Annotated in this window: 48 protein-coding genes, 5 tRNA genes and 1 pseudogene (1 of these 54 cut by a window edge); 34 read left to right on the plus strand and 20 right to left on the minus strand. The window is 40.6% G+C overall.

The annotated features are described in order from the left end of the window. The 5 genes from ACULLH_RS15595 to ACULLH_RS15615 form a co-directional block, all read right to left on the minus strand. Positions 1-1,496, minus strand: partial view of a M14 family metallopeptidase gene (locus ACULLH_RS15595; protein WP_454089694.1) — the 5' portion only. It extends 277 nt beyond the left edge of the window; only the first 1,496 of its 1,773 coding nucleotides appear in the window; the start codon lies at positions 1,494-1,496; its stop codon lies beyond the left edge, outside the window. Between the two features lie 62 nt (positions 1,497-1,558). Next, positions 1,559-1,978, minus strand: a complete 420-nt coding sequence (locus tag ACULLH_RS15600; RefSeq protein ID WP_454089695.1) for a response regulator transcription factor — start codon at positions 1,976-1,978, stop codon at positions 1,559-1,561. Between the two features lie 15 nt (positions 1,979-1,993). Further along, entirely contained in the window at positions 1,994-3,838 is a 1,845-nt protein-coding gene (locus ACULLH_RS15605) for a PAS domain-containing protein (protein WP_454089696.1), read from the minus strand. Between the two features lie 187 nt (positions 3,839-4,025). After that, on the minus strand, positions 4,026-4,484 hold the full coding sequence (gene coaD, locus ACULLH_RS15610) for a pantetheine-phosphate adenylyltransferase (protein WP_454089697.1): 459 nt from the start codon (positions 4,482-4,484) through the stop codon (positions 4,026-4,028). Positions 4,485-4,516: 32 nt separating this feature from the next. Then, positions 4,517-5,491, minus strand: coding sequence for a D-alanine--D-alanine ligase (locus ACULLH_RS15615; RefSeq protein WP_454089698.1), 975 nt, complete (start codon positions 5,489-5,491; stop codon positions 4,517-4,519). Positions 5,492-5,568: 77 nt separating this feature from the next. Here ACULLH_RS15615 and ACULLH_RS15620 point away from each other — a divergent pair, with 77 nt between their 5' ends. The 5 genes from ACULLH_RS15620 (at position 5,569) to ACULLH_RS15640 (ending at position 11,457) form a co-directional block, all read left to right on the plus strand. Beyond that, positions 5,569-6,156, plus strand: a complete 588-nt coding sequence (locus ACULLH_RS15620; protein ID WP_454089699.1) for a PASTA domain-containing protein — start codon at positions 5,569-5,571, stop codon at positions 6,154-6,156. 2 nt (positions 6,157-6,158) lie between these two features. Then, a complete protein-coding gene (locus tag ACULLH_RS15625; RefSeq protein ID WP_454089700.1) occupies positions 6,159-7,187 on the plus strand; it encodes an RluA family pseudouridine synthase in 1,029 nt (342 codons plus the stop codon). 87 nt (positions 7,188-7,274) lie between these two features. Next, positions 7,275-8,036: a peroxide stress protein YaaA gene (gene yaaA / locus ACULLH_RS15630; RefSeq protein WP_454089701.1), complete on the plus strand. Its 762-nt coding sequence runs from the start codon at positions 7,275-7,277 to the stop codon at positions 8,034-8,036. 145 nt (positions 8,037-8,181) lie between these two features. Then, positions 8,182-10,728: a phosphoenolpyruvate carboxylase gene (locus ACULLH_RS15635; protein WP_454089702.1), complete on the plus strand. Its 2,547-nt coding sequence runs from the start codon at positions 8,182-8,184 to the stop codon at positions 10,726-10,728. Positions 10,729-10,767: 39 nt separating this feature from the next. Beyond that, positions 10,768-11,457, plus strand: coding sequence for a uracil-DNA glycosylase family protein (locus tag ACULLH_RS15640; RefSeq protein ID WP_454089703.1), 690 nt, complete (start codon positions 10,768-10,770; stop codon positions 11,455-11,457). Here the strand turns inward: ACULLH_RS15640 and ACULLH_RS15645 are convergent, their stop codons facing one another. The 13 genes from ACULLH_RS15645 to ACULLH_RS15705 all read right to left on the minus strand — a co-directional run bounded on the left by ACULLH_RS15645 (position 11,458) and on the right by ACULLH_RS15705 (position 22,839). After that, a complete protein-coding gene (locus ACULLH_RS15645) occupies positions 11,458-11,880 on the minus strand; it encodes a LytR/AlgR family response regulator transcription factor (protein WP_454089704.1) in 423 nt (140 codons plus the stop codon). 168 nt (positions 11,881-12,048) lie between these two features. Continuing rightward, a complete protein-coding gene (locus tag ACULLH_RS15650; RefSeq protein ID WP_454089705.1) occupies positions 12,049-13,545 on the minus strand; it encodes a M20/M25/M40 family metallo-hydrolase in 1,497 nt (498 codons plus the stop codon). Between the two features lie 29 nt (positions 13,546-13,574). Next, a complete protein-coding gene (trpA, locus tag ACULLH_RS15655) occupies positions 13,575-14,345 on the minus strand; it encodes a tryptophan synthase subunit alpha (protein ID WP_454089706.1) in 771 nt (256 codons plus the stop codon). A gap of 82 nt (positions 14,346-14,427) precedes the next feature. After that, entirely contained in the window at positions 14,428-14,730 is a 303-nt protein-coding gene (locus tag ACULLH_RS15660) for a GIY-YIG nuclease family protein (protein ID WP_454089707.1), read from the minus strand. 39 nt (positions 14,731-14,769) lie between these two features. Beyond that, complete coding sequence (gene trpB, locus ACULLH_RS15665; RefSeq protein WP_454089708.1) at positions 14,770-15,951, minus strand: tryptophan synthase subunit beta; 1,182 nt, start codon at positions 15,949-15,951, stop codon at positions 14,770-14,772. A 69-nt stretch (positions 15,952-16,020) separates the two neighbouring features. Further along, entirely contained in the window at positions 16,021-16,647 is a 627-nt protein-coding gene (locus tag ACULLH_RS15670; RefSeq protein ID WP_454089709.1) for a phosphoribosylanthranilate isomerase, read from the minus strand. Next, on the minus strand, positions 16,644-17,429 hold the full coding sequence (gene trpC, locus ACULLH_RS15675) for an indole-3-glycerol phosphate synthase TrpC (RefSeq protein WP_454089710.1): 786 nt from the start codon (positions 17,427-17,429) through the stop codon (positions 16,644-16,646). Before trpC ends, ACULLH_RS15670 begins: the two co-directional genes overlap by 4 nt. Before the next feature lie 413 nt (positions 17,430-17,842). Continuing rightward, complete coding sequence (trpD, locus tag ACULLH_RS15680) at positions 17,843-18,838, minus strand: anthranilate phosphoribosyltransferase (RefSeq protein WP_454089711.1); 996 nt, start codon at positions 18,836-18,838, stop codon at positions 17,843-17,845. Between the two features lie 105 nt (positions 18,839-18,943). Then, a complete protein-coding gene (locus tag ACULLH_RS15685) occupies positions 18,944-19,510 on the minus strand; it encodes an anthranilate synthase component II (RefSeq protein WP_454089712.1) in 567 nt (188 codons plus the stop codon). A gap of 1 nt (position 19,511) precedes the next feature. Further along, positions 19,512-20,909: an anthranilate synthase component I family protein gene (locus ACULLH_RS15690; protein ID WP_454089713.1), complete on the minus strand. Its 1,398-nt coding sequence runs from the start codon at positions 20,907-20,909 to the stop codon at positions 19,512-19,514. Positions 20,910-21,146: 237 nt separating this feature from the next. Next, on the minus strand, positions 21,147-21,719 hold the full coding sequence (locus tag ACULLH_RS15695; protein WP_454089714.1) for a YceI family protein: 573 nt from the start codon (positions 21,717-21,719) through the stop codon (positions 21,147-21,149). A 39-nt stretch (positions 21,720-21,758) separates the two neighbouring features. Then, positions 21,759-22,391 (minus strand): NAD(P)H-dependent oxidoreductase, encoded by a 633-nt coding sequence (locus ACULLH_RS15700; protein WP_454089715.1) that lies wholly within the window; start codon positions 22,389-22,391, stop codon positions 21,759-21,761. A 1-nt stretch (position 22,392) separates the two neighbouring features. Then, entirely contained in the window at positions 22,393-22,839 is a 447-nt protein-coding gene (locus tag ACULLH_RS15705; RefSeq protein ID WP_454089716.1) for a MarR family winged helix-turn-helix transcriptional regulator, read from the minus strand. Between the two features lie 133 nt (positions 22,840-22,972). On the opposite strand from ACULLH_RS15705, the gene ACULLH_RS15710 reads away from it, so the two are divergent. The 28 genes from ACULLH_RS15710 to ACULLH_RS15845 all read left to right on the plus strand — a co-directional run bounded on the left by ACULLH_RS15710 (position 22,973) and on the right by ACULLH_RS15845 (position 46,594). Then, a complete protein-coding gene (locus ACULLH_RS15710) occupies positions 22,973-23,527 on the plus strand; it encodes a TlpA disulfide reductase family protein (protein WP_454089717.1) in 555 nt (184 codons plus the stop codon). A gap of 4 nt (positions 23,528-23,531) precedes the next feature. Beyond that, positions 23,532-24,149 (plus strand): thioredoxin family protein, encoded by a 618-nt coding sequence (locus tag ACULLH_RS15715; RefSeq protein ID WP_454089718.1) that lies wholly within the window; start codon positions 23,532-23,534, stop codon positions 24,147-24,149. Positions 24,150-24,223: 74 nt separating this feature from the next. Beyond that, positions 24,224-24,535: a rhodanese-like domain-containing protein gene (locus ACULLH_RS15720; protein ID WP_454089719.1), complete on the plus strand. Its 312-nt coding sequence runs from the start codon at positions 24,224-24,226 to the stop codon at positions 24,533-24,535. A gap of 5 nt (positions 24,536-24,540) precedes the next feature. Then, positions 24,541-25,050 carry a DinB family protein gene (locus ACULLH_RS15725; RefSeq protein WP_454089720.1) on the plus strand — a complete coding sequence of 170 codons (510 nt, stop codon included), beginning with the start codon at positions 24,541-24,543 and terminating at the stop codon, positions 25,048-25,050. Between the two features lie 21 nt (positions 25,051-25,071). Then, positions 25,072-26,352, plus strand: a complete 1,281-nt coding sequence (locus ACULLH_RS15730; protein ID WP_454089721.1) for a DUF2851 family protein — start codon at positions 25,072-25,074, stop codon at positions 26,350-26,352. A 9-nt stretch (positions 26,353-26,361) separates the two neighbouring features. Beyond that, positions 26,362-26,589 (plus strand): PspC domain-containing protein, encoded by a 228-nt coding sequence (locus ACULLH_RS15735; RefSeq protein WP_073181456.1) that lies wholly within the window; start codon positions 26,362-26,364, stop codon positions 26,587-26,589. A 2-nt stretch (positions 26,590-26,591) separates the two neighbouring features. Beyond that, positions 26,592-27,599 carry a potassium channel family protein gene (locus tag ACULLH_RS15740; RefSeq protein ID WP_454089722.1) on the plus strand — a complete coding sequence of 336 codons (1,008 nt, stop codon included), beginning with the start codon at positions 26,592-26,594 and terminating at the stop codon, positions 27,597-27,599. Positions 27,600-27,685: 86 nt separating this feature from the next. Next, positions 27,686-29,302 (plus strand): alanine/glycine:cation symporter family protein, encoded by a 1,617-nt coding sequence (locus ACULLH_RS15745; RefSeq protein WP_454089723.1) that lies wholly within the window; start codon positions 27,686-27,688, stop codon positions 29,300-29,302. A gap of 8 nt (positions 29,303-29,310) precedes the next feature. Continuing rightward, on the plus strand, positions 29,311-30,180 hold the full coding sequence (locus ACULLH_RS15750; RefSeq protein WP_454089724.1) for a ComEA family DNA-binding protein: 870 nt from the start codon (positions 29,311-29,313) through the stop codon (positions 30,178-30,180). 35 nt (positions 30,181-30,215) lie between these two features. Further along, positions 30,216-31,355 carry an acyl-CoA dehydrogenase family protein gene (locus ACULLH_RS15755; protein ID WP_454089935.1) on the plus strand — a complete coding sequence of 380 codons (1,140 nt, stop codon included), beginning with the start codon at positions 30,216-30,218 and terminating at the stop codon, positions 31,353-31,355. 68 nt (positions 31,356-31,423) lie between these two features. After that, positions 31,424-31,618, plus strand: coding sequence for a 30S ribosomal protein S21 (gene rpsU, locus ACULLH_RS15760; protein ID WP_073181465.1), 195 nt, complete (start codon positions 31,424-31,426; stop codon positions 31,616-31,618). 92 nt (positions 31,619-31,710) lie between these two features. Beyond that, on the plus strand, positions 31,711-32,601 hold the full coding sequence (locus ACULLH_RS15765; protein ID WP_454089725.1) for a tyrosine-type recombinase/integrase: 891 nt from the start codon (positions 31,711-31,713) through the stop codon (positions 32,599-32,601). Between the two features lie 60 nt (positions 32,602-32,661). After that, the gene (gene hpf, locus ACULLH_RS15770; RefSeq protein WP_454089726.1) at positions 32,662-32,964 is read left to right on the plus strand and encodes a ribosome hibernation-promoting factor, HPF/YfiA family; all 303 of its coding nucleotides are present in this window, start codon (positions 32,662-32,664) and stop codon (positions 32,962-32,964) included. 101 nt (positions 32,965-33,065) lie between these two features. Continuing rightward, positions 33,066-33,139, plus strand: a tRNA-Thr gene (locus ACULLH_RS15775). Between the two features lie 22 nt (positions 33,140-33,161). Next, positions 33,162-33,244: transfer RNA gene (locus ACULLH_RS15780), tRNA-Tyr, on the plus strand. An 83-nt stretch (positions 33,245-33,327) separates the two neighbouring features. Next, positions 33,328-33,400, plus strand: a tRNA-Gly gene (locus tag ACULLH_RS15785). 83 nt (positions 33,401-33,483) lie between these two features. Further along, a tRNA-Thr gene (locus ACULLH_RS15790) sits at positions 33,484-33,555 on the plus strand. 47 nt (positions 33,556-33,602) lie between these two features. Further along, a complete protein-coding gene (gene tuf / locus ACULLH_RS15795) occupies positions 33,603-34,790 on the plus strand; it encodes an elongation factor Tu (RefSeq protein WP_452126316.1) in 1,188 nt (395 codons plus the stop codon). Between the two features lie 71 nt (positions 34,791-34,861). Continuing rightward, positions 34,862-34,934: transfer RNA gene (locus ACULLH_RS15800), tRNA-Trp, on the plus strand. A 20-nt stretch (positions 34,935-34,954) separates the two neighbouring features. Next, positions 34,955-35,143, plus strand: a complete 189-nt coding sequence (secE, locus tag ACULLH_RS15805; protein WP_454089727.1) for a preprotein translocase subunit SecE — start codon at positions 34,955-34,957, stop codon at positions 35,141-35,143. A gap of 6 nt (positions 35,144-35,149) precedes the next feature. Continuing rightward, a complete protein-coding gene (gene nusG, locus ACULLH_RS15810; protein WP_249970911.1) occupies positions 35,150-35,701 on the plus strand; it encodes a transcription termination/antitermination protein NusG in 552 nt (183 codons plus the stop codon). 115 nt (positions 35,702-35,816) lie between these two features. After that, positions 35,817-36,254 (plus strand): 50S ribosomal protein L11, encoded by a 438-nt coding sequence (rplK, locus tag ACULLH_RS15815; protein WP_136466276.1) that lies wholly within the window; start codon positions 35,817-35,819, stop codon positions 36,252-36,254. A 20-nt stretch (positions 36,255-36,274) separates the two neighbouring features. Further along, positions 36,275-36,967 carry a 50S ribosomal protein L1 gene (rplA, locus tag ACULLH_RS15820; RefSeq protein ID WP_454089728.1) on the plus strand — a complete coding sequence of 231 codons (693 nt, stop codon included), beginning with the start codon at positions 36,275-36,277 and terminating at the stop codon, positions 36,965-36,967. Between the two features lie 22 nt (positions 36,968-36,989). Next, positions 36,990-37,508, plus strand: a complete 519-nt coding sequence (rplJ, locus tag ACULLH_RS15825) for a 50S ribosomal protein L10 (RefSeq protein ID WP_454089729.1) — start codon at positions 36,990-36,992, stop codon at positions 37,506-37,508. A 54-nt stretch (positions 37,509-37,562) separates the two neighbouring features. Next, positions 37,563-37,946, plus strand: coding sequence for a 50S ribosomal protein L7/L12 (rplL, locus tag ACULLH_RS15830; RefSeq protein WP_116185641.1), 384 nt, complete (start codon positions 37,563-37,565; stop codon positions 37,944-37,946). 128 nt (positions 37,947-38,074) lie between these two features. Continuing rightward, positions 38,075-41,884, plus strand: coding sequence for a DNA-directed RNA polymerase subunit beta (gene rpoB, locus ACULLH_RS15835; protein WP_454089730.1), 3,810 nt, complete (start codon positions 38,075-38,077; stop codon positions 41,882-41,884). A 43-nt stretch (positions 41,885-41,927) separates the two neighbouring features. Continuing rightward, a complete protein-coding gene (gene rpoC, locus ACULLH_RS15840; RefSeq protein WP_454089731.1) occupies positions 41,928-46,226 on the plus strand; it encodes a DNA-directed RNA polymerase subunit beta' in 4,299 nt (1,432 codons plus the stop codon). 56 nt (positions 46,227-46,282) lie between these two features. Then, entirely contained in the window at positions 46,283-46,594 is a 312-nt protein-coding gene (locus ACULLH_RS15845; RefSeq protein ID WP_420321903.1) for a DUF3467 domain-containing protein, read from the plus strand. Between the two features lie 58 nt (positions 46,595-46,652). On the opposite strand, the gene ACULLH_RS15850 is transcribed toward ACULLH_RS15845, so the two are convergent. Both ACULLH_RS15850 and ACULLH_RS15855 read right to left on the minus strand, forming a co-directional pair. Continuing rightward, positions 46,653-47,084: a hypothetical protein gene (locus ACULLH_RS15850; protein ID WP_454089732.1), complete on the minus strand. Its 432-nt coding sequence runs from the start codon at positions 47,082-47,084 to the stop codon at positions 46,653-46,655. Between the two features lie 86 nt (positions 47,085-47,170). After that, positions 47,171-48,763 (minus strand): peptide chain release factor 3, encoded by a 1,593-nt coding sequence (locus ACULLH_RS15855; protein ID WP_454089733.1) that lies wholly within the window; start codon positions 48,761-48,763, stop codon positions 47,171-47,173. A gap of 395 nt (positions 48,764-49,158) precedes the next feature. On the opposite strand from ACULLH_RS15855, the pseudogene ACULLH_RS15860 reads away from it, so the two are divergent. Further along, positions 49,159-50,667 (plus strand): annotated as a pseudogene (locus ACULLH_RS15860) (hypothetical protein); the annotation flags it as partial.

The following is a 50,667-nucleotide window of genomic DNA, read 5'->3' on the forward strand; positions in this document are numbered from 1 at the left end:
AACGAGTCAGCCGCTTGTGGTTCCAAGGTTTCCAATAAGTATCTAATCCCGGTTTGATTAGTTGGAACGACAAAGTCACCCGCTTGGAATTTGACTTTTGAAACATTCTTTTTTATTTGGGTATTTGAATGCAGATAGTGCCCTTCATATGGATTTTCCCTCGTATCGTAATCCAAGATATGGTAAGACTCCACGATGAGCGAGGTATCTTTTTCCAGATTAAAATATTCAATGGCATTCGCATCCAGTCTATCCACTATTTTTTGCCAACTTTGTTTGATCACATATGCGGCCGGTACGGAAATGGTGTCAGTTGGCACATAGTAATTGTAGTATGTTGTTTCTCGAGTGAATGGTTTGCTTCGGTCATATTTTATACGAGGAAAACCGGTTACTTCGCTAGTGACCTGCTCCGCTTCAAAACCTTTGAAATTAAGGGTCGAATGTCTAGTGGTATCCAACCTCCAGTTGAAATAATATTGGGATTGCCCTAAACTTTCTTCTTGACTTTGCTTTCTAATGACTCGAATGGCGTCGTATTCCTTTTCAACCACACCAACCACACTTTCCATAAGTTCATACGTGCCTTCAACCCTTTGTTTGTACGGTTTTAGCATGTGGGTTTCCACCATCATTCCCAAAGTATTCCAAAGCGTGGTATACCCTGTGGAATATCGGGGATAGTCCATAAATTGACTAAAACCTAATTCAGGTGGTCTATTAAATACGTTGACATAAGGGGTGATATCCCAATCTTTTTCTACTAGTGATTTTTCTATCTGGGGTCTAAATTCTTTTTCCAGATATTCACCAAGTTCCCCGCCCAATTTGTTGTGCTGGGTAAACAAATGTGTCAGCGTATACTGATAATCGGCACCATTGCTAACATGGTTATCGATAAAAACATCGGGCTTTACCAAATGGAAAATTTGAGAAAACGTTTTGGCGTTTTTGGTGTCCATTTTTACGAAATCACGATTAAGGTCGTAATTCAAAGCATTTCCCCTAAAACCATATTCCTTCGGGCCATTTTGGTTGGCTCTGGTGCTGGAATTTCGATACAGCGACCCACCAATATTATATATTGGAATGGTAACCAATACGGAGTTTTTGGGATGGGACAATTTTTGGGTGGCCAAATCGCGATAAAGTAACATTGTGGCATCAATACCATCACTTTCGCCCGGATGAATACCATTATTTATCAAAATGATGGCCTTTTCTTGCCTAACGTGTTCAAAGTTGAAATCACCATCGGGGTTGAAGGTCACCATATGCAATGGATATCCACTATCGGTTTCACCTATGGTCTGGATATTGATCTCAGGAAAATCCTTGGCCAGTTTAATGTAAAAATCTATGGTTTCTTGGTAGGTGGCCGTTTCTGTGCCGTTAGAAGTTTCAAAAGAGGTTGGATAAGAAACAACTTCATCTTGCGTTTTCGTCTCGCATGACAACAACAGCAACAGCACAGTGGGGATAATAATGTTCTTCAATAGTTGGCGCAACTTGTTAAAAAAATGGAAACCAGGTTTCCAATAGATAAAAATAGGGAATATTATGTGAACGAAGTGATATTCATTCTGTTAAGATCGGTAACCTCAATGCGATAAATGGGTTTGTTCCTGAAATTCAGATAGTGCCAACATTTGAGTCTAAAGTCGTTCCATTTTTGATAATCGGATTGATCGATTGAAGAAGTGATTACGTTGATGATTACCTTTTCTTTCAAATCCAAAGTCACAAATTCCTCCAAAAACTCCCATCCGTCCATAATGGGCATATTAATGTCCAGAAAAATTACCTCTGGTGCAGGATTACCTGTTTTTATTCTTTCCCTTAGACCGTCAAGGGCCAATCTTCCATTTTCAAACGTCTCGATGTTATGGCATTTTACAATGGTCTTGAGCATTTTTTTAATGCCAAAAACCGTAATATGATCATCATCAATAATATAAATGCTATTGATTTCCTTCATTAATCGAATATAAGTTTATTGCTCCTCTTCGTTAAAATATACATTGAAGGTTGACCCCTTACCAACCTCACTATTTACGGTAATACTACCGCCCATAGCCTCAATTTGATTCTTGATGATATACAATCCAAGACCTCTTGCATCTTTGTTGTTATGAAAGGTTTTGTACATGCCAAAAATCTTGTTCCCATAACGCTTGAGGTCAATACCAAGGCCGTTGTCTGAAATACTAAAGATTACGTTGTCCTCTTGTTTTTTGGCATTAAGCGAAATCACCGGGTTTATTTTGGGTTTACGATACTTAACCGCATTGGTCACCAAATTCAGGATGATACTTTCCAAATAAGCAGGAACGCTCATAACAGTAAGCCCGTCAGGAACTGAGTTAATGAACTCCACTTTGTTTCTTTCAAGGAAAGCGGAAAGATTTTGCTGCACCTTGATGATGTTTTCATTGAGGTTCATGGATTTCTTATCCATGTTGACATTGGTGCTGATATCGACCACCTCATTCAAATTTTCCAAGGTGTCCAAAAGATTGTCCGAAGCATGTGACAGCATCCCCATGATACGCTTTTTTTCGGATTCGTTTTTTTCCTTGATGAGGAAGTCGAGAAGCATGGAGAAGTTGGCCGTATGCGATCTAAGATTATGTGATACAATGTGGGCGAAGTTGATCAACTTTTTGTTTTGAATGGCCGTTACATTGATCAAGTTTCGCAGCTGATCCTCTTTTTGTTTCATGTGGGTAATGTCCATACTCATACCTATCAACCCATATGCCTTACCGTTTAAGTCCAGAATAGGAATTTTGGAAGTCAAAAAGTTTGTGATACTACCGTCTTTTCTAACACTGATGGTTTCCCTGCCCAGCATGGGTTTTTGTGTGCGGATAACTTCGACATCCTCATCCCTTGAAATTTGGGCAACATTCTTGTCATAAAGATCAAAATCAGTTTTTCCGATCAAGTCTTCAGGTTTGGCACCCAAATATTCGCATTCCGATTTATTCACCAATATTTTCCTTGAGTCTTTATCCTTGATGAAAACATTCAAAGGAAGGTTATCAATAAGGGTGGTCAGCAGTTGTTCACTCTCCTTGGTTTTGTTTTCAGTTAAGACCTGCTCATGTACATCTTGAAAAGTGCCAAATAGTTTTACCACTTTCCCATCTTTTCGGATGGCTTTACCACCAGCTGCGACCCAACGTTCCTCGCCCTTATGGGTTATAATGAGCAGCCGTTCGCTAAAGGGAACCCCTTTTTCCAAAAGCTTGTGAAAGAGCATGGAAATTCTGTTTCTGCTATAGCCTTGTTTATAAAAAGAGATACCTTCAGTAACGTTTGGCTCATACGATGGTGGAACCTCATGTATTTTTTTGGTCATATCGCACCATGCAATTTTGTCCTGGGCGATATCATATTCCCAACTCCCAACCTTCGCCACTTCTGATTTAGCGTTTAACAGGGTATTGATTCTTTTAAGTTCTGCTTTGGTTGCTATTTCATTAGTGATGTCATCGATTTGCACGATGGTACCCAATAGATTTTCGTTTTCATCAAACCAGGGGGTAAAGGTGCTTTCAAACCAATATTCAAGAAAACCACTTGGATTCGTATGGCGCAGTTTATGAACTTTATCTCCTTGCAAACACTTTTTCAATGCACTGGTACGAAAACCTGTATGGGTGGCAAAAAGTTCGGTGATATTGCATCCGATACTGTTTTCCGAGCTTACATCAAAAATGGAAAACCATGAATCCGAAGCTGAATTTATGGTATGATTTTTATCTACGAATGCTGTAGGTTTTGGTAATTGTTTTATAAGATAAGAGTGGGGGGAAATCTCAATAGCTTTCAAAACGCAGGTAATTTATGTTAGATTGGGATTACAGAATTTTCTTACTAAAATATAAGTATTAACGTAGTAATGTGATTTATTGTTGTGAATAGATGAAAATATGTTGTTTTGTCGACGAATGGCAGCTTTTGCAAGCTCGTTTTCCAAAAAATAAAGACAATAAGGAAGTAAGGTTTTAGCCCAAAAACTATGGCTTTACCACTACGGTATCAGGTACGAGGCCGGTATAATCCCCACCATTTCTGATTACATCCCTTACTATGGAGGAACTTATATACGATTTTCCGGAGGAGGTCAAAAGAAACACGGTCTCTATCTCCGAAAGTTTTCTGTTGGTATGTGCAATGGCCTTTTCAAACTCAAAATCTGCAGGATTCCTCAATCCTCTTAAGATGAAGTCGGCATTTACTTTTTTGCAAAAGTCAACGGTAAGCCCTTCATAAGTCACTACCTTTATTTTAGGTTCGTCTTTAAAGGCTTCTGCTATAAATTGGGAGCGCTCATCCAGGGTGAACATGTACTTTTTATCCGCATTGATCCCGATGGCAATCAGGAGCTCATCAAACAAAGTAATCCCTCTTTTAATAATGTCATAATGGCCTAAAGTAAGAGGGTCAAATGAACCTGGAAAAATAGCACGTCTCATCGTTGGCATGTTTTTTTAAAAATACTGATTTTCTATGGCATTGCCTCTTCAATGGCGCTACCAAACAAGTCTTCAAGTGAAATACCCGCTGCATTGGCCTGTTGGGGCAAAATACTTTCTTCCGTTAGACCAGGGGTTGTATTCACTTCCAACAAATACGGATCGTCACCGATAAAGATAAACTCACTTCGGCTATATCCGCTCAATCCCAAAACCTCATAGATTTGTTTGGCCCATTTGGATACGCGTTCTTGCTGTTCTGTTGAAATTCTTGCTGGTGTTATCTCTTGCGATTTCCCAAGGTATTTTGCTTCAAAATCAAAAAAATCGTTTTCTGAAACAATCTCGGTTATGGGTAATACGGTAACTTCATTCTTGTATGTTATAACGCCCACTGAAACTTCGGTTCCATCCAAAAAAGTTTCAATAATAATCTCACTGTCCTCAGAAAATGCATTGTCAATGGCCGCTTTTAAATCTTCTTTTTTATACACCTTGCTGATGCCATAGCTGCTGCCAGCCCTATTTGCCTTCACAAAACATGGAAGTCCTACTTTTTCCACAATGGCCTCTTCATCGATTGCAGCCCCTTGGTTTAAATAATAGGAAGTGGCACACTGCACGCCGTAAGGTTTCAGCACGCTCAATAAATCTCTTTTATTGAATGTCAGTGCCGCTTGATACTGGTTGCAGGATGTTTGTGGGATATTCAGGAGTTCAAAATAAGCTTGGAGCAGACCATCCTCTCCAGGAGTGCCGTGCACGGCATTAAAAACACAGTCGAAATGAATCTTTCTTTCATTTATATCGATGCTGAAATCTGATTTGTCCACGAGGAATTCAGCATCATTGTCATCAAGATAAAACCATTTTTCCTTGGTGATGACTATGCGGTAGGGATTGTATTTTTCCCTATCCAGATACTTATTGACTACGTTCCCGCTTTTTATGGAAATGTCATACTCACTGGAATAACCACCCATGATGATGGCAATGTTTTTTTTCATCAGCTTATCGAATCACTTTGTCAAAGTAAAGAAAAAAGGACTGGCTTTCCTATATTTGCCCAGATAAGGTATTGCACATGAAACATTTTATTAATTTCATAAGAAGTAGGGTTTTCCTGATTCAACTAGGTCTGGCCTTACTGGCTTCCATTCTTATTGTTTTTTTGATTCTGAAGTGGTTGAAAAGCACCACGAACCATGGCGAATTTGTTGAAGTACCTGATTTTTCCAAAATGTCGGTTATGGAAATGCGCGAAGCGGTTGAAGATGCGGGGTTGAGATACCAAGTTTTGGATTCATCCAATTATAATCCCGATTACCCACGATTTTCAATTCTTGAGCAAGACCCACCAGCGGGAAACAAGGTTAAATCCAACAGGAAAATATACTTTACCGTGAATCCTTCGGGGTATAAAAAAGTTACAGTTCCTGATATTATTCAAGTTACCCAAAGGAATGCTACTTCCATGCTTAGGGCCGTAGGATTGGAAGTTCAACGGGTTACCTATATCGATGAACTGGGTAGGGACATGGTCTATCGTATGAAGCACAAAGGAAAATACATCAAGCCTGGGGATAAGCTTCAAAAAACCTCCAAGATCGAATTGATCTGTGGTAATGGGACTATTCCTGGAAGTGCCCGCGTGCAAGCAGATTCTCAATAGCCATGGGTCCAGCTGAAAACCCTGAACTTTCGCAAGAAGAACTTTTTGAGCACCATAAATTTGTGGCTTCCAAAGGACAAGAACCCTTAAGGGTAGATAAGTTCCTGATGAATTTTATTGAGAATGCCACTCGAAATAAGATCCAGCAGGCGGCCAAACAAGGCCATATTTGGGTAAACGATACCATTGTAAAACAAAATTATAAGGTAAAGGCTGGTGACGAGGTCAAAGTGATGTTTGAACATCCTCCCTATGAGTTTTTGCTCACTCCAGAGAACATTCCCCTTGATATTGTTTATGAGGATGATACCTTATTGGTAGTAAACAAGCCTGCTGGAATGGTGGTACACCCCGGACATGGCAATTATTCCGGAACATTGATCAATGCGCTCGTATATCATTTTGATAATTTACCGACCAATAGCTCCGAAAGGCCCGGTTTGGTGCATCGGATAGATAAGGACACTTCTGGACTATTGGTGATTGCAAAAACGGAAGCGGCCATGACACATTTGGCCAAACAGTTTTTTGAAAAAAGTAGTGAAAGGGAATATTTGGCATTGGTATGGGGCAACGTTACCGAAGATGAAGGAACTGTCGAAGGTCATATTGGACGCAATCCAAAGAACCGTTTGCAAATGATGGTTTTTCCTGAAGGTGACCAAGGAAAAGAAGCTGTTACCCACTACAAAGTAGTGGAGCGTTTGGGTTATGTGACCTTGGTATCCTGCAAATTGGAAACTGGCAGAACCCATCAGATTAGGGTGCACATGAGGTACATTGGACACACGCTTTTTAATGATCAACGCTATGGCGGGGAAAAGATTCTAAAGGGAACAACTTTTACCAAGTACAAGCAGTTTGTTGAAAATGCCTTTAAAATATTACCGAGACAGGCATTACATGCCAAGACTTTGGGTTTTGAGCATCCGGTAACCGGAGAATTCATGAGTTTTGATTCCGACCTTCCTGAAGATATGGTCAGTTGTATTGAAAAATGGCGATCCTATGCCAAACACCACGATCAATAGATTTCCTCAATCTTAAGATTGAAAACACCTGTTGTCTTAATTGCGATAAATCCAATATCATCGTTATTTTTACTAAAAATTAATTACATGAAAATTGTTATCTCGCCTGCTAAGTCACTCAATTTTGAATCGGAATTGCCGACATCGCAATATAGTCAACCCCAATTTTTGGAAGAATCAAAGAAATTGAATGCCGTTTTGGTAAAAAAGAAGCCAAAAGCCTTGTCAAAACTGATGTCCATATCCGATAATTTGGCAGAACTCAACTGGCAGCGCAACCAACAATTTTCTACCCCATTCACCACGGAGAACGCAAGGCCTGCGGTATATTCCTTTAATGGTGATGTATACCAAGGTTTGGATGCATACACCATCCCGGAGAACAAATTGGAGAAATTGCAGGATACGTTACGAATCCTTTCTGGGCTATATGGAATTCTTAAACCTTTGGATTTGATTCAGCCTTATCGCTTGGAAATGGGAACGCAATTAAAAGTGGCCCGAAAAAAGAACCTTTATGAATTTTGGCAAAAACAGCTGACAGCGCATTTGAATGAAGAACTGGAGGATGGGGAGCTGTTCCTGAATTTGGCCAGCAACGAATACTTCGGAGCCATTGATCCAAAAAACTTGAAGGTCCCTGTGATTACTCCTATTTTTAAGGATTGGAAGAACGATAAGCTAAAAGTCATTAGTTTCTTTGCCAAAAAGGCTCGGGGTTCCATGGTTCGTTATATTTTGGACAAGGATGCACAAACCTTGGAAGATATCAAAGGATTTGATTACGATGGATATCTTTTCAGCGCAGAACACACCTTAAAGGAGAACGAACCCGTTTTTGTTAGATAATATTTCCACTTTGAACTTTTGATGTTAGGTTTGTGGATTCCAAATCCTAAATTGTGATGTGCCTAAATATGCACGGGATGTTCGGCATTTATCACGATCTTTGGCCTTTCGTAAACTATGTAGAACTAACCATTCCGAAAAAACCATGCAGCAGTCGAGACGTTTAGAAGAATTTAAAAGATCGGTTACCAATAAATTCAATATATATAATAGCCTTTTCTTAAGCTTGCCCTATCAAAACATTGAAAATGTGGGTGTGCTTATTCCATTATTGTTCGAGCAATGTGAAAAAGGACTTAAGGCTGGCAAAAAGCCACAGGAAATACTAGAGACTTTCTTTACCAATTTTGTGGATATCAAGGATGAGCGTGAGCGTTTGGATTTTATGTTCCGTGTTATCCAGTATGTGGAACGCCAAGTGGTCTTGTATGACAGTGTTGAAGATTCCGCTTTTCCAAAATTGCAGGAATATACCAATTCCCTTTCCATAAAGGATTATTTTGAGTTGGTGAATCGTTCCAAAAATTGGGACAACATCTCAAACTCACTTTCCACATTCAGTGCAAGGATTGTTTTAACGGCGCATCCAACCCAATTTTATACTCCTGCAGTATTGGATATTATTGCCGAACTCAGAGCACTCATTGATGAAAATAGGGTGGATGACATTGACCTGACATTACAGCAGTTGGGACTTACTTCCTTAGTGAATGCCAAAAAACCCACGCCTTTGGATGAGGCAAAAAATATTATCTACATCCTTAGAAATACCTATTACGATGCTGTTGGCGAGGTATTCCAATATATAAAGAGCAAAATTCAGGATGAGGAGTTCGACAATTATAACATCATTAAACTTGGGTTTTGGCCTGGGGGAGATAGGGATGGAAATCCGTTCGTAACAGCCAAGATTACCCAACAGGTGGCAGATGAACTTCGACTTACCTTAATGAAGTGCTATTACAACGAGCTTAAATCACTTCGCAAGAAGTTGACGTTTAAGGATATGCAAGATAATCTTAATGAACTTAGCAATAAGCTCTACAAAGCTATGTTCGATGCAAAGGCGGTTATCTCTTATCAGGAAATCATTGAAAGTTTGACCCAAATACGGGAAAAATTGGACGACAAATACCATGGCCTGTACTTGAAGCGACTTGATCAGTTCATTAATAAGATCCATATTTTTAAAACCCATTTTGCCACTTTGGATATTCGACAAGATCACAGCAAGCACAAATTGGTGGTTGAGACGATTCTGAAACAACAAGGGGCCATAAAGGAAGATTTAAGTGAGCTTTCCGATAAGGAGTTGCAACAATGGTTGTTGAAAAAAGACCTGAAGTTGGATCCCAACGATTTCGATGACGACATTGTAAAAGATACTTTGACCAATATTGGGCAATTGAAGCAAATTCAAAAGAACAACGGTGAAGATGGTTGCAATAGGTATATCATCAGTAATTCGGAAGACATTTACGCTGTTCTTTTCGTATTTGGTTTGTTTAGATGGTGCGGATGGAAAGAAGAGGATATCACTTTTGATATTATTCCGTTGTTTGAGACCATGAGGGGAATGGAGAATGCAGAAGAAGTGATGCAGACCTTGTTCAATACACCTCAATACCGTCAACATCTTGAGCGCAGGAAAAACACCCACACCATTATGTTGGGCTTTTCTGATGGTACCAAGGATGGAGGATATCTCAAGGCAAACTGGTCCATCTTAAAGACCAAAGAGACCTTGAGCAAGGTGTGCAATAAAAATGAGATAAAAGCTATTTTCTTTGATGGTAGGGGAGGACCGCCAGCTCGTGGTGGAGGTAAAACGCACCGTTTTTATGCCGCTCAGACCAAAGATGTGGCAAATCACGAAATACAGTTGACCATCCAAGGGCAAACGATAACCAGTACCTATGGTACCAAGGAGCAGTTTATGCACAATTCGGAACAGTTGTTAACAGCTGGGTTGAGCAATAACCTCTATGGAAAGGAACATGTGATTTCAGCCACACAACGTAAATTGATCGAAGAACTTTCTGAGCTGAGCTTTGCCAAATACGATGCATTAAAACAGCATGACAAGTTTATTCCTTACTTGGAACATAGAAGTACCTTAAAATACTATACCAAGGCCAATATTGGAAGTCGACCTGGCAAGCGTGGCAACAAAAAACAGTTGGAACTTTCGGATTTGAGGGCCATCTCTTTCGTTGGTTCCTGGAGTCAGTTAAAACAAAATGTACCTGGGTATTTTGGAATAGGTACCGCCATTCAAAAATTAAAGGATGAAGGCAAGCTTACCCAAGTAAAGAAACTCTACAAAGAGGTGCCATTCTTTAGGGCTTTGATGCACAACAGTATGATGTCGTTGGCCAAGACCAATTTTGACTTGACCAGTTATATGAAGGAGGATGAGGAGTTCGGCGAATTCTGGAATGTACTTCACGATGAGTACCAGTTGTCCAAGAAAATGTTGCTTCAAATATCTGGACTCAAAATTTTGATGGAAGATGAAGCGGTTTCTCGCGAATCGGTAAAGATTAGAGAGAAAATAGTACTTCCCCTGCTCGTGATTCAGCAGAATGCGCTGTACCATATTACAAAGAATTCCGAGTACAAGGATGTCTATGAAAAGATTGTGACCCGTTCTTTATATGGCAATATTAACGCCAGTAGGAATTCGGCCTAAGGTTTTATTTATTTTTGGATTCAAATCAAATTTGAAGTTTTGAGTTCGAAGCCCTTTTTACATACCCATCCTTATGAACCTTTTCTTTTTCCTGAGGCAACGCGGTTGATCGTTGGCACCTTACCGCCACCTCGATTTACCACGAGGGAACTAAAGGATGATGATGTTGATTTCTGTTATGGGAGTCGCAACGGAATGTTATGGCCCATTTTGAACGAGATTTTTGGGCTACAACTAAAATATGAGACCACCGAGGAAGCGACTGAACAACGGAAGTGTTTTCTTTTGGAAAACAAAATTGGGGTTTGCGATATTGTAGCCAGTGCGGAACGACAGAAAATAGATGCATCCGATCTTGGAATGCAAAATGTAAAGCTTCGCGACTTGGTAGGGTATCTCAAAAAATACCCAAATATTGAGACTGTTCTTTTTATGGGTGGCAACAGCAAAAATGGCCCGGAATATTTCTTCCGAAGACAGTTAAAAACATATGGCTTAAAATTGGAGGTAATAAAGGATGATGTACCGCGGATCCATGGATTAAAACTTCCAATAACTGAAGGGGGAGAGAAATTTAGACAGGTAAGGACCGTTTCTTTGATTGCGCCATCAGGTGCTGCCAACCGCGCGGTAGGGAGTCTTCAGACTTATAAGGATCTAAAAACCGCAAATCCTGAATTCAATACTTTCGACTTTAGGGTGATACAGTACAGAGCGTTTTTCGAATAGCTAGCTTTGGATACTTGAAAACCGTTTCAAAACAGTATAGGTCTTGATAGGTTTTATTCGCTTCAATTCGATTTCTTGAATGATTTTGGAAACCGCTCGCTCGAATCTCGTTTTACGTATGGGCTTCATTATAAAATCGTTGATGCCATAATCGAACGCTTTCTTGGCAAAATTTGCCCAGGTAGAGTTCATTATGATTGCGGTGTTGATTTCGATACTGTCCAACAACTCAAAAGCGTTTACATTGTCCATTAAAACATCTAGGAAAACAACATCCACCTTGTTGTCGTAAATGGCCTTGATTCCATTGTACGGATTGCCAAAGGAGCCCACCAATTCCAAATCTGGGTGGTTTTTGATCAGAATGGATGTAGCTAATCGCTGTATGGAAGAATCGTCAATAACTAGTGCAGAATACTTCATTGTAAAAGGTTTGGGTACTCTAAAGTTAACCTCACAATGCTTCTATCAATAAAACTAAGGTTGTATTGCAGTTTCACTGGGATGAAATCACATTTTAAATGATTTATCTGACAATCAGCCTCTTGGATGTCCGATTATCGGAATCTTTTATGGATGAAAAGACGATTCCTACTCTATTTTTGCAGATAGAATAGCATATAGGGCTTTGATTCCATAAGCTAACATCCCAATTTTGATGTTCTCATTGGGGCTATGCTGATTATTATCAGGATTCACCATCGGAACAACAAATGCTGGAACTTGTAGCTCGTTGACAAAAGGCGAGATGGGAACAGTACCTCCCATGATCCTAATCTGAACAACATCTTTTTCAAAAGATGATTGCAAAGTTTCTACCAAGAACTTACCGTATGGATTGCTCAAATCGGTTCGAAACGCATCCGTCACACTCCCTTCTTCCACGGTTACTATTTTATCAAAGGACATACGTTCCTCTTTTGAGGGAACATGATCCAATACATGGTATCCCTGTTTGGTAATATGATTTTTGACCAACTGTTTTAGACGATGGCCATCACTCTCGGGAACCAAGCGTAAATCCAACTCGGCCGTAGCGCTTTCAGGAACAATGGTTCTCCTTTTCGGTCCAATCCAACCAGAACCCAATCCGCGAATGTTCAAAGATGGAAATTGTAGGGCTTCCTGATAAAAGCCACCTACTTTTTCCGCAGATTTGAACTGTAATTTTTCAGCAATGGCTTGATCACTATCGGGTACGCTTTTAAGAACCTCAGTTGTGGTTTCATCAAATGAGATACCATCATAATATCCGGGAATAATGACCCTTCCATCCGCATCTTTCATCGTAGCCAATAGTTGGGCCAACTGAAAGCCGGGATTTGGGGCGTAATTACCGTAATGGCCGCTGTGTTGAGGTTTTATTGGACCATAGGTGGTCAATGTCATAGTTGTGATTCCCCTGCACCCATAGACCACGGTTGGGCTTTCCGAAGGATGCACAGGTCCGTCGGCGATCACCAAAAAATCAGCTTGTAGCAATTCCCGATATTGTTTTACGGCTTTCGGAAGTGGTTTGCTACTTTTCTCTTCTTCACCATCCAGTATCACCTTAATGTTGAACGGGATTTCCTTACCCTCCTTTTTCAAAAGGTCAATGGCGTTCAGGAACATTACAATTGGGCCCTTGTCATCGGATGTGGAACGGCCAAACAATCGCCAGTCGTAATTAATGTCATCATCCAATTCGTCGAAAGAAATGGTTTTGTAGGCATCACCTTCAGGCGCTTTTAACACAGTTTGATAGGGATTGGGTTGATTCCATTTAGCAGGATCCACGGACTGACCATCAAAATGCATATAAATCAGCAGCGTGGGTTTCGTATCCTCCATGGGCAAAGCCGCAAAAAACAGGGGTAGATTTTCTGTCTCGAGCACAGCAGTATTAAACCCACGTTCGCTAAACTTGTTTTTCAACCAAAGAATATTGTCATCTATATCATCTGCGTTCAGTGCATCGTTGGGTATGGCTATAAAATCCCGTAGCTCCTCAATCGCCTTGGCTACTTGGGATTTAACTGCGATGGAGTCCTGACCGAAGGTTACGAATGAGGTAACCAACAGCAAAAAGTTGGTGAATTTTTTCATTGTGGATTGAGTTAGTTCCGAAGTCGAATTTAGCGAATTCCCATTACAAAATCAGCAATTTTATCAGCACCATGTGTGCTAAGGTGTTTTATAAAGGCTGAACCAATAATGGCTCCCTTTGCCTTCTTGGTGGCCTGGTCAAAGGTTTGGGAATTGCTGATTCCGAACCCAACAATCTGTGGATTTTTTAGCTGCATTCCGGCAATTCGGTCAAAATAGGCCTTTTGAACATCACCAAATCCCTCTTTAGCCCCTGTAGTACTTGCAGAACTGACCATATAGATAAATCCGTCAGATGCTTTATCTATGGCCTCAATCCGCGCGTTGCTAGTTTGAGGGGTAATCAAAAACACATTGATCAACCCGTATTTTTTGAAAATGGATTCGTATTCCTCTTGATACACATCCAAGGGTAAATCGGGCAGAATAATACCATCAATTCCAATTTCTTGACATTTTTGGCAAAAAGCTTCCACACCGTATTGCAACACAGGATTGAAGTAGCCCATGATGATCAAAGGAATGGAAACTGTATTTCGAATGTCTTTGAGCTGCTCAAAGAGCAGTTCTGTATGCATTCCGTTGTTCAAGGCGGTGGTAGAGCTATCTTGTATAGTAGGACCATCGGCTAAAGGGTCGCTAAATGGAAGACCGATTTCAATCAAGTCCACACCACTACTTTCCAAGTCCTGGATGATATTGACCGTATCGTTTAATTTAGGATATCCTGCCGTGAAGTATATGGAAAGCAGTTTTTTATCCTCTTGTAATTTTTTTTGAATTCTATTTTCTATTGTCATATTCTATTTTTTGTTTTGAAGGGAATCGATTTTGTCATTCCGCACGGATGCTGAGCGAAGTCGAAGCACGATGCGGAATCCATTAATCAAACCAATCAAATGCTAAATCGTTCCAATTTTTATTTTCTTTCTCTATCAAATCGATTTTCCATTGTCTTTTCCATTTTTTTAACCTCTTTTCTCTCAAAATAGCATCATTTACTTGTGAAAAGATTTCAAAATAGACCAAAGTATCCAATCCGTATTTTTTGGTAAATCCATCTATTAGTTTCCTTTTGTGCTCAAAAACTCTTCTTTCCAAGTCATTGGTCATTCCGATATAAAGGGTACCATATCTTTTATTGGTAAGGATGTACACATAATATTGATGAACGTTCTTTATCATTTTATTATGGATTCCTGCTTTCGCAGGAATGACAACTTATCACAATTCAAAATAGTCAATGTAATTCTGTAAATCTTTATCACCTCTTCCCGAAAGATTGATGACAACAATATCGGAAGGGTCAAATTTCCTTTGGTCCAAAATTGCAAAGGCGTGGGATGACTCTATCGCGGGAATGATACCTTCCAGTTTTGATAACTCCATACCTGCTTTCATGGCATCATCATCGGTAATGGAGATAAACTCACCTCGTCCAGATGTAAACAAATGGGCATGTAAAGGACCTACACCGGGATAATCCAGACCTGCCGAAATGGAGTAGGGCTCTGTAATTTGACCGTCGTCAGTTTGCATCAATAGGGTTTTGCTGCCGTGAATAATCCCAACCTTTCCCAAAGCTGAGGTGGCAGCACTTTCTCCTGAATGGATGCCCTTTCCTGCTGCCTCCACCGCAATGATTCCAACTTCTGGGGTATCCAAAAAATGGTAGTAAGCCCCAGCGGCATTACTTCCTCCTCCAACACATGCCACCACATAATCAGGATTTTCGCGACCTTCCTTTTCGAGCAATTGCGCTTTGATTTCCTCCGAAATCACAGATTGAAAACGTGCCACCATATCCGGATAAGGATGTGGTCCAACCACTGAACCGATGATATAGTGCGTATCCACGGGATTATTGATCCAATCACGAATGGCTTCGTTGGTTGCATCCTTTAAGGTTTTACTGCCGGAAAGTGCTGGACGAACTTCGGCACCCAACATTTTCATCCGGGCAACATTTGGAGCCTGACGGGCGATATCAATCTCACCCATGTACACGACACACTCAATTCCCATAAGGGCACAAACTGTAGCGGTAGCGACTCCATGCTGACCCGCACCTGTCTCGGCGATGATTCTGTTTTTACCCAATCGCTTGGCCATCAGAATCTGTCCGATGGTATTATTCACCTTGTGTGCGCCCGTATGGTTTAGATCCTCACGTTTAAGGTAGATTTTGGTGTTGTATTTTTTGGATAATCTTTCTGCAAAATAGAGTGGGGAGGGACGCCCTACGTAGTCTTTTAACAATTGTTGGAATTCTTCCTTAAAAGAAGGTTCCTCCATAATTTGGATATATTTCTGCCGCAATTCCTCGCAATTCGGATAGAGCATTTCGGGGATAAACGCCCCTCCAAACTCTCCGTAATACCCTTTTTCATTAGCGTGATAGCTCATATTTTTTTGTCATTCCTGCGTAGGCAGGAATCTTTTTAGGTTTGACTTCAGTTTATAATGGATTCCGCATCAAGTGCGGAATGACAATAACTCTTTAAATTCTTTTAGTTGGTCAATGTCTTTTAGACCTGGCTTTATTTCAAATCTACTATTGACATCGATGACTTCGCAATATTTTGAAGCTGGACTATCCAAAAATGCTTGAAGTTTGGATGCTGAGTCCAATCCGATTCCTCCACTTAGGAAATATGGTTTTGTGGATGGATAATTGTTCAAAACGGACCAATCGAACGTGTAACCGTTTCCACCTGGTAACCTTCCTTTGGTATCGAACAAATAATAATCACACACCTCTTCATAATCCTTTAAAATGGAAAAATCGAAGTTGTCCTTGATGGAGAAGACCTTAATAATGTCGAAAGACAGGGTGCTTTCTTTTAAACTCATACAAAACTGAGGACTTTCAGTACCATGGAGTTGAACCGCAGTCAATCCATACTTTTCCACTGTTGATAGGACTTCTTCAAGGGAAGCATCCACAAAAACACCTACTCTTTGTATTGAAGCCGGTAGTGTGGGCATTTCCCCTTCAAAATATCGTGTAGAAGGTTCCCAGAAGATAAAACCCATGTAGTCGGGTTGCAGTTGTGCTACCTCCTTGGGATTATGGTTCATGCCGCAGACTTTCAACTTCATGATTCCAAGTTTTTTATGAATACCGCTGCATGTTCTCCGGGATTATCCGTTTTCATGAAATTTTCGCCAATTAAAAAGCCTTGATATCCGTATTGTTTCAAATCCTTTATGGCTTCTATGGAACTGATTCCGCTTTCTGAAACTTTTACAAAGTCATCAGGAATTTGGGTCGAAAGCGATTTGCTGGTTTCCAGGCTCACCTCGAAGGTTTTCAAATTTCGATTGTTCACCCCTAACATGTCCAAACTCGGCATGATGGATTTATGCAGTTCTTTCTCATTATGAACTTCAAGAAGCACATCCAATCCAAAACTTTTTGCTGTTTCTGAAAGTGCTTTGATTTCATCCCGAGTCAAGATTGCAGCAATAAGCAAAATCACATCCGCTCCATAAGCCTTTGCCTCCAAAATTTGATAAGCATCTATGATGAATTCCTTTCGTAACAGTGGAATATTAGTTACTGACCTAGCAAGCAATAAATCATCCAACGAACCTCCAAAGTATTTGCCATCGGTTAAAACGGACATTCCACAGACACCTGCATTTTCATAGCCTTTGGCAACATCTTGAACATTCAAACTTTGGTTGATAACCGATTTGGATGGCGAACGTCGCTTATGTTCGGCAATGATTCCTGAAGCACTTTGCCGTAATTCAGTGGCCAAAGAGGGACTTTTTCTTTCAAAAAGCACGGATTGCTCCAATTGGGAAACGGGAATCAGTGATTTTCTCAAATCGACCTCTTTACGTTTATCGGCTACTATTTTGTCTAGTATGTTCAAATTTAAAATAGTTAATCGTTATTGGTTGCTAGTTAACGGTTTTAGGGAGAAGTATATGTTTGTCCAAAAAACAAGAAACGAAGTACTTCCCAAAAACAAAATGCTATTTAATCCCATTCTGAACTTAGCCGCTAACAATGAAAATAAAATCATTAGAACTAAATGAATAACAGAAAGAATTAAATCGGTTTTTAGTTTTAAAAGTTTGACAACACCATATCCTGCAACAAAAAATATCCATGAGTAAAAGCTCATAAAAATAAGATGGATAATTATGGTATTGCTTATGTCATATTGCCAATTTACTGTCCTGTTTATACCAAATAGTTCATTTCCGCCAATGAATATTCCTATTATTGAAATAACAAGTGTCAACCAAAACATCTGCTTTTGAAAAAAGGAACTTATCATCATTAGTTTTTACTTATTTCTTGTAGTTTCTTTAATGCCTCGAGTCCTTTGCCGCCCATTAGCGATTCTTTTGCCTTTTCAAATCCTTCTTTTGGACTGATGTTGTTTACGGTTGCTATGGCCACACCCGCGTTTGCACAAACCACATTGTTTTGGGCCTCGCTACCTTTTCCCTGCAAAATGTCCATGAATATTTGGGCAGATTGGGCAATATCATCCCCTCCTGTAATCTCCGCTTGGGTAATGCGCTTCACTCCAAAATCGACAGGCGACAAAATACCTTCAGAATTATTGGAAATGGTCTTTGTATCTCCGGTCAAGGAAATCTCATCGTAACCATCCAAAGCATGTAGTACCGTAAAGTTTTTATCCGTATTCTGATAGAGGTACCCGTACATTCGGGCCAATTCCAAATTAAACACCCCAACCATCTGATTTCTGGGGAATGCTGGATTCACCATAGGTCCCAACATATTAAAGAAGGTCTTTACGGCCAATTCCCTTCGAATAGGTGCCACATTCTTCATGGCCGGATGGAATAGGGGAGCGTGGAGCACACAGATACCCGCTTTATCAATGGATTTCTTCAAAAAATCCGCTTCATTACTGAATTTAATGCCCAAAAACTCCATTACATTACTGCTCCCACATTTTGAGGATACCCCATAATTTCCATGCTTGGTTACTTTAACTCCTGCACCAGCAGTTACAAAAGATGCCAGAGTAGAAATGTTGAAAGTATCCTTGCCATCACCTCCTGTCCCACAGAGATCAATAGGATTGAAATCCGTTAGGTCCACAGCCAAGCAGAGCTCCAAAAGGGCATCGCGGAAGCCTTCCAGCTCCTCAATAGTGATGCTCCGCATCATATATACCGTCAAAAAAGCGGCGATTTGTGATGTATTATAATCTCCTTTGGCAATGTTTACCAAGATTTGCTTGGCATCACCTTTGGACAAGATTTCGTGGTTTATAAGCCTATTAAGTGTCTCTTTCATGATTCTTCTTTGTCATTCCTGCGAAGGCAGGAATCTTTAATCGATTATTTGGATTCCCACTTTCACTTCGACTTCGCTCAGCGACCAGGTGGGAATAACATTAATTTATTTCTCCAACCAATTTTTCAGCATTTGTTTTCCTTCCGGTGTGAGCACCGATTCAGGGTGAAACTGTACTGCAGTTACGTCGTATGTTTTATGTTTTAGGGACATAATTTGTCCGTTGTCATCCACAGAGGTAGCCTCCAAGCTTTCTGGCAAATCGGGATGAACCACCCATGAGTGGTATCGTCCTACCTGAATCTGTTCAGGTAAACCTTCAAAAATGATATCCTCTTTTGTCACGGAGATTGTGGTAGCCACCCCATGGTACACCTGGTCCAAGTTCACCAAGGTTCCTCCGAAAACTTCACCGATGGCCTGCTGTCCCAAACAGACGCCCAATATTCGTTTGGTAGGGGCATAGGTTTCGATAATTTCCTTGAGCAAACCTGCTTCATCCGGGATACCAGGTCCGGGCGATAACACGATTTCTTCAAAAGCTTCAACATCTTCCAAAGTCAGTTGGTCGTTTCGTTTTACGGTAACGTCACAATCTAAATCCTCTAAATAGTGCACCAAATTATAGGTGAAGCTATCGTAGTTGTCTATCATTAAAATCTTTCTTCCCATTTTAGATGGTTTCAGCAATTTCCAGCGCTTTGTTCAATGCGCCCAATTTGTTATAGGTTTCTTGTAATTCAGTTTCTGGGTCGGAGGCGGCAACCAAACCTGCCCCAGCTTGGTAATGCAATTGATGGTTTTTGCTCAAAAAAGTCCGAATCATTATGGCATGGTTAAAATTGCCTTTGAAATCCATAAACCCAATAGCCCCGCCATAATATGCTCGACCGGTTTTTTCATATTTTTCAATCAACTGCATGGCCATATGTTTCGGAGCTCCGCTAAGCGTTCCGGCCGGGAAGGTGTCAGCGACCACTTTCATGGTAGGACTGTCTTTTTTCTTTAGTCCGGTCACTTTGGATACGAGGTGAATCACATGAGAGAAATATTGAACTTCACGATAGGTTTCAACATTTACGGTATTGCCATTTCTGCTTAAATCGTTTCGCGCCAAATCGACAAGCATAACATGTTCGGCATTTTCCTTGTCATCTTGCGCCAGTTTTTTGGCCAACTCGGCATCTTGCTCATCATTGCCGGTTCTTTTATAGGTGCCAGCGATAGGATGTATTTCCGCTTTGCCGTCCTTCACGATCAATTGTGCTTCTGGAGAACTTCCAAAGATTTTGAAATCCCCATAATCAAAATAGAAAAGGTATGGCGAAGGATTTATGGAGCGAAGCGCTCGGTACACATTGAACTCATCTCCCTTAAATCCTTGGGAAAACCTGCGGGACAATACCAATTGGAAAACATCACCCCGTTGGCAATGTTTTTTGGCCAAGGCCACGTGCTCCTTGTACTCTTCATCTTTTAGGTTGGAAGTAGGTTTTCCATCCTTCGAAAAGTTATAGGAAGCAAAGTTGCGTACGTTGAACAACTGGGCGATTTCATCCACGTTGCTTTCATTTTCATAACAATGCGCAAATAAATAAGCCTCGTTTTTAAAATGGTTTATGGCAATGATGTTTTGGTATACCGCATAATAGATATCCGGAATTTGAACAGAATCTTCCTTTTTGGACACTTCAACATCCTCAAAATAGCGAACGGCATCGTAAGCCATATATCCGAAAAGCCCATTGTTGATGAACTTAAAACCGTTGGTCGGGACGGAGAATTTTTGTCCGAATTGATGGATTACCTCGGTCACATCAGTGTCTGGAGTGATGGGAAATTCATCTTTGGAACCATCAGGGAATCTTTGCGTGATTATCTCGTTCTCAACCTTAATCGAGGCAATAGGGTTACAGCAGATATATGAAAAGCTATTGTCATTCGCATGATAGTCGCTACTCTCCAAAAGAATGCTGTTGGGAAACCTGTCCCTGATTTTAAGATAAACGCTGACCGGGGTAATGGTATCGGCGAGTATCTGTTTATAATGTGTTTTTAGTTCATAAACCATATCAAATAGTGATAAATTAAAAAAGGCCTGTCGTGATGACAAGCCTCTATATGATTATAATGGGGACTAGCTCACGACATTCGACGTAAGTTGATCCACCACCAAGTATTTGCTATTCTCGTATTCATTGCACCAAAGATAGAAAGGAAATTTTAACTTCCAAATATTGTTTTGTGAAATTAAAAATCCCGCCTAAAAAAGTCTAAGCGGGATTTCCAAACACTAAACTAAAGCTGATTACATCTGCAAATCAACTACAAGGTCAAATTCATCATAGATCAACTTGTCCTTGGCGGTTCCGATAATACCAGAACCATATTTTACATCGTATTTTGTGCGGTCAACTTTCAAAGTAGCTGTCGCTTTACTGCCATAAATGGAAACATCGAAGGTAACAGGCTCAGTAATTCCTTTTATGGTGAGGTCACCGGTTACTTCGTAAGAGTTCTTTCCACTGGCCTTTACTTTTGTGAATACCAAAGAAGCTGTTGGATTGGAAGTTGTAGAGAAGAAATCATCTGAGCTTAGGTGTCCATCCAATTTGTTTTTATAATCTCCCTGTAGATCGGTTGTGTTGATCGTGGTCATATCTACCACAAACTCTCCGCCTACCAATTTTTCACCATCGAATTCTAGAGCACCCGATTTAAGACTTATGGTTCCGGTATGTGATCCGGCAACTTTATAAGCTTTCCATGTAACGGTACTTTCATCGGTTTTCACAGCTTTCTTTTCCCCATCGATAGGATTTGCAATTGCAGTGAATCCGAATACGATGGTCAGTACTAGACTTAAAATTGTTTTTTTCATGATTTGTGTGCTTTTTTTGTTTTAAAGAGTATTTAGGGTTTATATATATGTGAATAATTCTTCCTTTGTTTTACGCACCTTGGCGTAGTGTTGCGTCTCATCCTCATCAGAGCGGTATCCTATGGCGAGTACCACGGACGCGTTGAGGTTTTTCTCCTCCAATCCAAGAATTTCATTGTACGCTTCAGATTGAAAACCTTCCATAGGACAGGTATCTATTTTTAGCTCAGCAGCGGCCTGCATCATATTACTAAACGCTATGTAAACTTGTCTCGAGGTCCAAATGCTTTTGGTTTCCGAAGAAAGGTTAAGCAGTTTGGATTTCATAAAATCTCCGTACCCTTTCAATCCTTCCGAAGGAATATTTCTTGTGGCACTTACATTTTGTAGATAGCTGTCCATCAACTCTTCACCAAAATCAGTCACATTTGCAAAAACAATGATATGGGATGCATCGGTAATTTGCGATTGTCCCCAAGAAACCGGCTTAAGTTTTTCTTTGATAGCGGGGTCGGTAATTACAAAAACATGATAGGGTTGGAGTCCATACGAAGATGCACTCAAGCGCGTAGCCTCCAACAAAAGATCTAAATCCGCATCGGATACTTTTTTGGCGTTGTCAAATTTTTTGGTGGCATAACGCCACGTTCTATTTTCTAGGATATTACTCATTTTAAAATTTATCTAATAGTGTGTTTAATTCTTCAAGTTCTTTCTGTGAGAAGTTTTTAAGGAGCCTGGCCTCCGTCTCCTCAATTACGATATCAACCTTTTCAAGGATCTCATTGCCTTTTTCTGTGATCAGGATTTCAACTTTACGACGGTTGGCTTCGCAAACCCATCGTTCCACATAGCCTTTGGAAATAAGCTTGTCCACCAATCGGGTAGTATTGCTCATTTTTGTGACCATGCGTTCATTGATGGTCGATAGATTGGCCGGCTTCCCTTTTTGCCCGCGTAAAATCCTCAATACATTGAATTGTTGCTTCGAAACCCCATAAGGTTTAAGGGCGGCCGTAAATTCTTCGGTAATTTTGTTGCTGACCAATGCAAAATGAATCATGGTCCTCATATTAAGAGGAAGCTTTCTATCGGTTTTTATGATTTCTTCTACATTCATGTCAATACAACAATTGTATATACAAATGTATATGGATAATTTATTTTACCATTACTTTTAACAGATAAAATTTTGTTAAAAAGAAATCTAAGGAAATCGCTTTATTTACTTTTAATATTCTAAAATGCAGATAATGAAACACTTGTTGTTTTCTTTGGTTTTTATTGCCGGACTGATGGTTGGTTGTGGTGAAAAGCCTAAAGAGAAAGGAGAGGAAGGTACTTCTGAACAGGCCTATGTAAAAGTTGAAAAAGAGGCGGATACCCAGGTGAAGTTTCCAATTTATGATTATGAAGGACTTAAACCATTATTAAATAAGGATGACGGAAAAACCTACATCATAAATTTTTGGGCCACCTGGTGCAAACCCTGTATTGAGGAACTGCCATATTTTGAAAAGGTCAATGCCGAACAGAAGGATAATAATGTTGAAGTGGTTTTGGTGAGTTTGGATATGCCCTCCATGTGGAAATCCAGATTGGAACCCTTTGTTGAAAAAAAGGACCTGCAGTCCACAGTAGTTATTCTGGATGACCCAAAACAAAACGATTGGATTCCAAAAATTGACACAAATTGGGGCGGGGGTATACCCGCTACCTTGATCTATAACAAGGATAAACGCAGTTTTTACGAACGCGGTTTTACCTATGAGGAATTGAACGAAGAGTTGAACAAATTTATTAACTAATGGTATGAAAATACTTAAAACCTTAGGTCTGCTGGCTCTAGTGGTTTCATTGGGAGCTTTCTCTGGAAAATTTGCCTCAGAAGTTGAGGGTTATGGTATTGGGGATATCGCAACAGATTTCTCTTTAAAAAATGTTGATGGTTCCATGGTCTCACTTTCAGATTATGATGAGGCCAAAGGATTTTTAGTGATTTTTACATGTAATACGTGCCCGTATTCCGTGGCATATGAGGACAGGATCAATGCGCTTGATGCAAAATACAAGTCCCAAGGAGTACCGGTTATTGCCATTAACCCTAACAATCCTTCCAAGAAACCTGGGGATAGCTTTGCTAAAATGAAGGTCCGTGCCGAGCAAAAGGGCTTCACCTTTCCCTATTTATTGGATGAGGGACAACACATTTTTCCACAGTATGGCGCAAAAAGAACACCACAAGTATTCTTGTTGGAAAAAACAGCAGGAGGCAATGTGGTAAAATATATTGGGGCAATAGACGATAATTACCAAAGTGCTGCACAGGTCGAGGAAAAATATGTGGAAAATGCGGTCGATGCCATGTTGACTGGTTCGGAAATTGAAGTTACCACAACAAGGGCCATTGGATGCACTATAAAAGTCTAAGAAGAAAATTAAGCATGTTTAGATCCGGGGTAATGCTCCGGATTTTTATTTTTGCTAAACTTAAATTGTTAAAGATGTCAGATTTATCACAAGAAGAATGGGAAGAACAGCTGGAAAATGATACCAATGCCTTCATACTGGATGTACGTACACCGGAAGAAGTGGAGGAAGGTTACATTCCCGGAGCAACCAACATAGATATTTATTTGGGACAAGAATTTTTGGATGAGCTTGAAAAGTTGGACAAATCCAAAAACTATTATGTCTACTGTAGATCTGGCAACAGAAGTGCTCAGGCCTGTGCCATTATGAACAGTGTGGGCATTGAAAATGCTTATAACCTCGAGGGAGGTTTTATGAATTGGGAAGGCGAAGTGGTCGAATAAAGTATATGGATGCTCACCGCGTCATAAATGAACTTGAACGAAATCGGAAGGTTTTTTATGAAATACTTCATGAGCTACCCTCCGATTTCGTTACATGGAAACGCGACCCGAAGCATTGGTGCATATTGGAGATTGTTCGTCATTTGATCGATGAAGAAATTGAAGATTTTAGAACCCGCGTAAAACATGCCCTGGAAAATCCTATTGCGCCTTTGGTTCCCATTGATCCTCCTGGATGGGCCATCTCCAGAAAGTATATGAAACAGCATTTTGAAACATCGGTCAACGAATGGTACCAGGAGCGAGGAAAATCCATTGAATGGTTAAAAAACTTGTCCAACCCAAAATGGGAAAATGCAGTGGACCATCCCGATTTGGGCAAAATAACAGCGGGCTCATTTTTAAACAATTGGCTGGCACATGACTACCTCCACATACGCCAGATAAACAACCTAAGATATTGCTACCACAAAGAAAATTCGGGAGATCCGTTGACCTATGCTGGGAAATGGTGACCATTTTCTTATTTTAGTCCAATGAAGGAAGACCTACTCCATTATATATGGAGGTGCGACAAGCTTCAAGGACGACCACTTACCACATCAACCTCCGAAAGTATAGTCATTAAAAAAACGGGAACCCTAAATCGTTATGCAGGGCCTGATTTCTTTAATGCGCAAATCGAGGTTGGTGGTCAGCTATGGGCTGGCAACGTAGAAATGCACCTCAAATCTTCGGACTGGTATGCACACCATCATGAGGTGGACTCCAATTACGACAATGTGATTCTTCATGTGGTTTGGGAGGATGATATTTCAGTTTTTAGAAAAGACGGCACCCAGGTCCCGACTTTGGAACTGAAAAATCACATTTCACCAGCGCTTTTGACCAAATGCCAAGAATTATTTCAGCATTTCAATCCAAACTTCATCAATTGCGAAAAAGACTTTGCCCAAATGGATTCCTTTCTGGTCTCGAACTACCTCCAAAGACTCTACATTGAACGTTTGGAGCAGAAGGCCATGCTTATTTCCAATCTCCTTCAAAAATCAGGCAATGATTGGGAAAGAACACTATTTGTGATGTTGATGAAAAACTTTGGTTCAAAAATCAATGGGGATCTTTTTATGCAAAGGGCTATGCAGTTGGATTTTTCCAAGCTTCGAAAAACGAGCACTGATCTGCACCAAATTGAAAGCCTTCTTTTTGGTTATATGGGATTGCTCAATATTGAAGATTGTAACGACACCTATTATAAAGACCTTCAGAATGAATATGACTATCTGTCCAATAAATTTGAGCTTGATTCGTTTATAGGAAAACCTGGCTTCTTTGGATTACGGCCATCGAATTTTCCGACAATCCGGATTTCACAACTGGCCCATTTGTATCATTGTCATCAGAATCTGTTAGCCAAATTGCTCGAGGTAAATCGATTGGATGATATGTATTCGATCTTCAAAGTTGAGACCAGTTCCTATTGGGAAAACCATTTTACCTTTGGTAAGATTTCAAAACCCGTAAAAAAGAAACTTTCAAAAAGTTTTATTGACCTGTTGGTTATAAACACTATAATTCCGCTTCGATTTTGCTATTCCAAACAAGTTGGTACGGACTGGACCGATGACCTTTTGTCTTTGGTGTCTGAACTAAATCCTGAAAAAAATTCCATAATCGATGGCTTTAAGAATTTAGGTTCAAATACGGTGAACGCATTGGAGAGTCAGGCCAAAATACAATTGTACGACCATCATTGTTCAAAAAATAAATGTCTTCATTGTACCTTGGGAACCCATTTATTAAACAGAAATACATAATTTTAAATTATGAGTTTGTTTTACAATACCCTCTACTATTTTCAAAAAAGAGGCTTTGAGGTCTGCCGACGCATTGCTGAACGACTCGGTATAAGGGCAAGGGTGGTTAGAACCACCTTTATTTATTTAACCTTCGCCACACTTGGTTTTGGCTTTGCCCTTTATCTTTTTATTGCATTTTGGCTTAAGATCAAAGATTTGGTCTACACCAAAAGAACCTCAGTTTTTGACCTTTGATTATGATTAGACTATTGCGTTCAAAAATAGTATGGGCCCTAAGTTTAATGCTTCTCGTTTTAACGATTGGTGTGGTTGGTTACAAGCTGCTTTCCGATTTCTCGTGGATCGAGGCCATTTACATGACCATTATTACCGTGACTACGGTTGGTTTTTCTGAAGTAAAACCGCTTGATGCCAATGCAAAGATTTTTACCGTATTTTTAATTGTTACCAGTGTTTTTATTTTCGGTTTTGCCATTTCGGTCATTACGGAATATTTATTGGGGCGCAATTCACTCCAGATTTTAAAAAAGAAGAAAGTGAAGAAAAAAATTGACAGTTTGTCCAACCATGTCGTTGTGTGTGGATATGGAAGAAATGGAATGCAGGCAGCCGAAAAATTGAAGGCCTACAAAAGACCCTTCGTGGTAGTTGAAAAGGACAGAGAAATCATAGAGCGTTACGAAAATGAGGTCTTGTTTGTAGAAGGAGATGCCAATGAGGATGAAACCTTACTGTCCGCGGGAATTGAGCGCGCCCAATATCTGATTACTGCGGTGCCGGATGATGCTGCCAATCTTTTCATTGTGCTTTCGGCGCGTCAGCTGAACAAAAAACTCTTTATAATTACCAGAGCGTCGCAAGTTACTTCACAGTCCAAACTTCAACTTGCAGGCGCCGATAAAGTGATCATGCCCGACAAAATAGGAGGGGACTACATGGCTTCGCTGGTTGTAATGCCCGACTTGGTGACATTTATAAACAAATTGTCCGTCGAAGGGGAAAATACCACTAACCTCGAAGAAGTCGAGATTGAGGATTTTACAGATCAAATAGATTGCAATTCACTTCGCGATTTGGATTTGCGAAAAAGAACGGGCTGTACCATTATCGGTTATATAGAACCTGATGGAAATTATATCATAAACCCAGAGGCGGATTTGGTACTGGAACCCAAAGGAAAAGTCATCGTTTTAGGAAGACCTGAACAGATAAAAAAACTCAACCAAATGTTTCAAATAGGATAGTTTTATAACTTTTAAATTTGATTCCGTTGAATTTTTTTAGGATATTGCCCGCCATACATCAAATTAACATAACCAAATAAAACATTATGAAGTATAGACTTCTTGCGTTAATTACACTATTGTTTCCTATCATATCAAGTGCCCAAGAAAAAGGCTTGGACGAAAGAGTGAATGATGCCTTTATGCCATTTGCTACATGGTGGGAAGGTTTTGTCTTGACTCCAATTTCAGTTGGTGGATATAACCTACCGGTAGTTTTAATTCTTTTAATAATTGGAGCAACATTTTTTACAATAAGATTCAAATTTCCCAACATCACGAAATTTGGTTTGGCCATCAATACGGTCAGAGGTAAATATGATGAGCTAGATCACCATAGCGCTGAGAAAACAGAACTGAATATTGTTGATGGGGATGTTCCTGGAACGATAAAAGATGAAAGCAAAGAAGGAGAAGTGAGCCATTTTCAGGCTCTTGCAACTGCAGTTTCTGGAACTGTGGGTCTTGGAAACATTGCTGGTGTCGCCGTCGCTATTGCCTTAGGGGGACCAGGAGCAACGTTTTGGATGATAGTTTGTGGATTGATAGGTATGTCGACCAAATTTGTAGAATGCACCTTGGGTGTAAAATATAGAGACGTAGGGCCGGATGGAACTGTTTACGGAGGACCTATGTACTACCTCTCAAAAGGATTAAAGGAAAGAGGATTCAAAGGGCTTGGAAAAGTCTTGGCGGTGATTTTTGCTATTTTATGTGTTGGGGCCTCTTTTGGAGGTGGTAATGCATTTCAATCCAACCAAGCTGCTGTTCAGCTTTCAACTATGTTGAGTCTTGAAGGTGGCGCCACTGGGGTCATCATTGGAGTTGTTTTGGCTATTTTGGTGGGAATCGTGATTATTGGAGGTATCAAGAAGATCGCCAGTGTAACGGAGAAAATAGTTCCTTTTATGGCCGGAGTGTATGTTTTGGCTTCCTTGGTCATCATTTTTGCGAATATCGAATATATTGGAGATGCCTTCGGAATGATCATTGGTGGAGCTTTTACACCTGCAGCCGGACTTGGAGGTATCGTTGGGGTGATCATCGTTGGTTTTCAAAGAGCAGCCTTCTCAAATGAAGCTGGTGCGGGTTCTGCGGCAATTGCCCACTCCGCGGTAAAAACAAAATATCCGGCAAGTGAGGGTGTAGTTGCCCTGTTGGAGCCGTTCATTGATACCGTGGTGATATGTACGATGACCGCATTGGTAATTATTTTCTTCAATATGGATGTTGGTGCTTTTGACTATGGAAATGCTGTTGGCAGCACCGTATTGCTTAACGAATCTGGAGCTTATGTTGGAGGGGTTGATTTGACCTCAATGGCGTACGACTCGGTAATTCCTGGATTTAGATATGTGTTGACCATTGCAATTATTCTCTTTGCCTTTTCTACCATGATTTCATGGTCTTATTACGGATTGCAATCTTGGAAATATCTTTTTGGAAGAGGAAGGACAGCTGATATTGTTTATAAAGTAATGTTCCTATTGTTTGTGATAATTGGAGCTGGTGCTACATTGGATGCTGTAATTAAGTTCTCAGATGCCATGATTTTGGCCTTGGTATTCCCAAATATGATTGGATTGTTGTTCTTGTTCCCTAGAGTAAGAGAGGAGATGGACAAGTACCTTACCGATATCAAGAAGTTTGTTAAGAGCAAATAATTCAAATATTGAATAAGTTCAAATCCCACTTTAGGTTCACTAAGCAAGAACGGAGTGGGATTTTCTTTTTGCTCCTTCTTATTGTCATACTTCAAGGAGTGTATTTTTATATCAAGGCAAAACCATTTAAGGGCGAGACCAAAGTCGTTGTCGATACCGTAATGCAATCCGAACTGGATAGTCTTCGACTTTTGGCACTTGAACAAGAGCACGCCAAGTTGTTTCCTTTCAATCCAAATTATATCACGGACTATAAAGGTTATACTTTGGGAATGTCCCCAGAAGAATTGGACAGATTGTTTGCTTACAGGAAAAATGGAAGATTCGTAAACTCTGCTAAAGAGTTTCAAAAAGTTACCAAAATATCAGATGCTCTGCTCTCAAAAATCTCTCCGCTCTTTACTTTTCCAAAATGGACCAAAAAAGATGGAAAAGATGACTTAGGTTTGCACCCTCGGAAAGGCTCAGAAGATATTGGGAGTCTTAAGGACTTGAATTTGGCAACGGCAGAAGAGCTGCGAATGATTTATGGGATAGGGGAAAAGCTTTCTGTCCGCATTGTTAAGTTTAGGGATAGGTTAGGCGGATTCCTGGTCGATGAACAATTGTATGACGTGTATGGATTGGAACAAGAGGTGGTAAATCGCACATTGAAGAGGTTCAAAGTGCTAAATCCACCTAAGGTGGAGAAAATCAACATAAATACCGCAACAGCTGAGGAAATTTCCCGTTTAATCTATATAAATAGAAAGGTTGCAGATAAAATTGTGACTTTGAGAAATGAAAAGGGTAATATTGAGTCATTTGAAGAATTGTTTAACCTAAATGGCTTTCCGATAAACAAAATAGATAGAATTAAGTTATATTTGACCTTATAAAACTAGACTAAATGATTACGGATACTTTGTCCACGATGAACTTCGATTATTCAGAGACCCAAAAAATGGTAGCTGAATCGGCAAAAGAGTTTGCGCAGCAATATATTTTCCCACACGTAATGGAATGGGATGAATCGCAGACATTTCCTATCGAAGTTTTTAAGAAAGCTGGTGAAATGGGATTTATGGGAGTTTTGGTTCCTGAAGAATTGGGAGGTTCCGGACTTGGGTATCATGAGTACGTTGCCATATTGGAAGAAATTTCAAAAGTGGACCCGGCCATTGGCCTTTCGGTGGCTGCGCACAATTCTTTATGTACTAACCACATCCTGTCCTTTGGGAATGAGGAGCAGAAACAACGTTGGATACCAAAATTGGCCACAGCTGAATGGTTGGGTGCCTGGGGTTTAACGGAGCACAATACGGGATCAGATGCCGGCGGTATGAATACTACGGCCGTGAAAGATGGTGACGACTGGATTTTGAACGGTGCCAAAAACTTTATAACCCATGGAAAGAGTGGTGATATTGCAGTAGTGATTGCGCGGACAGGAGAAAAAGGAGATAGTCGGGGCATGACCGCTTTTGCAGTTGAAAAAGGAACCCCTGGATTTTCAAGTGGTAAAAAGGAAGATAAATTGGGAATGAGGGCCAGTGAAACGGCTGAGCTTATTTTTTCAGATTGTAGAATCCCTGATGAAAATCGTTTAGGGGAAATAGGCGAAGGATTTATTCAATCCATGAAAGTTTTGGATGGTGGTCGCATATCTATAGGTGCATTGTCTTTGGGGGTTGCTAAGGGCGCTTATGAAGCTGCGCTTAAATATTCCAAAGAACGTGTCCAATTCGGAAAGCCCATAAGTCAGTTTCAAGGCATTTCCTTTAAGTTGGCCGACATGGCTACAGAAATTGAAGCTGCAGAATTATTGTTGCATAAAGCTGCTTTCCTGAAAAATGAGGGTCGTCCCGTGACCAAATTGGGAGCGATGAGTAAGATGTATGCCTCCGAGGTCTGTGTAAAAGTTGCCAATGAGGCCGTGCAGATTCATGGTGGATATGGATACACAAAAGATTTCCCCGTGGAAAAATTCTATAGGGATGCCAAGCTTTGTACCATAGGAGAAGGAACCACAGAAATTCAAAAAGTGGTTATTTCAAGAAATATCTTAAAGTAATTTGTCCATTACTAATTAATACTTGTATATTTGCACTCCAAAATCTAAAAGAGAGGAGGTTGTAGCCCATGTTAATAATACCAGTAAAAGAAGGAGAAAACATCGATAGAGCTTTAAAGCGTTTCAAGCGAAAGTTTGATAAGACAGGTACAATGCGCCAGTTGAGAAAAAGGCAGCAGTTTACAAAACCTTCTGTAAAACGTAGAGCTGAGATTCAGAAAGCTCAATATATACAAGGACTTAGAGATCAAGAAGAAATTTAGGTCTTTGCCACAAACAAAATAAGAATCCCGTTCCCTTAGGAGTGGGATTTTTTTGTTGCATTTCTTTGGCTTATTTGGGTAACTTTGAATACATGTCCTTGGATGCTTTCATATCATATTTAAAATTTGAAAAGAATTACTCCCAGCATACCATAATGGCCTATGAAAAGGATCTGCGCGCATTTTCGGAGTATGTGCTGCAAGTTTTTGAGCTTCGATCTATAGATAATGTGGAATACACCATAATACGAAGTTGGATTGTTTCATTGGTAGAGGGTGGTGTGTCCAACAGAACGGTCAATAGAAAAATCTCTTCGCTCCGAGCCTATTATCGATTTTTGCAAAAGATTCAGCAGATAACCATTTCACCTTTGGCAAAGCATAAAGCACTAAAAACGGAACAAAAGGTAGAAGTGCCATTTTCAGAACAAGAAATGGAAACCATACTTTCGGAAATCCCGTTTCAGGAAGATTTTGAGGGTGTGAGGGACAAGCTTATTATTGAGTTGTTGTATGCGACCGGAATGCGCAGAACGGAATTGGTAAACCTTAAGTTAACTGATTACAACAGTACCAATAAAACCCTAAAAGTATTGGGAAAAAGAAATAAGGAGCGTATACTTCCGCTTCTTCCTTCCACAACCGAAGTGCTTGGTACCTATTTGAACCTTAGAAAGGAGGTGGAAAAAACGGTGGATTCTTCTTATCTATTTTTAACAAAAGGAGGACTTAAAATTTATGAAACACTTGTTTATCGTACTATAAATAAGTATTTTAGTTTGGTATCCCCTAAGGTAAAAAAGAGTCCTCATATACTAAGGCATACCTTTGCGACGCATCTGCTTAATAGGGGAGCTGATTTGAACGCTGTGAAAGAGCTGTTGGGTCATTCCAGTTTGGCATCCACCCAAGTGTACACACACAATAGTATAGCCGAACTAAAAAAGGTTCACTCAAAGGCCCATCCAAGAAGTAAGGAATAACCAAATTCCTTTAATTGTATAACTGGTCTGCCAGAAGGTAGTCCTAAAAACTAAAATCTTATGAAGGTAAATGCACAATCGGTAAATTTTGTAGCTGATGGTAAGCTTATGGATTTTATCCAGAAGCGAATGGATAAATTGGAGGTGTTCTATGACCAGGTCATTGGTTCGGATGTATATTTAAAGGTCGATAATACAAGTGCAAAAGAAAATAAGATAGTTGAAATAAAGGTACTTGTCCCACGAGATAAGTTCATAGTAAAAAAGCAATGTAAAACTTTTGAAGAAGCTATCGATTCGGCCTGTAGTTCACTGGAAAGACAGTTGGTAAAAAAGAAAGAAAAACTGAGGGCAAAAGCCTGATTAAAATTTTTGAAAATTTGTTTTGATTAAAAAAATAAATATATACATTTGCAGTCCGTTAGAAATAGCGGGCTTTTTTTATGGAAAAAAGGCCATAAATTGCCGATGTAGCTCAGCTGGCTAGAGCAGCTGATTTGTAATCAGCAGGTCGTGGGTTCGAGTCCCTCCATCGGCTCGTAACATATTGAAAATAAGGCGGGGAGATACTCAAGCGGCCAACGAGGACAGACTGTAAATCTGTTGGTTTTTACCTTCGCAGGTTCGAATCCTGCTCTCCCCACAAACGGTTGTTAGCGAAACGACCAATGTGGAAAGGTTTTTTTGAAATATTGAAATCATTATGGGCATTGCCCAATAAAAAATGCGGGAGTAGCTCAGTTGGTAGAGCGTCAGCCTTCCAAGCTGAATGTCGCCGGTTCGAACCCGGTCTCCCGCTCTAAACGACAAGATTGTCATTCCTGCGAAGGCAGGAATCTCTTCCTTTAAAGGAATTTTAGAGGAGTTGATTCAACACTTTACGCCGGTGTAGCTCAGGGGTAGAGCGTTTCCTTGGTAAGGAAGAGGTCACGGGTTCAAATCCCGTCATTGGCTCAAAACGATTTGTACACTAATATAAACTAAGATTAAAATTATTTAAAATGGCAAAGGAAACTTTTGATCGTTCCAAACCGCACTTAAATATTGGTACTATTGGACACGTAGATCATGGTAAAACCACATTGACTGCTGCTATTACTACTGTATTGGCTAATGCAGGTTTGTCAGAGCTAAGAAGCTTTGATTCTATTGATAATGCTCCTGAAGAAAAAGAAAGAGGTATTACAATTAATACGTCTCACGTAGAGTATCAAACTGAAAACCGTCACTACGCTCACGTTGACTGTCCAGGTCACGCGGATTACGTAAAGAACATGGTTACAGGTGCTGCTCAGATGGACGGCGCTATCTTGGTTGTTGCGGCAACTGATGGACCTATGCCACAAACTCGTGAGCACATCCTTCTTGGACGTCAGGTTGGTATTCCAAGAATCGTTGTTTTCTTGAACAAAGTTGACATGGTCGATGATGAAGAACTTTTGGAGCTTGTTGAAATGGAAGTAAGAGAATTGCTTTCTTTTTACGAGTACGATGGTGACAATGGACCTGTTATCTCTGGTTCTGCTCTTGGCGCACTTAACGGTGAGCAAAAATGGGTAGATACTGTAATGGAGTTGATGGCTGCTGTTGATGAGTGGATCGAGCTTCCAAAAAGAGATGTTGATAAGGATTTCTTGATGCCCGTTGAAGATGTATTCACCATTACTGGTCGTGGTACTGTTGCTACAGGTCGTATCGAAACTGGTGTTGCCAACACAGGTGATGCTGTTGATATCATCGGTATGGGTGCTGAGAAATTGACTTCCACAATTACTGGTGTTGAGATGTTCCGTAAGATTTTGGATAGAGGTGAAGCTGGTGACAACGTAGGTATCCTTTTGAGAGGTATTGAAAAATCCGATATCAAAAGAGGTATGGTAATCTGTAAGCCAGGTTCCGTTAAGCCGCACGCTAAATTCAAAGCTGAGGTGTATATCCTTAAAAAAGAAGAAGGTGGTCGTCACACGCCATTCCACAACAACTACCGTCCACAGTTCTACGTACGTACAACTGACGTGACTGGAAACATTGGTCTTCCTGATGGAGTTGAAATGGTAATGCCTGGTGATAACTTGACTATCAACGTTGATTTGATTCAGCCAATCGCATTGAGCGTAGGTCTGCGTTTCGCTATCCGTGAAGGTGGTAGAACAGTAGGTGCTGGTCAGGTTACCGAGATTTTAGATTAATCATTTTACAATAAAGTATTGCACTAAAGGGTGTTCCGTTTTATGCGGAATACCTTTCAGTGTAAATATAAACGGGTGTAGCTCAGTTGGTAGAGCACTGGTCTCCAAAACCAGGTGTCGGGAGTTCGAGTCTCTCCTCCCGTGCAGAGAAATACAATAATACTATGTTCACGTACATAAAGGAATCATTTGAAGAATTAAAGAACAACGTTACCTGGTTGAACAGGGAAAACGCCTCCAACCTTATGGTTGTTGTAGCCGTTTTTTCTATTCTTTTCGCCTTGGCTACTTGGGGGGTTGATTCCCTTTTCAGCAGACTGATTCGATTGTACTTTGATAACGTAATAGGGTAGAAGGATATGTCTGAGGTTCTGGAGAAAAAATGGTATGTAGTAAGGGCTGTTAGTGGTCAAGAGAACAAAATCAAGGGCTACATTGAAAGTGAGGTGGAGCGCAACGGTTTTGGTGATTACCTCGAGGAAGTCCTTGTCCCTACAGAGAAAGTTGTACAGATCCGTAATGGAAAGAAAATCAATAAAGAAAGGGTTTACTTTCCAGGATATATTATGATAAAGGCCAATTTGGGTGGAGAAATGGTGCATATTATTCGCTCCATTACCAACGTGATTGGCTTCTTGGGTGAAACCAAAGGAGGTGATCCTGTTCCTTTAAGGAAATCAGAGGTGAACCGTATGCTTGGAAAAGTGGATGAGCTGGCTGTAAATACAGACAATGTGGCCATTCCATTTGTGTTGGGCGAAACCGTAAAGGTTATTGATGGTCCTTTCAACGGATTCAATGGAACTGTTGAGAAAATCAATGAAGAAAAGCGTAAGCTAGAAGTAATGGTGAAAATTTTCGGTAGAAAAACACCATTGGAACTAAGCTATATGCAAGTTGAAAAAGTATAATCAGAAGTCTGATGTTAGAGGTCTGATTTCTGAAAAACTGAAGAATAATAGAGCTGTTACATATATAAAAGTTGTGTTGCTTCCAATTGACACACTTTCATTTTAATTAAAAACAATGGCAAAAGAAGTAGATAAGGTAGTTAAATTACAAGTTAGGGGAGGTGCTGCGAACCCATCGCCACCGGTTGGACCCGCCTTAGGTGCTGCTGGTGTTAACATCATGGAGTTCTGTAAGCAGTTTAACGCGCGTACACAGGACAAACCAGGTAAAGTTTTACCTGTTGTTATCACCGTTTACAAAGACAAATCTTTCGAGTTTGTTGTAAAAACACCACCCGCGGCAGTTCAATTGATGGAAGCAGCTAAGATTAAAAAAGGATCTGGCGAACCTAACAGGGTTAAATCTGGTTCAGTATCATGGGATCAGGTAAAAGCAATCGCTGAAGACAAAATGGTCGATTTGAATGCTTTCACCGTAGAATCTGCAATGAGTATGGTTGCGGGTACTGCTCGTTCCATGGGACTTAAAGTGGCCGGTAAAAGACCTTTTTAAAATCTTAAAGCAATTTAATAATGGCAAGATTGACTAAAAAGCAAAAAGACGCTAATTCCAAAATTGACAAGAACAAATTGTACTCTTTGGATGAAGCATCAGCTTTGGTAAAAGAAATAACCAATGTAAAGTTTGACGCTTCCATTGACCTTGCAGTTCGTTTGGGTGTAGATCCGCGAAAAGCAAACCAAATGGTGCGTGGTGTTGTTACCCTTCCTCATGGAACAGGTAAGGACGTGAAAGTTTTGGCATTGGTGACTCCAGACAAAGAAGCAGAAGCAAAAGAAGCAGGGGCTGACTTTGTTGGGTTGGACGAATATTTGGATAAAATCAAAGGCGGTTGGACAGATGTTGATGTAATCATCACTATGCCAAGCGTAATGGGTAAACTAGGTCCTTTAGGTAGAGTTTTGGGACCAAGAGGTTTAATGCCCAATCCAAAAACCGGTACAGTAACCATGGATGTTGCTAAAGCAGTATCCGATGTGAAAGCTGGTAAGATCGACTTTAAAGTAGACAAAACAGGAATTGTACATGCTGCAATAGGAAAAGCTTCCTTTTCTGCAGATAAGATCGCAGGCAACGCCAAGGAATTGATAGAGACTTTGGTGAAAATGAAACCTGCGGCCGCAAAAGGTGTTTATATGAAAAGCATCTACATGTCAAGTACTATGAGTCCTAGTGTTCAATTAGATCCAAAAGCAGTTTCGTAACTGGTAGCTCAATATTTTAATTATGACTAGAGAAGAAAAAGCAACCGTAATAGAAGATTTGACTGCACAGTTAGCTGATAACACCAATATTTATTTGGCGGATATATCAGGATTGGATGCTACAACCACTTCTAATTTAAGAAGAGCTTGTTTTAAGGCAAACATTAAACTAGCGGTCGTTAAGAATACCTTGCTTGCAAAAGCAATGGAAGCTTCTGATAAGGAATTCGGTGAACTTCCCGATGTGCTAAAAGGAAATACATCTTTGATGTTGTCCGAAACCGGGAACGCACCAGCGAAACTTATCAAGAATTTCAGAAAAAAATCAGATAGACCTTTACTAAAAGGAGCCTTTATCGAAGAGGCAATCTTTGTAGGGGATGAAAACCTTGAGGCACTTGTTAATATCAAGTCCAAAGAGGAAGTTATTGGGGATATCATCGGATTGTTGCAATCTCCAGCCAAGAATGTTATTTCTGGACTTAAGTCTGGTGGTGGCAAACTGGCCGGTATCCTTAAAACATTATCTGAGAAAGAATAATTCGCGCACAATAAACTAAGTATATTTTAAAAATTTTATTTAAACGATAGAAAAATGGCAGATTTAAAAGATTTTGCAGAACAGTTGGTTAACCTAACAGTAAAAGAGGTAAACGAGTTGGCCGACATATTAAAAGAAGAATACGGTATTGAGCCTGCTGCTGCTGCAGTAGCTGTTGCTGGTGGCGCTGCTGCTGGTGGTGGTGAAGGTGAAGCTGCTGAGGAAAAATCAGAATTTGATGTAATCCTTAAAGCTGCAGGTGGTTCCAAGTTGGCTGTTGTTAAACTTGTAAAAGAGTTGACCGGTCTTGGATTGAAAGATGCTAAAGACATCGTTGACAGCGCTCCTAAAGCTGTTAAGGAAGGTGTTGCCAAAGATGAGGCAGAAGGTATCAAAAAATCATTGGAAGAAGCTGGAGCAGAAGTTGAGCTTAAATAATAGCTTTTACCATACAAATTTGGTTAAGGTCTTTCCATTATAATGGTTAGGCCTTAGCCTATTTAATAGGAGTGTATAAAGTCATACACCACCCACAGTAATATTTCACGATCAAAATTTGTCCATTGATGTTCACAAACACTACTGAAAGAGTAAATTTCGCATCCGCTAAGAACATACCGGAATACCCGGATTTCTTGGACATTCAGATTAAATCTTTTCAAGACTTTTTTCAACTTGAAACAAAATCTGACGAAAGAGGAAATGAAGGTCTCTACAATACCTTCATGGAAAATTTTCCCATTACAGATACTAGAAACCAGTTTGTACTCGAATTTCTAGACTATTTTATAGATCCACCAAGATATTCCATCCAAGAATGTATTGAGCGTGGACTTACGTACAGCGTTCCGTTAAAGGCGCGATTAAAATTATACTGTACCGATCCAGAACACGAAGACTTTGAGACCATCGTACAGGATGTTTACCTAGGTACCATTCCTTACATGACCCCAAGTGGGACTTTCGTAATAAATGGAGCCGAGAGGGTTGTTGTTTCCCAGTTGCACAGATCTCCAGGGGTTTTCTTTGGACAATCTTTCCACGCAAACGGTACAAAATTGTATTCTGCCAGGGTAATTCCATTTAAGGGATCTTGGATAGAATTCGCTACAGATATCAATGGGGTGATGTACGCTTACATTGATAGAAAGAAAAAATTACCGGTAACCACGCTTTTCCGTGCCATCGGATTTGAAAGGGATAAGGATATTTTGGAAATCTTTGACCTTTCTGAAGAAGTAAAGGTTTCTAAAGCCGGTTTGAAAAAAGTATTGGGACGAAAACTTGCAGCAAGGGTATTGAACACTTGGCACGAGGATTTTGTTGATGAAGATACTGGTGAGGTGGTTTCCATCGAGCGTAATGAGATCATCCTGGATCGTGATACCGTTCTTGAAAAAGAGCACGTGGATGAGATCATCGATGCCGATGTGAAGACTATTTTGCTTCATAAAGAAAACAATGCGCAGTCTGATTATGCAATTATTCACAATACATTGCAAAAGGATCCTACCAACTCCGAAAAAGAAGCGGTAGAGCATATCTACAGACAGTTGCGTAATGCTGAGCCGCCAGATGAAGAGACAGCTCGTGGTATTATTGACAAATTGTTCTTCTCAGATCAACGTTACAACCTAGGTGAAGTTGGTCGTTACAGAATGAACAAGAAATTGGGTCTTGATATCGGAATGGACAAACAGGTTTTGACCAAGGAAGATATCATCACCATAATCAAATACTTGATCGAGTTGATCAACTCCAAAGCGGAGATTGATGATATCGATCACTTGTCAAACCGACGTGTTAGAACCGTAGGTGAGCAGTTGTCACAACAGTTTGGTGTTGGTTTGGCCCGTATGGCCCGTACCATCCGCGAACGTATGAACGTTCGTGACAACGAGGTATTTACCCCGATTGATTTGATCAACGCAAAGACATTGTCTTCCGTGATCAACTCTTTCTTCGGTACAAACCAGCTTTCTCAGTTTATGGATCAAACCAATCCATTGGCAGAGATTACACACAAAAGAAGGTTGTCCGCACTCGGACCAGGTGGTCTTTCCCGTGAAAGAGCAGGTTTCGAGGTTCGTGACGTTCACTATACGCACTACGGAAGACTTTGTCCGATTGAAACTCCTGAAGGACCAAACATTGGTTTGATTTCTTCACTATCAGTATTTGCCAAGGTCAACCCAATGGGCTTCTTGGAAACACCTTACCGCAAGGTAGAAAATGGTGTTGTAAATACTAAGGAGTCTATCTATTTGAGTGCTGAGGAAGAGGAAGGAATGAAGATTTCCCAGGCAAACATTCCAATGGATGACAAAGGGAAAATTGAAGAGGATAAGGTAATTGCACGTGAAGAAGGCGATTTCCCGGTTGTTGACCCATCGGAGGTAAACTATACCGACGTTGCCCCTAACCAGATTGCTTCTATTTCCGCTTCCTTGATTCCATTCTTGGAGCATGATGATGCGAACCGTGCATTGATGGGATCGAACATGATGCGTCAGGCCGTTCCATTGCTTCGACCAGAATCGCCAATCGTGGGTACTGGCTTGGAAAGACAGGTTGCAACCGATTCTAGGGTATTGATCAACGCGGAAGGTGATGGTGTAGTTGAATATGTTGATGCCCAAAAAATCACGATCAAGTACACAAGATCTGAAGAGGAGCGTTTGGTAAGCTTCGAGGAAGATTCCAAGACGTACGAATTGGTAAAGTTTAGAAAGACCAACCAAGGTACCAGTATCAACCTTAAACCTATTGTTCAAAAAGGCGATAAGGTCAAAAAAGGTCAAGTACTTTGTGAAGGATATGCAACTCAAAAAGGAGAGTTGGCATTGGGTAGAAACATGAAAGTGGCATTTATGCCATGGAAAGGATACAACTTCGAGGATGCTATCGTGATTTCTGAAAAAGTGGTTCGCGAAGATATTTTCACATCCATCCATATTGATGAGTATGCCTTGGAAGTAAGGGATACAAAATTGGGTGCTGAGGAGTTGACCAACGATATTCCAAACGTTTCCGAAGAGGCTACCAAGGATTTGGATGAATACGGTATGATCCGTATCGGTGCAGAAGTTAAACCTGGCGATATTTTGATCGGTAAGATTACACCTAAGGGTGAATCTGACCCTACACCAGAAGAAAAATTACTTCGAGCCATCTTTGGTGATAAAGCAGGTGATGTAAAAGATGCATCATTGAAAGCTTCACCTTCATTAAGAGGTGTTGTGATTGATAAAAAATTGTTCTCTCGTTCCATAAAGGATAAGCGCAAGCGCTCTGAGGACAAAGAAGCCATCACCAGATTGGAGATGGATTATGAGGTGAAATTCCAGCAATTGAAAGATGTTCTTATTGAGAAACTCTTTGGATTGATCAATGGTAAGACATCACAAGGTGTAATCAATGATTTGGGTGAAGAAGTACTTCCAAAAGGAAAGAAATACACCATCAAAATGTTGAATGCCGTTGATGATTTTGCCCACTTGGTTGGCGGAAGCTGGACTACCGATGACAAGACCAATGCTTTGGTTGCCGATTTGTTGCACAACTACAAAATCAAGTTGAACGACATTCAAGGAAACCTAAGAAGGGACAAGTTCACCATCTCTGTTGGAGATGAGCTTCCTGCAGGTATCATGAAATTGGCCAAGGTATATATTGCCAAAAAGCGTAAGCTAAAGGTTGGTGATAAAATGGCTGGTCGTCACGGTAACAAAGGTATCGTTGCACGAATCGTTCGTCAAGAAGATATGCCTTTCTTGGAAGATGGAACTCCTGTGGACATCGTGTTGAACCCACTTGGGGTACCTTCCCGTATGAACATTGGTCAGATTTACGAAACTGTGCTTGGTTGGGCAGGTTTGAAATTGGGCAAAAAATACGGAACTCCAATTTTTGATGGGGCTACATTGGAGCAAATCAACGGATTTACCGATGAAGCTGGTGTACCAAGATTCGGACACACCCATTTGTATGACGGAGGTACAGGACAACGATTCGACCAAGCTGCAACAGTAGGTGTTATTTACATGTTGAAACTAGGTCACATGGTAGACGATAAGATGCACGCCAGATCCATTGGACCATACTCACTGATCACACAGCAACCATTGGGTGGTAAGGCCCAGTTCGGTGGTCAGCGTTTTGGTGAGATGGAGGTTTGGGCATTGGAGGCCTACGGAGCTTCATCTACTTTACGTGAGATTTTGACAGTAAAGTCCGATGATGTAATCGGTAGGGCTAAAACTTATGAGTCCATTGTAAAAGGTGAGACCATGCCAGAACCTGGATTACCAGAATCTTTCAACGTATTGATGCACGAGCTTAAGGGATTGGGCTTGGATATCAGATTGGAAGAATAGTATAAAGTATAAGCATTTTTAATCATATCATCTCCATAGTATTATGGCTAGAATAAAAGATAATAACGCACCAAAAAGGTTTGATAAAATTTCCATCGGATTGGCTTCTCCAGAGTCTATATTGGCAGAGTCAAGAGGGGAGGTTTTAAAACCTGAGACCATTAACTACAGAACCCACAAGCCTGAGCGCGATGGATTGTTCTGTGAGCGTATATTCGGCCCTGTAAAGGATTACGAATGTGCCTGTGGAAAATACAAGCGTATCCGTTATCGCGGTATCGTTTGTGACCGTTGTGGTGTTGAGGTAACGGAGAAAAAAGTACGTAGAGATCGTGTGGGGCACATTAACCTTGTGGTTCCTGTTGCGCACATCTGGTACTTCCGTTCACTTCCAAATAAAATAGGATACCTATTGGGATTACCTTCCAAGAAATTGGATATGATCATTTATTATGAAAGATATGTGGTCATTCAACCAGGTGAAGCCAAAGGTCCTGAAGGTGAGGAAATCAACAAAATGGATTTCTTGACCGAAGAGGAATACTTGAACATCTTGGAGACACTTCCAAGTGAGAACCAATATTTGGAAGATACTGATCCAAACAAGTTCATCGCCAAGATGGGGGCTGAGTGTTTGATCGATCTATTGGCTCGAATTGATTTGGAAGAACTTTCATATAGTCTTAGACACAAGGCAAATACTGAGACTTCCAAACAACGTAAGACAGAAGCATTAAAAAGACTTCAGGTTGTTGAAGCACTTCGTGAGTCTCAAGACAATAGGGAAAACAGACCAGAATGGATGATTATGAAGGTGGTTCCTGTAATTCCACCAGAATTGCGTCCGTTGGTTCCATTGGATGGAGGTCGTTTCGCAACTTCAGATTTGAATGACCTGTACCGTAGGGTTATCATCCGAAACAACCGTTTGAAGCGTTTGATGGAAATCAAAGCCCCTGAGGTAATCTTGAGAAACGAAAAACGTATGCTTCAAGAAGCAGTGGATTCACTTTTCGATAACACGAGAAAGGCTTCTGCTGTAAAAACAGAATCGAACAGACCATTAAAATCCCTTTCTGATTCCTTGAAAGGTAAGCAAGGTCGTTTCCGTCAGAACCTATTAGGTAAACGTGTGGATTATTCTGCTCGTTCCGTAATTGTGGTTGGACCTGAAATGAAATTGTATGAATGTGGTCTGCCAAAAGATATGGCCGCTGAGCTATACAAACCTTTTGTAATCAGAAAATTGATTGAAAGAGGTATTGTAAAGACGGTGAAATCGGCTAAGAAAATCATTGATAAAAAAGAACCAGTAGTTTGGGATATCCTGGAGAATGTTCTTAAAGGACATCCAGTATTATTGAACCGGGCCCCCACACTGCACAGGTTAGGTATTCAGGCATTCCAGCCAAAATTGATTGAAGGTAAGGCAATCCGTTTGCACCCATTGGCGTGTACGGCATTTAACGCTGACTTCGATGGTGACCAGATGGCAGTTCACTTGCCATTGGGACCAGAAGCGATTTTGGAAGCTCAATTATTGATGTTGGCTTCTCAGAATATCCTGAACCCTGCCAACGGTTCTCCTATTACCGTTCCATCACAGGATATGGTTCTGGGACTATACTACATGACCAAAGAGAAGAAATCTACCAAAGAAGAACCTGTATTGGGTGAAGGATTGACTTTCTATTCTGCGGAAGAAGTAGAGATTGCTTTCAACGAAGGAAAAGTAGAGCTTAATGCTGGTATAAAGGTTAGAGCGAAGGATTTTAATGAAGAAGGTGAGCTGGTAAACCAAATTATTGAGACTACCACTGGACGTGTTTTGTTCAACAGCGTTGTACCGGAACAAGCTGGATACATCAATACAGTTTTGAACAAGAAGTCCCTAAGGAATATTATCGGGGATATTCTAGCTGTTACCGATGTGCCCACAACAGCGGAATTCTTGGATAAGATAAAATCCATGGGATACGATTTTGCCTTTAAAGGAGGTTTGTCCTTCAGTTTAGGTGATATTATTATTCCACCTGAGAAGCATGATATGATCAACGATGCCAATGAGCAGGTTGATGGCATTATGATGAACTATAACATGGGACTTATCACCAATAACGAAAGATACAATCAGGTTATTGATGTTTGGACTTCTACCAACGCCATGTTGACCGAATTGGCCATGAAGCGAATTCGTGAAGACAAGCAAGGATTCAACTCGGTATATATGATGTTGGATTCCGGTGCAAGGGGATCTAAAGAACAGATTCGTCAGTTGACCGGTATGCGGGGTCTGATGGCTAAGCCGAAAAAGTCGACTGCCGGAGGTGGTGAGATTATTGAAAACCCGATTCTTTCCAACTTTAAGGAAGGACTATCGATTTTGGAATACTTTATTTCCACTCACGGTGCTCGTAAGGGTCTAGCGGATACCGCATTGAAAACTGCGGATGCTGGTTACTTGACAAGACGTTTGGTGGATGTTTCTCAAGATGTGATTATCAACATTGATGATTGTGGTACGTTAAGAGGTATTGAAGTATCAGCGTTGAAGAAAAACGAAGAAATAGTTGAAACTCTTGGAGAAAGAATCCTAGGTAGGGTTTCGCTTCACGATGTATACAATCCATTGAATGAAGAATTGATATTGGCTGCAGGTCAGGAAATTTCCGAAGCCGATGTCAAAAAGGTTGAAGCTGCGCCAATCGAGAAGATTGAAGTACGTTCTGCATTGACTTGTGAGGCTCCAAAAGGAATTTGTGCAAAATGTTACGGTAGAAACTTGGCGACCAATAAAATGGTTCAGCGAGGTGAAGCTGTTGGTGTTGTTGCAGCACAGTCCATTGGTGAGCCTGGAACCCAGTTGACCTTGCGTACGTTCCACGTGGGTGGTATTGCAGGTAACATTTCTGAGGATAACAAGCTTGAAGCAAAATTCGAAGGTGTAGCTGAAATAGAAGATCTTAGAACCGTTGTTGGAGAAAACAGTGAAGGCGAAAAGGCTAACATTGTAATCTCTAGAACTTCCGAGATTAAGGTAGTGGATGCCAATACAGGTATTACCTTAAGTACGAATAACATTCCTTATGGTTCCCAATTATTTGTAAAGAATGGGGCCAAAATCAAACCAGGAACTGTTATTTGCCAGTGGGATCCATATAACGGAGTTATAGTTTCCGAATTCACTGGACAAATCGCTTACGAGAATATTGAGCAAGGAGTTACATACCAAGTGGAAATTGACGAACAGACAGGTTTCCAAGAAAAGGTAATTTCTGAATCTAGAAACAAGAAGTTGATTCCAACTTTGTTGATCAAAGATGGTAAAGGAGAAACTTTGCGTTCATACAACTTACCTGTTGGTTCCCATATTATGGTGGACGACGGCGAGAAGATCAAAGAAGGTAAGATCTTGGTTAAGATTCCACGTAAGTCTGCTAAAGCAGGGGATATTACAGGTGGTCTTCCAAGGGTAACCGAGCTTTTCGAAGCACGTAACCCTTCCAACCCAGCTGTTGTATCTGAAATAGACGGTGTGGTTTCGTTCGGAAAAATCAAGCGTGGTAACCGTGAGATTATCATCGAATCCAAAATAGGTGAAATCAAGAAATACTTGGTGAAACTGTCCAACCAGATTTTGGTACAGGAGAACGATTATGTACGTGCTGGTATGCCGTTATCTGATGGATCTATTACTCCAGAAGATATCTTGGCCATTAAGGGACCATCAGCTGTTCAGCAATATTTGGTGAACGAAGTTCAAGAAGTATACCGCTTGCAAGGTGTGAAAATCAATGATAAGCACTTTGAGGTTGTTGTACGTCAAATGATGCGTAAAGTACGTATTGAGGATTCTGGTGACACCACATTCTTGGAGAACCAGTTGGTACATAAAGATGATTTCATCCGCGAGAACGATGAGATTTTCGGACAGAAAGTTGTTGAAGATGCAGGTGATTCCGAAAACCTTAAGCCCGGACAGATTATTTCTGCAAGAGCATTAAGGGATGAGAATTCGATTTTGCGTAGGGAAGACAAAACTTTGGTAACCGCTAGGGATGCCGTTGCTGCAACAGCAACTCCAATTTTGCAAGGTATTACTAGAGCTTCGCTTCAGACAAAATCGTTCATCTCGGCAGCGTCGTTCCAGGAAACTACTAAAGTATTGAATGAGGCCGCGGTGAGTGGTAAAGTTGATACCTTGGAAGGATTGAAGGAAAACGTTATTGTTGGACACAAGATTCCTGCCGGTACCGGTATGAGGGATTATGATAGCATCATCGTAGGATCAAAAGAAGAATACGATGAAATCATGGCCCGAAAAGAGGAATTCAAATTCTAATAATTAAACCCTGGCAATCGTCAGGGTTTTCTTTTTTATTTAAATAGAAACATATAATGGCTGAAAACGATAAAAATCAAAAGCAAATCAATATAGAGCTGGACGAAAAAACAGCAGAAGGAATTTATTCCAATTTGGCGATCATAAACCACTCCGTGTCAGAATTTGTGGTTGATTTTATTAGCATGATGCCCGGAGCGCCAAAGGCTAAAGTAAAAAGTAGGATTGTTTTGACGCCACAACACGCTAAGAAATTCTTAAAGGCTTTGAACGACAACGTTGCAAGATTTGAAAAGGCACATGGCACCATCAAGGACTATGAACAACCCCCCATACCCATGAATTTTGGACCTACCGGGGAGGCATAAAAAACAAAACCTGACAATTCATTGTCAGGTTTTTTGTTATTTCATGTTTTGCCAATTATCAGCTCAGCCATCCTTTTTGGATGCCTTTTTTTGCAAATAGAATCAACAATACTCCTACCACAATAATTATGATGGGCATAATAATGGCTTGGTTTCCATATACTTCAATGGTGTTGCTTAAAAACAGTCCATAAGTAAATTGGGCAAGAATGCCCAGCAAGGAAACTACAAATACCGGTTTGGCCCATTTTTTCCTTAACAACAGGGCTATACAACCCAAGGTTCCTCCAAAAACAGCGATGGCAAATGCTGCGGTCACCCAAGCAGGTTGACCTTCAAAAAGCTCCCGTTGGGCTTGGGTCATTTGCTCTAGTTCTTCGATACTCATGTAAGCTTGGGATAAATAGGATAACACTCCCATAATATTCCATAATAGTGCAAGAACGCTTACCACCCAGAACCAAACTGGTGGTTTGTTTGAATCAGTCATAATAATGGTTATTTAGTGATTACAAGGTATAAAGTACAAAAAAAGTGGAAATCTACCTTGTTTTCAATCGGTTAGCCATTAGAAACCTATTCCGTGATCTCTGAGGTAAAGCGTAGTTTTACCGAAGGATATTTCTGTTGTGTCATTTGAAGTGAAAATGCAGAATCGGCTAAAAATACCATTTGCCCGCGTTTATCGGTAGCCAAGAATTTTTGCTTTACCCGCTTAAATTCCTTGAATTCTTCACCGTTGGGTTCCTCTGCCTCTACCCAGCACGCTTTATGTACAGGGAAGTTTTCATACGTGCATTTAGCACCGTATTCATGTTCCAACCGATATTGAATCACTTCGTATTGCAATGCGCCAACAGTTCCGATTACTTTTCGTCCATTCATTTCCAATGTAAACAACTGGGCAACACCTTCATCCATAAGTTGGTCGATGCCCTTATAAAGTTGCTTGGCTTTCATCGGGTCGGCATTGTTAATATACCTGAAGTGCTCTGGAGAAAAACTCGGAATACCTCTATAATTCAATTTTTCACCGCTGGTCAAAGTATCCCCGATTTTAAAATTTCCCGTGTCATGGAGTCCCACGATATCACCAGGATAGGAAATGTCTACAATTTCCTTTTTCTCGGCGAAAAAGGCATTGGGACTGGAGAACTTAAGCTTTTTGTCATGCCTTACATGCAAATAGGGCTTGTTTCGTTCAAAAGTTCCAGACACAATTTTAATAAAAGCCAAGCGGTCCCGATGCTTTGGATCCATGTTTGCATGGATTTTAAAAACAAATCCCGAAAAATCTTTTTCGTCAGCTGCTACAACGCGCTCCTCGGCCATTTTTGCCCTAGGGGAAGGGGCAATATCCACAAAACAATCCAACAATTCCCTTACACCAAAATTATTGAGCGCTGAACCGAAAAAAACGGGTTGTTGTGTCCCATTGAGATAGGATGTTTTGTCAAATTCAGGATAGACTCCTGTAACCAACTCCAAATTATCGCGAAGCTCCGCGGCAGAGCCCTCACCAATGATGTTTTCAAGTTCAGGATTTTCGATATTATCAAAAGCAATGGTATCTTCGATATTTTGCTTGCTGTTCCCACTGAACAGATTGATGTTTTTCTCGTAAATATTGTAAATCCCCTTAAAATCGTAGCCCATTCCGATCGGAAAGCTTAAAGGAGTTACCGAAAGCCCAAGTTTTTGTTCTACCTCATCCAATAAATCAAAGGCATCTTTACCTTCCCGGTCCAATTTGTTGATGAATACGATCATGGGAATATTTCGCATACGGCAAACCTCCACTAATTTTTCAGTTTGCTCCTCAACACCTTTCGCCACATCTATAACAACGATCACACTATCTACGGCAGTCAGCGTTCTAAAAGTGTCCTCGGCAAAGTCCTTGTGACCAGGAGTATCTAGAATGTTGATTTTTTTATCATTATATATAAAGGCAAGAACAGAAGTGGCTACGGAAATTCCACGTTGACGTTCAATTTCCATAAAGTCACTAGTGGCGGATTTCTTGATTTTGTTGTTTTTTACTGCACCAGCTTCTTGGATAGCACCTCCGAATAATAGTAGTTTTTCAGTTAACGTAGTCTTCCCTGCATCAGGGTGTGAAATAATCCCAAAAGTCCTTCGTCTTGCTATTTCCTTATCAAAATCCATCTACAAAATTTCGGCAAAAATAACGTAATTATCTCTTTTTGAATGCATATTGAAAACGCTATGTAAATGTTGATGGTATTGGTGCAAAAAAAAGGAAATTAATTGCCGTAAAAACAAAAAAGTAGAGTAATTTTCGCACAGTGAATTTTCTTGTTTTTTATGCGACGATAATCCATTTTACAACATGGTTCGTATAAATAATAATGGTAGGTAATGACGAGGAAAACGCTTTTTGTCGATTAAAATAGGTAGTGCATCCTAAATGCACTAACTATGTGCGCAAATGGTGGTCGGGATGTAACAAGAGAAAACCACTAAAAATTAAGAAAAGCCCCATTTTCTTACACGTTCGAGAACACTCATGCCATGGTGATTAGTTGACCAAAACTGTCATTATGGAAAAAATTACTTTCTTATATCTTAAGGAAAAGGTTTCATATAGTCTTTTTTCACTACTATTCCTTGCATTTTGTCTATGTTTTAATACCACCTTACATGCATCCGTTTTGGAAGAAATACGACCTTCCTACACCGATACTGATGGTGATGGCATTCCTGATAAAAAAGATGTAGATTCCGACAATGATGGGATTATCGATACCGAGGAGGATGAAAATCTTGACGGCGATGATTGCTATTGGACAAATCCTACGGATACCGATGGAGATGGAATTCCTAACTACTTGGATATTGATTCTGATGATGATGGAATAATTGATAACATTGAAGCTCAAACTTCCCATGGATATATTCCACCCTCATGTGAGGACAAAGATAAGAATGGACTGGATGATGCTTATGAAGAAACTCCCGGGAGTTGCAACGGACTGCTACCGATAGATACGGATGGAGATACCCAGCAAGATTATAAGGACATTGACTCTGACAATGATGGGATTTTGGATAATGTAGAAGCTCAATTCTTTGATGAGTTTATTGCGCGCTCTGGCAAAGATGTGAATGAAAATGGATTGGATGATGCCTATGAGGAACTTGGTGATGACAAATGCAACTATAATGGAAAAGAAAGTCACTACAAAGGAGGCGACAAGGTTGTATTATGCCATAAAGAAGATAAAAGCTACAAAAATCCTAAAAAAGGATATCATACAATAAGTGTAGCTCCTGCCGCGGTCCAAGCCCATTTGGATCATGGAGATACCCTAGGACCTTGTGAAGAAAGTTGTGGTTTCACTGGCGGTCTGGACCCGACAGATTCGGATGATGATGGTATCAAGGATTTTAGAGACATAGATTCCGACAACGACGGAATTCCAGACAATGTGGAGGGTCAGACTACTGCAGGATATGTACCTCCATCTGGTTTGGATGATGATAATGATGGTTTGGACAATGCATACGAAGGAAGTGGAGATGAAGGAATAACACCAGAAAACACAGATGGAACCGATTTGCCAGATTATTTGGACGATGACAGTGACAACGATCTGGTGGCCGACAACAACGAGGGGAACGACTTCAACTTCGATGGCGTACCGGACCAGGCCTTCACGGGCACGGACACTGACAACGACGGGCTGGACGACGGCTACGAGGGCAGTGATGTCAACGATGGCTATGATGTGAACGACGAGATCGACGACCCGGCCAACGACCTGCCGGACACCGATGGGACGGAGGATGTTAACTACCGTGACTTCGATGACGACGGCGACGGTATAGACACCCCGGACGAGGATGCGGACGATGACGGCGACCCCACAAACGACGACACCGATGACGACGGCACCCCGGACTATCTGGACCCTGACGGTCCCGGTGACGACACCGACGATGACGGCGTACCGGACAGTGTCGACCTTGATGACGACAACGACGGTATCCTGGACACCGTGGAGGACCACAATGCCGACGGGGACAACGACCCCTTGACGGACCCATTG

The organism is Flagellimonas sp. 2504JD4-2, from assembly GCF_053642935.1.

Coding starts and splice junctions, on each gene's coding strand:
- trpA (WP_454089706.1), bottom strand. CDS start 14,345: ATGACAATAGAAAATAGAATTCAAAAAAAATTACAAGAGGATAAAAAA.
- ACULLH_RS15615 (WP_454089698.1), bottom strand. CDS start 5,491: ATGAAAAAAAACATTGCCATCATCATGGGTGGTTATTCCAGTGAGTAT.
- ACULLH_RS15740 (WP_454089722.1), top strand. CDS start 26,592: ATGATTAGACTATTGCGTTCAAAAATAGTATGGGCCCTAAGTTTAATG.
- rpsU (WP_073181465.1), top strand. CDS start 31,424: ATGTTAATAATACCAGTAAAAGAAGGAGAAAACATCGATAGAGCTTTA.
- rplL (WP_116185641.1), top strand. CDS start 37,563: ATGGCAGATTTAAAAGATTTTGCAGAACAGTTGGTTAACCTAACAGTA.
- rplJ (WP_454089729.1), top strand. CDS start 36,990: ATGACTAGAGAAGAAAAAGCAACCGTAATAGAAGATTTGACTGCACAG.
- ACULLH_RS15765 (WP_454089725.1), top strand. CDS start 31,711: ATGTCCTTGGATGCTTTCATATCATATTTAAAATTTGAAAAGAATTAC.
- ACULLH_RS15725 (WP_454089720.1), top strand. CDS start 24,541: ATGGATGCTCACCGCGTCATAAATGAACTTGAACGAAATCGGAAGGTT.
- ACULLH_RS15730 (WP_454089721.1), top strand. CDS start 25,072: ATGAAGGAAGACCTACTCCATTATATATGGAGGTGCGACAAGCTTCAA.
- ACULLH_RS15645 (WP_454089704.1), bottom strand. CDS start 11,880: ATGAAGTATTCTGCACTAGTTATTGACGATTCTTCCATACAGCGATTA.
- ACULLH_RS15755 (WP_454089935.1), top strand. CDS start 30,216: ATGAACTTCGATTATTCAGAGACCCAAAAAATGGTAGCTGAATCGGCA.
- rpoC (WP_454089731.1), top strand. CDS start 41,928: ATGGCTAGAATAAAAGATAATAACGCACCAAAAAGGTTTGATAAAATT.
- ACULLH_RS15635 (WP_454089702.1), top strand. CDS start 8,182: ATGCAGCAGTCGAGACGTTTAGAAGAATTTAAAAGATCGGTTACCAAT.
- ACULLH_RS15710 (WP_454089717.1), top strand. CDS start 22,973: ATGAAACACTTGTTGTTTTCTTTGGTTTTTATTGCCGGACTGATGGTT.
- hpf (WP_454089726.1), top strand. CDS start 32,662: ATGAAGGTAAATGCACAATCGGTAAATTTTGTAGCTGATGGTAAGCTT.
- ACULLH_RS15735 (WP_073181456.1), top strand. CDS start 26,362: ATGAGTTTGTTTTACAATACCCTCTACTATTTTCAAAAAAGAGGCTTT.
- nusG (WP_249970911.1), top strand. CDS start 35,150: ATGTCTGAGGTTCTGGAGAAAAAATGGTATGTAGTAAGGGCTGTTAGT.
- ACULLH_RS15700 (WP_454089715.1), bottom strand. CDS start 22,391: ATGAGTAATATCCTAGAAAATAGAACGTGGCGTTATGCCACCAAAAAA.
- ACULLH_RS15670 (WP_454089709.1), bottom strand. CDS start 16,647: ATGAAGTTGAAAGTCTGCGGCATGAACCATAATCCCAAGGAGGTAGCA.
- ACULLH_RS15695 (WP_454089714.1), bottom strand. CDS start 21,719: ATGAAAAAAACAATTTTAAGTCTAGTACTGACCATCGTATTCGGATTC.
- ACULLH_RS15690 (WP_454089713.1), bottom strand. CDS start 20,909: ATGGTTTATGAACTAAAAACACATTATAAACAGATACTCGCCGATACC.
- ACULLH_RS15845 (WP_420321903.1), top strand. CDS start 46,283: ATGGCTGAAAACGATAAAAATCAAAAGCAAATCAATATAGAGCTGGAC.
- ACULLH_RS15685 (WP_454089712.1), bottom strand. CDS start 19,510: ATGGGAAGAAAGATTTTAATGATAGACAACTACGATAGCTTCACCTAT.
- ACULLH_RS15705 (WP_454089716.1), bottom strand. CDS start 22,839: ATGAATGTAGAAGAAATCATAAAAACCGATAGAAAGCTTCCTCTTAAT.
- ACULLH_RS15625 (WP_454089700.1), top strand. CDS start 6,159: ATGGGTCCAGCTGAAAACCCTGAACTTTCGCAAGAAGAACTTTTTGAG.
- rplA (WP_454089728.1), top strand. CDS start 36,275: ATGGCAAGATTGACTAAAAAGCAAAAAGACGCTAATTCCAAAATTGAC.
- tuf (WP_452126316.1), top strand. CDS start 33,603: ATGGCAAAGGAAACTTTTGATCGTTCCAAACCGCACTTAAATATTGGT.
- trpD (WP_454089711.1), bottom strand. CDS start 18,838: ATGAAAGAGACACTTAATAGGCTTATAAACCACGAAATCTTGTCCAAA.
- ACULLH_RS15715 (WP_454089718.1), top strand. CDS start 23,532: ATGAAAATACTTAAAACCTTAGGTCTGCTGGCTCTAGTGGTTTCATTG.
- ACULLH_RS15720 (WP_454089719.1), top strand. CDS start 24,224: ATGTCAGATTTATCACAAGAAGAATGGGAAGAACAGCTGGAAAATGAT.
- trpB (WP_454089708.1), bottom strand. CDS start 15,951: ATGAGCTATCACGCTAATGAAAAAGGGTATTACGGAGAGTTTGGAGGG.
- ACULLH_RS15745 (WP_454089723.1), top strand. CDS start 27,686: ATGAAGTATAGACTTCTTGCGTTAATTACACTATTGTTTCCTATCATA.
- yaaA (WP_454089701.1), top strand. CDS start 7,275: ATGAAAATTGTTATCTCGCCTGCTAAGTCACTCAATTTTGAATCGGAA.
- ACULLH_RS15855 (WP_454089733.1), bottom strand. CDS start 48,763: ATGGATTTTGATAAGGAAATAGCAAGACGAAGGACTTTTGGGATTATT.
- secE (WP_454089727.1), top strand. CDS start 34,955: ATGTTCACGTACATAAAGGAATCATTTGAAGAATTAAAGAACAACGTT.
- rplK (WP_136466276.1), top strand. CDS start 35,817: ATGGCAAAAGAAGTAGATAAGGTAGTTAAATTACAAGTTAGGGGAGGT.
- ACULLH_RS15850 (WP_454089732.1), bottom strand. CDS start 47,084: ATGACTGATTCAAACAAACCACCAGTTTGGTTCTGGGTGGTAAGCGTT.
- ACULLH_RS15600 (WP_454089695.1), bottom strand. CDS start 1,978: ATGAAGGAAATCAATAGCATTTATATTATTGATGATGATCATATTACG.
- rpoB (WP_454089730.1), top strand. CDS start 38,075: ATGTTCACAAACACTACTGAAAGAGTAAATTTCGCATCCGCTAAGAAC.
- ACULLH_RS15620 (WP_454089699.1), top strand. CDS start 5,569: ATGAAACATTTTATTAATTTCATAAGAAGTAGGGTTTTCCTGATTCAA.
- coaD (WP_454089697.1), bottom strand. CDS start 4,484: ATGAGACGTGCTATTTTTCCAGGTTCATTTGACCCTCTTACTTTAGGC.
- ACULLH_RS15660 (WP_454089707.1), bottom strand. CDS start 14,730: ATGATAAAGAACGTTCATCAATATTATGTGTACATCCTTACCAATAAA.
- ACULLH_RS15650 (WP_454089705.1), bottom strand. CDS start 13,545: ATGAAAAAATTCACCAACTTTTTGCTGTTGGTTACCTCATTCGTAACC.